This is a genomic window from Pseudomonas sp. P8_229, assembly GCF_034008635.1.
Lineage (GTDB): Bacteria > Pseudomonadota > Gammaproteobacteria > Pseudomonadales > Pseudomonadaceae > Aquipseudomonas.
The window spans coordinates 4,923,981-4,980,501 of sequence record NZ_CP125378.1 but is presented as its reverse complement, the minus strand read 5'-3'; the positions used below and the strand labels follow the sequence as shown (position 1 = coordinate 4,980,501).

The window sequence follows — 56,521 nt, the reverse complement described above, 5'->3', positions numbered from 1 at the left end:
GGCGGGAATCTTTATTTGCGGTGCGTGAGCCATGGTGCTCCTTAACCACAGGCGTGAGATGTGGATCTCACGCCTGTATCAGTTGATTTAAACGGCAACCGCCGACTCTTCGAGGAAGTCCTGGGCGAAGCGCTGCAACACGCCGCCGGCCTCGTAGATCGACACTTCTTCAGCGGTATCGAGGCGGCAGGTCACCGGCACGTCGACGCGCTCGCCGTTCTTGCGATGGATCACCAGCGTCAGGTCGGCGCGCGGCGTGCGGGCGCCGATCACGTCGTAGGTTTCACTGCCGTCGATGCCCAGTGTCTTGCGGTCGGTGCCAGGTTTGAACTCCAGCGGCAACACGCCCATGCCCACCAGGTTGGTACGGTGAATGCGCTCGAAACCTTCGGCGGCAATCGCCTCGACACCGGCCAGACGCACGCCCTTGGCCGCCCAGTCACGGGACGAACCCTGACCATAATCGGCGCCAGCAATGATGATCAGCGGCTGCTTGCGTTCCATGTAGGTTTCGATGGCTTCCCACATGCGCATGACTTTGCCTTCCGGCTCGACACGCGCCAGCGAACCCTGTTTGACCTTGCCGTTTTCCACGACCATTTCGTTGAAAAGTTTCGGGTTGGCGAAGGTCGCGCGCTGTGCAGTCAGATGGTCACCACGGTGCGTGGCGTAGGAGTTGAAGTCCTCTTCCGGCAGGCCCATTTTCGCCAGGTATTCGCCGGCGGCGCTGTCGAGCATGATCGCGTTCGAGGGTGACAGGTGATCGGTGGTGATGTTGTCCGGCAACACCGCCAGCGGGCGCATGCCCTTCAGCGGACGGGCGCCGGCCAGCGCGCCTTCCCAGTACGGCGGACGGCGGATGTAGGTGCTCATCTCGCGCCAGTCGTACAGCGGCGTGACTTTCGGGCCGGTGTCTTCGTGGATCGCGAACATCGGAATGTAGACCTGACGGAACTGCTCCGGCTTGACCGACGACTTCACCACCGCGTCGATTTCTTCATCGCTCGGCCAGATGTCCTTCAAGCGGATTTGTTTGCCATCGACCACGCCCAGCACATCTTTCTCGATGTCGAAACGAATGGTGCCGGCGATGGCGTACGCGACCACCAGCGGTGGCGACGCGAGGAACGCCTGCTTGGCGTACGGGTGGATGCGGCCGTCGAAGTTGCGGTTGCCCGAGAGCACGGCGGTCGCGTACAAGTCGCGGTCGATGATCTCTTGCTGGATCACCGGATCGAGTGCGCCGGACATGCCGTTGCAGGTGGTGCAGGCGAACGCGACGACGCCGAAACCGAGTTGCTCCAGCTCCGTCGTCAGCCCCGCTTCATCAAGGTACAGCGCGACGGTTTTCGAACCCGGCGCCAGTGAGGATTTGACCCACGGCTTGCGCGTCAGCCCAAGTTTGTTGGCGTTGCGCGCCAAAAGGCCGGCGGCGATCACGTTGCGCGGGTTGCTGGTGTTGGTGCAACTGGTGATGGCAGCGATGATCACTGCGCCGTCAGGCATTTGCCCCGGCACATCATCCCACTGCCCGGAGATGCCTTTGGCCGCCAGATCCGCCACCGCCACGCGAGCGTGCGGGTTGCTCGGGCCGGCCATGTTGCGCACCACCGACGACAGGTCGAAGCTCAGGCCACGCTCGTATTGCGCGCCCTTCAGGCTGTCGGCCCACAGGCCGTTCAACTTGGCGTACTGCTCGACAAGCTGCACTTGCTGGTCTTCGCGACCGGTGAGTTTCAGGTAGTCGATGGTTTGCTGATCGATGTAGAACATCGCCGCCGTGGCGCCGTATTCCGGGGCCATGTTGGAGATGGTCGCGCGGTCGCCGAGGGTCAGCGCAGCCGCGCCTTCGCCGAAGAACTCCAGCCACGCGCCGACGACTTTCTGTTTGCGCAGGTATTCGGTCAGCGCCAGCACCATGTCGGTGGCGGTGATGCCCGGTTGCAGCTTGCCGGTCAGTTCGACGCCGACGCTTTCCGGCAGACGCATCCACGAGGCGCGACCGAGCATCACGCTCTCGGCTTCGAGGCCACCAACGCCGATGGCGATCACACCCAGCGCATCGACGTGCGGGGTGTGGCTGTCGGTGCCGACGCAGGTGTCAGGGAACGCCACGCCGTCGCGCACCTGGATCACCGGGGACATTTTCTCCAGGTTGATCTGGTGCATGATGCCGTTGCCTGGCGGGATCACATCAACGTTCTTGAAAGCCTTTTTGGTCCAGTTGATGAAGTGGAAACGGTCTTCGTTGCGTCGGTCTTCGATGGCGCGGTTCTTCTCGAACGCCCGCTTGTCGAAACCGCCCGCCTCCACCGCCAGCGAGTGGTCGACGATCAGTTGCGTCGGCACCACCGGGTTGACCTGCGCCGGGTCGCCGCCCTGCAGGGCAATCGCGTCACGCAGGCCAGCGAGGTCGACCAGTGCGGTCTGGCCGAGAATGTCGTGGCACACCACCCGCGCCGGGAACCACGGGAAGTCGAGGTCGCGTTTGCGCTCGATCAGTTGTTTCAGCGAATCGGTGAGCGTGGCCGGGTCGCAGCGACGCACGAGGTTTTCCGCCAGCACGCGGGAGGTGTACGGCAGGGTGTCGTAACTGCCGGACTGAATCGCCTCGACCGCCGCGCGGACGTCGAAGTAATCCAGGGAACTGCCGGGCAGGTTTTTGCGGAATTCTGTGTTCATCGGGTCAGGACTCGGGTCACGGTAGTTTCAAAGGGTTGGCTGATGCCAGACTCAAGATTCACACCGTCCCTTGTAGGAGTGAGCCTGCTCGCGATAGCGGTAGATCAGTCGACATCGATGGTGAATGTCAGTCCGTCATCGCGAGCAGGCTCACTCCTACAGGGTTTAGCGGTGATCTTGCGCTTCGGGTCAGCCCACCATTTCAGCGACGTTCGATTGGCACGAACTTGCGCTGTTCAACGCCGATGTACTCGGCGCTCGGACGGATAATGCGGTTGTTGGCACGCTGTTCGAACACGTGCGCGGCCCAGCCGGTCAGGCGCGAGCAGACGAAGATCGGCGTGAACAGCTTGGTCGGGATGCCCATGAAGTGGTACGCCGAGGCATGGTAGAAGTCGGCGTTGGGGAACAGTTTCTTCTGCTCCCACATGGTCTTGTCGATGGCTTCGGAAACCGCGAACAGCACCTTGTCACCGACCTCGTCAGCGAGTTTTTTCGACCAGCCCTTGATCACCTCGTTGCGCGGATCGCTGTCCTTATAGATCGCGTGGCCGAAGCCCATGATCTTGTCTTTGCGCTCGAGCATGCCAAGGGTGCCTTTGATCGCCTCTTCGGGCGATGAGAAGCGCTCGATCATTTCCATCGCCGCTTCGTTGGCGCCGCCGTGCAACGGGCCGCGCAGCGAACCGATGGCCGCGGTGACGCAGGAATACAGGTCGGACAGGGTCGAGGCGCAGACGCGAGCGGTGAAGGTCGAAGCGTTGAATTCGTGTTCGGCGTAGAGGATCAGCGACACGTTCATCACTTTGACGTGCAGCTCGCTCGGCTTCTTGTCGTGCAGCAAGTGCAGGAAGTGACCACCGATGGTTGGCTCGTCGCTGACGCAGTTGATGCGCTTGCCGTCATGGCTGAAGCGATACCAGTAGCACATGATCGCCGGGAATGCGGCGAGCAGACGGTCAGTCTTGTCGCGCTGTTCGGAGAAGTCTTTCTCCGGCTCGAGGTTGCCGAGGAACGAGCAACCGGTGCGCATCACGTCCATCGGGTGCGCGTCGGCGGGGATGCGTTCGAGCACTTCTTTCAGCGCTTGCGGCAAGTCGCGCAGCTTGCCCAGTTTTTGCTGGTAGGCGTCGAGTTGCGCCTGGGTCGGCAGCTCGCCGTAGAGCAGCAGGTACGCGACTTCTTCGAACTGCGCGTCGGCCGCCAGTTCACGCACGTCGTAGCCGCGATAGGTCAGCCCGGCACCGGCCTGGCCCACGGTGGACAGTGCGGTTTGCCCGGCAACCTGGCCACGGAGCCCGGCGCCACTGAGTACTTTTGCTTCGGCCATTGTGTTCTCCAATCTTTTTGAATTTGTATGGGGAAACGTGTGGGAGCGAGCCTGCTCGCGAATGCGTCGTGTCAGTCACATTGATATTGCCTGAGCCGCCGCTTTCGCGAGCAGGCTCGCTCCCACAGGGGTTTTATTCAGCCTTTCTTTTGTGCAAACAACGCATCGAGCTTCTGCTCGAAGGTGTGGTAGTCGATGCGATCGTAAAGCTCCATGCGAGTCTGCATGGTGTCGATGACATTCTGCTGGGTGCCGTCGCGGCGGATCGCGGTGTAGACGTTTTCCGCCGCCTTGTTCATCGCGCGGAACGCCGACAGCGGGTAGAGCACCAGCGACACGTCGGCGCCGGCCAACTGCTCGGTGGTGTACAGCGGCGTCGAGCCGAACTCGGTGATGTTGGCGAGGATCGGCGCCTTCACGCGGTTGGCGAACAGCTTGTACATCTCAAGCTCGGTGATGGCTTCCGGGAAGATCATGTCGGCGCCGGCCTCGATGCACGCAGCGGCGCGATCCAGGGCCGACTCCAGGCCTTCAACGGCCAGCGCGTCGGTGCGCGCCATGATCACGAAGCTGTCATCGGTACGCGCATCAACGGCGGCCTTGATGCGGTCGACCATTTCCTGCTGGCTGACGATCTCTTTGTTCGGACGGTGACCGCAGCGCTTGGCGCCAACCTGGTCTTCGATGTGAATCGCCGCCGCACCGAACTTGATCATCGACTTCACGGTGCGCGCGACGTTGAACGCCGACGAACCGAAACCGGTGTCGACGTCCACCAGCAGCGGCAGGTCGCAGACGTCGGTGATGCGGCGCACGTCGGTCAGCACGTCATCCAGGCCGGTGATGCCCAGGTCCGGCACGCCGAGGGAGCCTGCGGCCACCCCGCCACCGGACAGGTAGATCGCCTTGAAACCGGCGCGCTTGGCCAGCAGCGCGTGGTTGGCGTTGATCGCGCCGACCACCTGCAAGGGATGCTCGCTGGCGACCGCATCGCGGAAACGCTGGCCTGGAGTGTTCTGCTTGGAACTCATGACTCACCTCGTTCAGTGGCTGTCTTATTGTCGGCGCCGTCCTGGTAATGACGGGCGATGTTGCGTTTCGAGGCGCCGATGTGGCGGCGCATCAACAATTCCGCGAGTTCACCGTCACGGTCGGCGATGGCATCGAGAATCCGGTGGTGTTCGGCGAAGGCCTGGCGCGGCCGGTTGGGCGTGGTGGAAAACTGGATGCGGTACATGCGCACCAGTTGGTACAGCTCGCCGCAGAGCATCTGTGTCAGCGTGCGGTTGCCGCTGCCCTGGATGATCCGGTAATGAAAGTCGAAATCGCCTTCCTGCTGGTAATAGCCGACGCCGGCCTGAAACGCGGCATCGCGCTCGTGGGTCTCCAGCACCCGGCGCAGTTCGTCGATTTCTTCGACGCTCATGCGTTCGGCCGCCAGACGGCAGGCCATGCCTTCAAGGGATTCGCGGATTTCGTAGAGTTCGAGCAATTCGGCGTGGCTAAGCGACACCACCCGCGCACCGACATGCGGTACGCGTACCAGCAGGCGCTGGCCCTCGAGCCGATGAATGGCCTCGCGCAGCGGCCCGCGACTGATGCCGTAGGTGCGCGCCAGTTCAGGCTCGGAGATCTTGCTGCCCGGGGCGATCTCGCCCTTGACGATAGCCGCCTGAATGCGCCGGAAGACGTTTTCCGAGAGTGTCTCGGAATCGTCGCCATTGATGACCGGGGGATCGAGTTGACCCAGCATATTGTCGACACCTTTAAATCCAATGCGGCAAAAACTAGCTAATTAGCCCGCACCAGTCAAAGGATAAATACACATTGTCGACAATCGTCTAATAACCACAGTCAATCTTCCAATTGATCTAATCCCTGTGGGAGCAGGCTCGCTCCCACAGGAATCCCCAAGGGTTATAGACCGGCGCGGGCGCTGGCGCCATAAAACCACCGTGCTAGAATGCCGGCCGCATTTGCTGGCCATTTGCACGGCTTGTCATAAAAAGCTGATAGGCACACGAAGGCGCTTGCGCAAGTTTTGCCAGGAACCTGAACCGAGAACGGAACGCTGCGCACCAGGATTTATGAGACTCAAGCCCTTCCCCACATTTTTTGCTCTGTTTTGCCTGCCCGGCCTGGCTGCCGCGGGGGAAAAAACCGTGTATGGCCTCAACGAATATGCATCGCTTGATGGCATCAATCTGCAAGTCGCGGCCAAACTCGACACCGGCGCCAAAACCGCTTCGCTGAGCGCCCGTGACATCAAACGCTTCAAACGTAACGGCGAATCGTGGGTGCGCTTCTATCTGGCAATCGACGCCGCGCACTCGCACCCGATCGAACGGCCGCTGGCACGGGTCAGCAAGATCAAGCGCCGCGCCGGTGACTACGACCCGGAAGAAGGCAAGAAGTACACCGCGCGTCCGGTGATCGAGCTGGACATCTGCATGGGTTCGGCGCTGCGCAGCATCGAAGTGAACCTGACCGACCGAAGTGCGTTCCAATATCCGCTTTTGATCGGCTCCGAAGCCTTGAAACGCTTCGACGCGCTGGTCGACCCCAGTCTTAAATACGCTGCTGGCAAACCCGCCTGCACCATCGCCGCTCATACCGCCGAGTAATTTCCATGCGTTCTCTAACCCTCCACCTGAAAATCCTGATCACCATTCTGGTGCTCCTGGGCGTTTCGGTTACGGCCTATCAGATTTTCGTGCTCGGCATCCCGGTGACCGAAGACGCCACCGACGACCTGTGGAATATCGACGCCAAGGTCGAGTTCGTCGCCAGCACCAAGGATCCGGTGAAGATCCAGATGTTCGTGCCGCCCCTGAGCCGCGATTACGTCAGCCTCAATGAGAGCTTCATCTCCAATAACTACGGGGTGGCGGTCAACCGTGTCGACGGCAACCGCAAGGTCACCTGGTCGGCACGCCGGGCCAAGGGCAACCAGACCCTTTATTACCGCCTGGTGCTGACCAAGCGTTACACCGCGGAAAAAACCAAGATCAAAGGCCCGACTTTCCGCGACAGCATCGCCATCGAAGGCCCGGAAAAAATCGCCGCCGAAGCCCTGCTCGCACCGATCCGTCAGCACTCGGCCGACGTCGAGACTTTCATCGGCGAAGCGATCAAACGCGTCAACAACGCCAACGATGACAACGTCAAACTGCTGCTGGCCGGCGACCCGTCGACGCCGCACAAGGCGAAGATCGTCGAACTGCTGCTGTCGATCGCCCACGTACCGGTGGAAAAGGTTCACACCATCCGCCTCGTCGCCGATCAGCCGCAAACCCCGGAACTGTGGCTGCGCAGCTTCAATGGCAACGACTGGCTGTACTTCAACCCGGAAACCGGCGAACAAGGCCTGCCGACCGACCGCCTGCTGTGGTGGACCGGTGATGAAAACCTGATCACCGTCGACGGCGCGAAGAAAGCCAACGTGACCTTCAGCCTGAACAACAGCGAGATGAACGCGATTCGTCTGGCCAAGCTGACCGACGAAAACACCGACGCCAACTTCCTCGAATACTCGCTGTACGGCCTGCCACTGCAGACCCAACAGACGTTCATGATCATGGTGATGATCCCGATCGGCGTGCTGGTGATCCTGATCCTGCGCAACCTGATCGGCCTGCAGACCCTCGGCACGTTCACCCCGGTACTGATCGCCCTGGCCTTCCGCGAAACGCAGCTGGGCTTCGGCATCCTGCTGTTTACCGTGATCACCGCGCTGGGCCTTTCATTACGCTCGTATCTGGAACACCTGAAACTGCAGATGCTGCCGCGCCTGTCGGTGGTGCTGACCTTCGTGGTGGTGCTGATTGCGGCCATCAGCCTGTTCAGTCACAAGCTCGGCCTGGAGCGCGGCTTGTCGGTGGCGCTGTTCCCGATGGTGATTCTGACCATGACCATCGAACGCCTGTCGATCACCTGGGAAGAACGCGGCGCCAGCCATGCGCTGAAAGTGGCGATCGGCACGCTGTTCGCCGCTTCCCTGGCGCACCTGATCATGACCGTGCCGGAGTTGGTTTACTTCGTGTTCACCTTCCCGGCGATCCTGCTGATTCTGGTGGGTTTCATGCTGGCGATGGGGCGTTATCGCGGCTACCGCCTGACCGAACTGGTGCGCTTCAAGGCTTTCCTGAAGAAGGCTGACGCCTGATGTTCGGTTTCTGGAAGACCTGGAAGGCCCTGGAGGCGCAGGGCATCATGGGCATCAATCGGCGTAACGCCGACTACGTGCTCAAGTACAACAAGCGCAGCCTGTACCCGATCGTCGATGACAAGATCATCACCAAGGAACGCGCCATCGAGGCCGGCATTCACGTGCCGGAGCTGTATGGCGTGATTTCCACCGAGAAGGAAATCGACAAGCTCGACGAAATCATCGGCGGGCGCAACGACTTCGTGATCAAACCGGCCCAGGGCGCCGGCGGTGACGGCATCATCGTCATCGCCGACCGCTTCGAGGGCCGCTATCGCACGGTGTCGGGCAAGATCCTTGCCCACGAGGAGCTGGAGCACCACATCTCCAGTATCCTCACCGGTCTGTATTCGCTGGGCGGTCACCGCGACCGCGCACTGATCGAATACCGGGTGACTCCGGACCAGATCTTCAAGAGCATCAGCTACGAAGGCGTGCCGGACATCCGCATCATCGTGCTGATGGGTTACCCGGTGATGGCCATGCTGCGCCTGCCGACCCGCCAGTCCGGCGGCAAGGCCAACCTGCACCAGGGCGCCATCGGCGTCGGTGTCGACCTGGCCACCGGCCTGACCCTGCGCGGCACCTGGCTGAACAACATCATCAACAAACACCCCGACACCACCAACGCGGTGGATGGCGTGCAACTGCCCTACTGGGACGGTTTCATGAAACTCGCCGCCGGCTGCTATGAGCTGTGCGGGCTGGGTTACATCGGTGTGGACATGGTGCTGGACCAGGAGAAAGGCCCGCTGATTCTCGAGCTGAATGCGCGGCCGGGGCTGAATATCCAGATTGCCAACGATTGCGGGCTGACCCAGCGTACGCACGCGGTCGAAGCGCATCTGGAGGAGCTGAAGGCGCGTGGGGTGACGGAGTCGGTTGAGGAACGGGTGGCGTTTACCCAGGAAATGTTTGGGCATATTCCTGCCGTCGAGGGCTGATCCGGAACCGCGTCGCGCCCTTCGCGAGCAGGCTCACTCCTACAATGTGGAATGCGTTCCCCCGTAGGAGTGAGCCTGCTCGCGATAACCGACTTCCCGCCACCACAAGACTCAACCCTGCCCCTAACCTGCCAATCGCCGACATCCCCTCTAGGAGCAATTCCCGCAGAGGACTACAATCCCCACCCCGCCTCAATGGCCGATCTGCCCCGCCCATGTTGACCTGTTCCGTACACCCGCTGCCCTACCACGCCAACCCCGCCGACTACTTCGCGGCCATCCGCCATGCGCCCGGCGCCGTGCTGCTCGACAGCGGCCGGCCGAGTGCCGACCGTGGCCGTTACGACCTGCTCAGTGCCTGGCCACTGGAACAGCTGGCGGTGTTGCCTGAGGAAAGCGGCAGCGTTTTCCTGCAACGCCTGCGCAATAACCTGACCCGTCTGGGCGAAGCGCAGTTGCCTGCAGCATATGACCTGCCCTTCGCCGGCGGTCTGATCGGCTATCTGAGCTACGACTTTGGCCGACATCTGGAAAACCTGCCGAGCCAGGCCCGGGATGATCTGCAACTGCCCGACGCACGGTTCGGCCTCTACGACTGGGCGCTGATCAGCGATCATCAGACCGCCACCAGCCAATTGGTGTTTCACCCGTCGCTGGCCGACAGCGAGCGACAACGGCTGATCGCGCTGTTCAGCCAACCGACCTCAGCAACGCTGACGCCGTTCAAGCTGAACACGCCGATGACCGCCGACCTTTCAGCCGATGACTATCGCCAGGCGCTGGAACGCATTCATCAATACATCCAGGCCGGCGACTGCTATCAGGTCAACTTCGCCCAGCGTTTCCGCGCACCGTGTCAGGGCGATCCGTGGCTGGCTTATTGCGCGTTGCGCGAGGCCTGCCCGACACCGTTTTCCGGCTTCCAGAGCCTGCCCGACGGTGGCGCGGTGTTGAGTCTGTCACCGGAGCGTTTCGTCAAAGTCAGCCAGCGCCAGGTGGAAACCCGCCCGATCAAGGGCACCCGCCCCCGCGGCCTGACGCCCGCCGAAGACGCCGCCAACGCCGTCGAACTGCTGGCCAGCCCCAAGGATCGCGCAGAAAACCTGATGATCGTCGATCTGCTGCGCAACGACCTCGGCCGCACCTGCCGCATCGGCTCGGTGCGGGTGCCGGAGTTGTTCAGTCTGGAAACTTATCCCAACGTGCATCACCTGGTCAGCAGCGTGACCGGTGAACTGGCGGATGACCGCGATGCCCTCGACCTGATCGCCGGCAGCTTCCCTGGCGGCTCGATCACCGGCGCACCGAAGATTCGTGCGATGCAGATCATCGACGAACTGGAGCCAACGCGACGCGGTTTGTATTGCGGCTCGTTGCTGTACCTGGACGTGCGCGGCGAGATGGACAGCTCCATCACCATTCGCAGTCTGCTGGTCAAGGACGGGCAGGTGTGTTGCTGGGGCGGTGGCGGGATCGTGGCTGATTCGGACTGGCAGGCGGAGTATCAGGAGTCGATTACTAAAGTGAAGGTTCTACTCGACACCCTGCAAAACCTTTAAAAGCTTCGTCGGAACGCCGCCCGGAGCAAGCCCGCTCCCACATTTGGAATGCATTCCAGGGTGGGAGCGGGCTTGCTCGCGAAGGCGTCAGACCAGACGACTAAAGACTCAAATCCCGGTTCGAGGCCTTGAGAAATTCCTGCTTCAACTCGGCAAACGTATGCACCGCCGGGAACTGCGGGAACTCGCGAATCACATTGTCCGGCGCATGGAACAGAATCCCTGCATCCGCCTCGCCCAACATGCTCGTGTCGTTATACGAATCCCCCGCCGCAATCACCCGGTAGTACAGGCTCTTGAACGACAGCACCGACTGACGCTTGGGATCTTTCTGGCGCAATTGATAGCTGGTCACCCGGCCACTGTCGTCAGTGATCAGACGATGGCAAAGCAAAGTCGGGAAGCCCAGTTGCCGCATCAGCGGCTGAGAGAACTCGTAGAAAGTGTCCGAGAGAATCACCACCTGGAAGCGCTCACGCAGCCAGTCGACGAACTCCACTGCACCGTCCAGCGGCTTTAGGGTGGCAATCACTTCCTGAATATCCGAGAGCTTCAGCCCGTGCTCGTCGAGGATGCGCAGGCGCTGCTTCATCAGCACGTCGTAATCGGGAATGTCCCGGGTGGTGGCCTTGAGGGATTCGATTCCGGTTTTTTCGGCAAAGGCGATCCAGATTTCCGGTACCAGTACCCCTTCAAGATCCAGGCAAGCAATTTCCACAAGACACTCCATTGGTATTGATTATTGGGTCCAGCCAGCCCGAACTCTAGCGACTCACCCGCCACTGCGCAATGCAGCGGGCACCCCGTAACCCGCCGCTTTTTGTTAACATCGCCGCCATATTGAGCGCCCAGCGCCACCGACCTGTAGGAAGCCGCCCTGATGAGCCCAACGTTCGATGTCGTGGAACTCGCCACGACCTATGCCAACAAATCCGCCCAGGACATCCTGAAACTCGCGTTTGCCGAGTTCGGTGATGAGCTGTGGATATCTTTCAGTGGCGCCGAGGATGTGGTGCTGGTGGACATGGCCTGGAAGCTGAACAAGAACGTCAAGGTGTTCAGCCTCGACACCGGCCGGCTGCACCCGGAGACCTATCGTTTCATCGATCAGGTGCGCGAGCACTACAAGATCGATATCGAACTGGTGTCGCCGGACTACACGAAGCTGGAACCGTTCGTGAAGGAAAAAGGCCTGTTCAGCTTCTACAAGGACGGCCATGGCGAATGCTGCGGCATCCGCAAGATCGAGCCGCTGCGCCGCAAACTGTCCGGCGTCAAAGCCTGGGCCACCGGCCAGCGCCGCGACCAGAGCCCGGGCACCCGCAGCGCCGTGGCGGTGATGGAAATCGACACCGCGTTCTCCACCCCGGAACGCACCCTGTACAAGTTCAACCCGCTGGCGCAGATGACCAGCGAAGAGATCTGGGGCTACATCCGCATGCTCGAACTGCCGTACAACAGCCTGCATGAACGCGGCTTCATCAGCATCGGCTGCGAACCCTGCACCCGTCCGGTCCTGCCGAACCAGCACGAGCGCGAAGGCCGCTGGTGGTGGGAAGAAGCGACGCAGAAAGAGTGCGGACTGCATGCGGGGAATATCATCAGCAAGGCGTAAATCTCCGCCCCAATGATGTCCCCCCTGTGGGAGCGGGCTTGCTCGCGAAAGCGTCGTTTCAGTCAACAAATCCAGTGACTGACAGACCGCATTCGCGAGCAAGCCCGCTCCCACATTTGCTTTGTGGTGCCATGAAAAAATGTGTACACACGAATGTCACCATCGGTGCCATTTATGTGTGCACTTTTTTGTTTTCGCGCCCTGAAAAGTTACATCCCTTCTGAACGCCCCTCCGTTTCACCCCTCCCCAAAATCCCCCGCAAAAAATAAATACCTGTTCAATCGGTCAATTTATAGCCACTTACTTTCAAGCAGTTAGCGCCCATCGATAACTTTTCGAAATGAGGGCGACTGCGCATGGATATTCAACTGGCACAGATCTGGCTTTAGTGCATACATGTTTTGTATACAAAATTGCAAAACATAAACCCACACTTTCGATCCGCAAGCCTGAAGCGCCCTATCCCGTACAGGCTGCAGATGCCCCGTAACCAGTGATGTTTGCTGGCCGCGACGAAGATTTGTCGAGCCCTGGGCTCATGCACAGTCATCGCGGCCCCGCACATCAGGAGCCTGCCGGAATGCGTACAAGTCTCTCCAACACCATCGCGCTGAATCTGCCCGCCTCTGCCCTCGACCAGCCATTGCCCGACGATGGCCTGGCCGAACCGCTACAACTCAGTCCCCGCCTGCACAACAGCGATCTGGCACCGACCCGCGCCGAAGGTCGGCGCTGGGGCAAATACAGTATTTTTGCCCTGTGGACCAACGATGTGCACAACATCGCCAACTACTCGTTCGCCATCGGTCTGTATGCGTTGGGCCTGGGGGGCTGGCAGATTCTGCTGTCGCTGGGGATCGGCGCGGCGTTGGTGTACTTCTTCATGAACCTGTCCGGCTACATGGGACAGAAAACCGGGGTGCCGTTCCCGGTCATCAGCCGGATCAGTTTCGGCATTCACGGCGCGCAGATTCCGGCATTAATCCGCGCGGTGATCGCCATCGCCTGGTTCGGGATTCAGACGTACCTGGCGTCAGTGGTGTTTCGCGTGCTGTTGACGGCGATTCACCCCGGCTTCGCCGAGTACGACCACAATTCGATCCTCGGCCTGTCAACGCTGGGCTGGGTGTGTTTCGTGGCGATCTGGTTCGTGCAACTGGCGATTCTCGCCTACGGCATGGAGACGGTCCGCCGTTACGAAGCCTTTGCCGGGCCAGTGATTCTGCTGACCGTCGCCGCCCTCGCCGCGTGGATGTACACCCAGGCCAATGCGACCATCGCCTGGTCGATCCGCGAACCGCTGACCGGTGGCGAAATGTGGCGCAATATCTTTGCCGGCGGCGCTCTGTGGCTGGCGATCTACGGCACGTTGATTCTGAATTTCTGCGACTTCGCCCGCTCTTCGCCATGCCGCAAGACCATCAAGATCGGCAATTTCTGGGGCTTGCCGGTGAACATTCTGGTGTTCGCTACCATCACCGTCCTGCTCTGCGGCGCGCAATTTCAGATCAACGGGCGGATCATCGAAAGCCCGACCGAAATCATCGCCTCGATCCCCAACACCTTCTTCCTGGTGCTCGGTTGCCTGGCGTTCCTGATCGTCACCGTGGCGGTGAACATCATGGCCAACTTCGTCGCCCCGGCGTTCGTGCTCAGCAACCTGGCGCCGAAGTACCTGACCTTCCGTCGCGCCGGGCTGATCAGCGCGACCATCGCCGTACTGATCCTGCCGTGGAACCTCTACAACAGCCCGCTGGTGATCGTGTACTTCCTGTCTGGCCTGGGCGCCCTGCTCGGCCCGTTGTACGGGGTGATCATGGTCGACTACTGGCTGATCCGCAAAGGCCGGATCCACGTCCCGCAGCTCTACAGCGAAGATCCCAACGGCGCTTATTACTACAGCCGTGGGGTGAATTTCCGCGCCGTGGCAGCGTTTATTCCTGCTGCTTTGATCGCCATCGTCCTGGCGTTGGTGCCGGGCTTCCACAGCATCTCGCCGTTCTCCTGGCTGGTGGGCGCCGGCATTGCCGCGCTGCTCTACCTGATCATCGCCAAGCGTCAGCCGCACTACGCCGACGTCAGTGGCGAATCCATCGCCGTCGACAACGTCAGCCATTAACTTCCTCGCGGCCCGGGCTTCGGGTCGCTGAACTGCCCGCAATAAGGACTTCTCATGCGAATTCTCGTGGTCAACGTCAACACCACCGAATCCATCACCCAGGCCATCGCCCGTTCGGCGCAGGCGGTCGCAGCCCCCGGTACGGAAATCGTCGGCCTGACGCCGTTCTTCGGCGCCGACTCGGTAGAAGGCAATTTCGAAAGTTACCTGGCGGCCATCGCCGTGATGGACCGGGTGATGTCTTACGATCAACCGTTCGACGCGGTGATTCAGGCCGGCTACGGCGAGCACGGCCGCGAAGGCTTGCAGGAGCTGCTCAACGTGCCGGTGGTGGACATCACCGACGCCGCCGCCAGCACCGCGATGTTTCTCGGCCACGCCTATTCGGTGGTGACCACGCTGGACCGCACCGTGCCGCTGATCGAGGACCGCTTGAAACTCTCGGGTCTGTGGGATCGCTGCGCCTCGGTGCGGGCCAGCGGTCTGGCGGTGCTAGAGCTGGAACACGAGCCGCAACGGGCGCTGGAAGCCATCGTGCAGCAGGCGGAACTGGCGGTGACCCAGGACAAGGCCGAAGTGATTTGTCTCGGTTGCGGCGGCATGGCCGGGCTGGATGAGCAGATTCGTCGCCGCACCGGGGTACCGGTGGTGGATGGCGTGACGGCGGCGGTGACCATCGCCGAATCGCTGGTGCGATTGCGGTTGTCGACGTCCAAGGTGCGGACTTATGCGACGCCACGGCCGAAACAGATCATTGGCTGGGCGCAGCGGTTTGCCCGGTAGACCGCGATGGCCGCAACGCGGTTAAAAGCCGAACTCAGACAGCACTGAACCGCTGCGCCAACCCGCGCTCGGCAAACTGCTCAATCACAAAATCGACAAACGCCCGGGTCTTGCCCGGCAGCAACTTGTGCTCGGCGTAGTAGATCGAGGTGTAGCCGTCGTCGATGTACCAGTCCGGGAGCACCCGCTGCAGCCGACCCGACTCCAGATACCCTGAGGCAAACGGCATGCTCACCAGGGCAATGCCCAGGCCTTGGCACGCCGCGATACAAGCGGCTTCGGAGTCGCTCATGGTCATGCGCGCCTTGAGCGTCAATGGGCGACAGATCTGTGGATCACGGCCGGTCAACTGCCAGGAACGCACGCGCCCGGTTTGCGGCGAGCGGATCAGAATACCGTCGTAATACTTGAGTTCGTCCGGTTCAGTAATGGCCGGATTGGCCTGCAGATAATCCGTGGACGCCACCAACACCCGATGCGCCGGACTCAGCCTGCGTGCGACGACACCTTGGGGTAACTCGAAACCGCCGCCGATGGCCGCGTCGAACCCCTGCCCGATCAGATCGACCTGGCGGTTATCGAAGTGCCAATCCGGGCTGATTGCGGGATATCGCCGTAGAAACTCGCCGAGCATCGGCACGATATGCAGGCAGCCAAAAGCCGTGCCCATGCTGACTTTCAGCGACCCCGCCGGAAGCCCTTCGACACTGGCCAGATTGGCCACGGCATTCTGGATAGTCGTCAGGCTGGCGCTGACCTGACTCAAGAACAACTGACCGGCCTCGGTCAGGGTCAGGCTGCGTGTACTACGCTGGAACAGCCTTACACCGAGGCGCACCTCGAGCTTCGCCACACTCTTGCCGACAGCTGCCGGAGTCAGGCTCAAGCGCCGGGCGGCCTCGGCGAAACTGCCGACTTCGGCGCTGCGCACAAAGCATTCGATGCTACTGAAGGTTTCCATGATCGCCACTATAAACTTCTGGTTTACACAGACTATAGCAATCATGGTCTACACGGTTGTCGATGCGAGGCCGATACTCGGCTCCAACAACAAGGCACCCCGCCTTGAATTCTCTGGAGATCGAACATGACCACTCAACACCTCAGCGGTAAAGTTGCTCTGATTCAAGGCGGTTCCCGCGGCATCGGCGCCGCCATCGTCAAACGTCTGGCAGCCGAAGGCGCCGCTGTCGCGTTCACCTACGTCAGCTCCACCGCCAAGGCCGAAGAACTGCAGAACGGCATCACCGCCAAGGGTGGCAAAGCCCTTGCGATCAAGGCTGACAGCGCCGATGCCACGGCCATCCGCAACGCGGTCAGCGCCACCGTCGAAGCCTTTGGACGCCTGGATATCCTGGTAAACAACGCCGGCGTACTGGCCATCGCGCCACTGGAAGATTTCAAACTGGAAGACTTCGACCAGACCCTGGCGATCAACGTGCGCAGCGTGTTCATTGCTTCTCAGGAAGCCGCCAAGCACATGGGCGAAGGCTCGCGCATCGTCAACATCGGCAGCACCAATGCCGATCGCATGCCCTTCGGCGGTGGCGGCGTGTATGCGATGAGCAAATCGGCGCTGGTCGGCCTGACCAAAGGCCTGGCCCGCGATCTCGGCCCGCGCGGCATCACCATCAACAACGTGCAGCCCGGCCCGGTCGACACCGACATGAACCCGGCCCATGGTGATTTTGCCGAAAGCCTGATCCCGATGATGGCCGTCGGTCGTTACGGCACTGCCGATGAAATCGCCAGTTTCGTCGCCTATCTGGTAGGCCCTGAGGCCGGTTACATCACCGGTGCCAGCCTGACCATCGACGGTGGTTTTGGCGCCTGATTGCGCTGAATCCCGGGTACAAAGAAACGCCGCGCCTCTATTCAGAGGGCGGCGTTTTTTTGGGGGGCTTATTGTGCAGTCAAGTCCAGTCCAGCGCCGGCAAACCGCAGGCACTCGGGGTGAACGCTTTGAGCGTGCGCAGAATCCCGTCGGCGTGAGCGTATTTTTCATCGGCCATGGCCGCGTCGGGAATCGCGATGGCGGTCATCCCCGCCGCTTTCGCTGCGGTGACGCCAAATGGCGAATCCTCGAACACCAGACAATCTTCAGGCGCGACGCCCAGACGCCGGGCGGCGGTGAGGAAGATGTCCGGCGCCGGTTTGGCTGCGCCGACTTCCGGATCGTCCGCCGTGACGATGAAATCGAACAGGGCAAACCAGTCGCGGTGCAACGTGGTTTTCTGGCCGAACGACTGCCGCGATGAACTGGTGCCCACGGCGATCGGAATGTTGTGCGCCTTGAGGTGGCGAATCAGCTCCTCCGCGCCCGGCATCGCCTGCGCCTTGGGGAAGCGCTCACGCATCAGCGGCTCACGGATCACCAGGAACTCTTCGGCGCTGATCGGCAGATCCAGCGCCTGCACCACATAGTTCGCCAGGTCATTGGCGCCACGACCGATGATGTTCTGTTTAACGCTCCAATCAAAGGTCCGCCCGTAACGCTCGGCAATGAGCGACGTGACCTCGGTGTAAATGCCTTCGGTGTCCAGCAACAAACCGTCCATGTCGAAAATCACGGCCTTGATCGGGCCAAACGCCTTCATCGGTGCATTCATCATCGGATCCGTTATCAAAAACATCCCAGGCGGTACAGTCGGCGCCGCTGCTCGGATCTGATTAATGGGTTCAGCAGCATAGCGAGGCCAACGGACATTCAGCAACGGGCAATGTTGGCGGGCCGTTGAATGACTCGCTGATATTTAGCGAAATGTCCTACAGCCAATACCTACTTGCCCGACTTCTTTCCTGTTTGATCCTCCGCAAAGTCCGCGCACCTCTTTCTTCACGTGCGCGAGTGCCTGCGAATGCTCCAAACCGATCGGCTTCTGGCCCTGAACAACAGCATCGGCCTGCTGGTGGTTGCCGCCCTGCACCCGGAACACCCGGACTTCGAAACGCTGATCCGCGAGTTCCGCCTGAGCCTGAACCACTACGAGGCCTGGGCCGAGCAGTTCTGGACGGGGACGGCGCTGGATGTCGAGCAGGTGTTCAAGGTCGGCAACGACCTGCACCTCAGCGCCTCCGTCAAATCCCGCCAGCCCATCCAGACGTCGGTGGTCATGTGCCCGGCGAGCGGCCCGTTGACCTTGGTGCATCTGTTCGAGGCGGCGCGCTTCGTACCGATCGGCAATACCCCGGTGATGCTCGAACCGGTGATCAGCGACGTCGACGGGGTCTTGAGCTTCGGTGCCCCGCTGCGCCATACCATCGGCCCGAGCGGCATTCTGGAAGTCAGCGACTGCGACCGGGGCCAGCGTTATCGCATCACCTTCTTTCCTGATGTTTCCACCGACCAAATCCAAGCGCTGTACGCCTCTTACGAAGGGATTCTGGACGGGCTGGAGGGTTGGCTTCGCGACGAGTGGGCCGGTTTTCAGCCGCTGTGGATGGAGTTTTCCAGCGCCGGTTTCGGCGATCGTTACCGCCAGTTGCAACAGGCTGACTGGCGCGGGTTCGAGAAGGCCCTGCACGACATCTGGGACGACGTTAAACAGCTGTTCGCCCTGCTCGCCGACCTGCAGGCCAACAGTGAAAAACTGCTGCAGTACCTGACCGAGGTCGAACTGGAGGCGCTGCTCAACGCCTCCAGTGAAGCCATCGCCAGTGGCCTGCTGATCCTCAGTGACGAGCCGTTGCTGTTTATCCATCTGGCAGCGTTTACCAGTTGGCTGAAGATGCTGCCGCCGCAGTATCTGGCGCAAGTGGTGGCCGAAGTCCGGGTCGAGTTGTTGATCAGCTTTCTGTTGATGCGGATCTCTGGCGGCGTTGGCGTACCGCTGAAATTGAGCAGCAAAGTGCTGAGCAAGATCAAATCGCCACGGGCGCGGCAATGGCTGGCAGCGTCGGCGCTGCGCCTGGCCGAACTGCCCTCCACTGCCGATCTGAACCAACACGCGGCCACGTTGAAGCCGTTGATGATCAATGCGCGCGACGTGCCGATCAAGCCGACGCCGGCGATCCCGCTGAACATTCGTCAGGCTGACTCGGTGGTGTTGACCGTACCGAACCCCGCGCCCATGGCGCGAGACAAGTCGCGAAACACAACCCGGATGGAGCGGCACGAGCCTCGCGACGACGCTTCGAGTCAAGCGAAAAACCCCAACGGCGACAGCGCCGATTGTGTGCCGTTTACCTGCACCAACGGCTGCCCGGTGTCGATGGTCACCGGCGAAGAGCTGCTGACCCTGAGCGATGGTTCGCTCGATGGGGTGTTGCCATTCGAGTTCACCCGGCTGTATCGCACCAGTGCCGTCGAGATTGATGTCGGGCTGGGCTTTGGCTGGAGCCACTCGTTGGCGCATCGGTTGGCGTTCGATGGCGATGCGGTGGTCTGGGTCGATCACGAAAACCGCCGCACGCGATTTCCGTTGCCCAGTGTCGAGCGGCCGGCGATTCACAACAGCCTGTCGCGGGCGGCGATTTTTCTGGGGGATGAGCCGGAGGAACTGATTGTTGCGCTGGCCGGGGACGTGGCGCGGTTTTATCACTTTCGCGCCGGGCGGCTGACGGCGATCAGTGATGCGTATGGCAATCGCCTGCGGGTTTCTCGTGATCATCAGGAGCGGGTGGTTCGCCTCGACAATGGCGCGGGGCGGTCGCTGCTGTTGCGTTATGAGCGGGCGCATCTGATTGCCGTCGACTATCAGTCCTTCGTTTCTGACGGGACTGGCTGGCACACCGAACAGACCCTCGCCAGCTACCGCTACGACGCCCGTCAGCGCCTGCTGGAGGCGACCAACGCTGTCGGTGACAGCGAGCGTTACGACTACGACGACGCCCACGTCATCCTGCAGCGGCAACTGACCGGCGGCGCGAGTTTCTTCTGGGAGTGGGAGCGCTCTGGCAAAGCCGCGCGCTGTGTGCGGCACTGGGCGTCGTTTTCGCAGATGGACACGCGTTACGTCTGGGCGGATGACGGCAGCGTCGCCGTGCATTACGTCGATGGCAGCGAAGAGACCTACGTCCACGACGACCGTGCACGGCTGGTGCGCAAGGTCGAGGCCGATGGTGGTGAGCACCTCAAGGTCTATGACGCGGCGGGTCGCTTGATCGCCGAGCAGGATCCGCTGGGCGCGGTCACCGAGTACCGCTACGACGAAGTCGGACGCTTGGTGGCGCTGCTTCCGCCGCAAGACGAGCCGACGTCCTACGAGTACCGCAACGGTTTCCTGCACCGCCGTTCCCGCGGCGAGGCAGTGTGGACCTGGCGGCGCAACGCTGAAGGGGATGTCACCGAAGCGGTCGATCCCGACGGCCTGGTCACCTATTACTACTACGACACGCGCGGGCAGTTGCTGTCGATCCGTTACCCGGACAGCAGTCGGCATCAGTTGGCGTGGAATGACCTCGGCCAACTGATTGAGGAAACCCTGCCCGACGGCGGCGTGCGGCGTTTTTCCTACGATGCGCTGGGGCGGCGGACGACGTCTTGCGACGAACACGGCGCGATTACGCGCCAGCAGTGGGACGCGGTGGGCCGACGGGTGCAGACCACGGTGCCTACCGGCGCCACCCGCGCCTACAGCTACGGTGCTTACGGCCAGCTCACTGCCGAACGCGACGAACTCGGGCGCATCACCCGCTACGAATATGACGACGACCTGCATCTGGTCTCGCGCCGAATCAACCCCGACGGCACGCGGGTGCAGTACCGCTACGACCATGCGCAACTGCTGCTGACGGAAATCGAGAACGAATCCGGCGAAAAGTACCGACTGGACTACACACCGACCGGACTGATCCGACAGGAAACCGGCTTCGACGGGCGGCGCACCGCGTATGCCTATGACCGCAACGGGCATCTGCTGGAAAAGACCGAATTCGGTGATGACGGCTCGACGCTGGTCACCGCTTACGCGCGCGATACGGCCGGGCGTCTGCTGCTCAAGACCCTGCCGGACGGGGTTCAGGTGGCTTACACCTACGACCGCCTGGGCCGGTTAACCGGGGTCGATGACGGCCAGCAACACCCACTGGCCTTTGAATACGACCGCCAGGACCGGCTGATCACCGAGCATCAGGGCTGGGGCACCTTGCGTTATGCGTATGACGCCTGCGGGCAGCTCAAACACCAGCGCCTACCGGACAACAGCAAGCTCGACTACCACTACGCCAAGGGTGGCGCGCTGACGGCCATCGACCTCAACGGCGCACGCCTGACCAGCCACGTCTATCAGTCCGGTCGCGAACAACAACGCCAGCAAGGCCTGCTGCGCAGCGACTACGCCTACGACGACCAGGGCCGTTTACTCGCCCACGCTGTAGGCCATCAGCACGACTCGCTGTATCGCCGCGATTATGCCTACAGCGCCAACGGCAATCTGGAGCACATTGCCGACACCCGCCACGGCCAGCGCACCTACGCCTACGACGCCCTCGACCAACTGATCCGTGTACGCCACTCGCGCGACGAACTGCCGGAATCCTTCGCCCACGACCCGGCCGGCAACCTGCTGATGCAGGACCGTCCCGGCCCGACGAACATCCACGGCAACCGTCTGCTGATGCAGGGCGACCGTCACTACGACTACGACGCCTTCGGCAACCTGATCCGCGAACGCCGTGGCCGTGATCAGCAACTCGTCACCGAATACCGCTACGACTGCCAGCACCGCCTGATCGGCCTGACCCGCCCCGACGGCAACACCGCGTCCTACCAGTACGACGCCTTCGGCCGCCGCATCCGCAAGACCGTCGACGGCCAGAGCACCGAGTTCTTCTGGCAAGGCGACCACCTCGTCGCCGAAAGCAGCCCGACACACCACCGCAGCTACGTCTACGAACCCGGCACCTTCCGCCCACTGGCGCTGCTCGACGGCAAAGGCCCGAAAAAAGCCTGCCCGTTCTACTACCAACTCGACCACCTCGGCACCCCGCAGGAACTCACCGACTACAGCGGCGAAATCGTCTGGTCAGCGCAATACGACGCCTACGGCAAAGTCTCGGCGATCACCCTGGCGGGTGAGGACTATCTGGATCAGCCACTGCGTTTTCAGGGGCAGTATTTCGATGCGGAGAGCGGGCTGCATTACAACCGGCATCGGCATTACGACCCGAGGCTGGGGCGGTATCTGACGCCGGATCCCATCAAGTTGGCGGGTGGGTTGAATCAGTATCGGTATGTGCCGAATCCGACGGGGTGGGTGGATCCGTTGGGGTTGGCTTGCACGCCGTGTCCAGGAGCAATACAGGCTGATGGGCCATATAGTGAGATCGTTCCTGGGGGGGGATTGGCCACGCATGAAGCTCAAGGCGGCCACCTGATCGTCAAACATATTGGAAGAACTGACTCGCAGTTGGCCCAAAGACTAAAAGCAGAACCCAATATTCCAGCAGCGTCTACATTTTCAGATCGTGCAGCAGCTGAGGCTGCGGTATCGGAAGCATTAAGTTTGAACGTGCAAAAAGTGAGAGGACTTTTAACAAGCAGTAAAAGCAAAACCACTATCACCCATCATTTCAATCAACCGGTGGGAGTAAGTATGCTAAATGGCTCTTCCCATTCACAAACGGCGTCGAGGATTCTTTTAGTACTAAAAAAAGACCCAACATTGCCTTTGGGATATTATTTATTAACCGGATTTCCAGAACTATGAATTACGAATTCCCAGAAACCCAAGATTTTTTCGGATCTTATTTCCACCAAGACTGGACGGTAGAGCATGATACTCCCGATCAAGTTATAGCTAATTTCTTGCAAGCTTCGGATGCGGAGACATTGCTTTCGATAAATAAAGAATTACGCGCTTTACTTAAGCAGAATAAGGAAGAGCTTGTTCTGAGGGAGTATTTATTGAAAGAACTCAGTTGCTACTACTGCTACTGGAATGAGTGGGAGTCAGGCCGAGCATGGTTAATGCACGTGCAAGCGACTCTGCATGGAGGGTTAGAGAAATAGATTAATAGCTAATATTTAAACTCTACGAAAACCTGAAATTGAAATCGACGCTTGCAAATGACAAATGAATAATTTCCACAGCTGTTTCAGCTCCTCGGTGCTTATTTTCATGAGGATTGGATGAGTGAATTCGATGTCGCTGATGACATCGTCAAATCGTTCATAGTGGACTCTGAAGCCTGCGTAACTCTGGATATAACAAAGGAAGCTGAAGATTTATTAGCGATTGATCTCACAAAAGAACAGATTCGATATTTTTCATTAACGGAGATGGGGGTGTAGTTATTGTTATTGGCATGAGTGGCATGACGGACCTACATGGCTGAAGCATGTACTTTTAACTATCCAGCAGACTTAAAAAAGCAATATCTGAGTACTGTGCAGAGGGTCGAAGGCAACGAAAGTACTCAGGTGTATCACAGACATCGTGGTCCTTCTGCTCACCGCCCATCTCGCACCTCGCAAAGGGCCTGATAAAACCCAGGCCCTGAAGACTCGAAAGCACCACAACTACGTTCGATCAGAAGAACAAGCAATCACTGCTCATCTTCATCCTCCTCATACTCCATATCTGCCTCATCTGAATCATTCAACGGCACCGTCGCATCATCCATCAGCGACCCCGGATCCTCATTCCCCGGATCATTGATAAACGGCAGACCACTCGAGCCTTTTTCTTCCTTGCCTTCAGTTTCGGGAGTCATGGCAAACCTCTACGTCTCGTGGGTTGTATAGCGTTCGAAAACCTCTGCTGCCAATCGTTCCAGCGTCCGACCGCCAGAAACGAAAAACCCGGCACCAGGGCCGGGTTTTTTTCGATCTTCAATCAATGATGGCGGTTTTTATGTTTGTACTTGTTGTGCTTGTGACCACCACCGGAATGTCCACTTCCGCCGTCGCCACCCAGGTTATTGCCCACCGCACCACCGGCCGCGCCGCCCAATCCAGCACCGATGGCTGAACCGGTGGAGCCGCCCAGGCTGTTACCGACAACCGAGCCACCGGCTGCGCCGAGGCCACCACCAATGGCGGCTTCCGTGCGGTTGTGTTTATTCGCCCCGACGGCGCTGCCCGCCGCGCCGCCGACGCCCGCGCCGACCGCCGCACCGGTGCTGCCACCGAGCTGACCACCGACCACATTACCGAGCACGCCGCCCAGCCCGCCACCCACAGCGGCGCTACCATCTCCGGCGGCCATCGCGCCTTGAGCGACCAGTAACCCGAAAAACAGTGCAGACAATGACAAACGCATTTGAACCTCACAGTTCCCGAATCGGGACGGTATGCCCACAGGGCCTATGTCAAATTGGAGACATTTTTCGGCAAAACGTTCAGCCATGAAAAAGCCAGGCATTGAGCCGGGCTTTCTCTGACAAGCGCTCGCTATCAGTGACGCTTGTGACCTTTGGACAGGCTGGTGCCCACTGCACCACCGGCAGCACCACCAAGACCGGCGCCAATGGTTGCGCCATTCTTGCCACCCAGGCTGTTGCCGATTACCGAACCACCGGCCGCGCCAACGCCGCCACCGATGGCCGCTTTGGTACGGTTGCCCTTGCCAGCGGTCATGGCACTACCAGCCGCACCTGCAACACCGGCACCAATCGCTGCGCCGGTGCTGCCGCCCATTTTCTGGCCGACCACATTACCCAGCGCACCACCCAGACCGCCGCCAAGTGCAGCAGTGCCTTCGCCAGCCACCGCACCTTGAGCAACCAGAAGACCCAGAACCAGAGCGGGCAACGTTAAACGCATGACAAGAACCTCAAAAATAGGGAGATCAAAAGGGGCCGAGATTGAATGCTGCCGACGCGCTAAAGTCCAGACAAAATCAGCTGCCGCCATGCACTTGGCGCCGATTGGACAGCGATTTTGCAAAAGGTTTTATCGCAGGCAAAAAAAAGCCCGCTGGGGAGACGGGCTGGAGACTTGCTTTCTAACGGATGGCTTCACCCTACGTCCGTGGACGTGAAAAGTTTGTGAAAGAAATCCAGATCTGCCCTACCGCTTGTAGGAGATTTCCCTTCATAAACTTCAGGCATAAAAAACCCCGTTCATAGACGGGGTTGTGAGGTCGCTGATTACTTTCTCGACCGAGTCGAGACCTTCGGCAGAAACTTGGCTTTTGGCCCCTTGGGCGCGGTGGACTTGATCTTGCCGGTCTGAACCGGATCCTCGCCAAAGCCCGCCTGATACTCCGTCTGGCCGCAACGGACGCAGTTGTTGAATGAAAATTCAGCGCCATCGTCTTCGATATACGGATCAGTCATACCTTCGCCCCTTTCAAATGGATCGATACCGGCAAAGCCCTTTTGCCTGAAAAAATATCGACCTCCAAGGCTTTTGAGACTAGTCGGTCATTACTGGACTTGCGGTTCAGTTCGACCGATGCCCGACGAATGGCCTACACCGATTCAACACCCGCACTAACCGTTGATCTCACAACGCTAAAGATTCCCGGCCACAGGCCGTTGCCCTTTTTCATACAAATGAATCTCAAGGAGAGAACATGAAAATCAACGGATTCCCGGATATGCCTGTCGTAAAACTCACGGACGAACAGATCGCTGCCGGCAAAGCCGCCGGTGAGAAACTCAAGGAAAAGCTTGCTTCAGGTGACATCACCATCACCTACCCGGACAAACCGGTTCTGACCCCCGGCGTTATCTACCACCCGAGTCAGCCGGCCGATCCGACACCCGCCACCGGAACCCCGCCTCTGGTCGCAATCGATACGCCCCTGACCTATGACGCCCACGGGCTTGTCATCCTCAAGCCACAGGGCTGACCGAAAGCAAAAAGCCCATTCATCGTCTGAATGGGCTCGCGTGAACACGGCGACTGCATCAACGCAACCTGACAGCCGTGCCGGTCGCAAACACCACGACCATGCCGCCCTTGCCCGCCGGCATGCTGATCTCGAAATCCAGCCCGACCACCGCGTCCGCCTGCAACGCCCGCGCCCGCTCCTTGATCTCGTCAGTCGCCTGCACCCGCGCCTCTTTCAACGCACGCTCCAGCGTCTGCGACCGCCCACCGAAAAAATCGCGCATGCCGGCAAACATGTCACGGATCACATTGACCCCCTGCACCGACTCCGCGCTGACAATGTCCAGGTACGCGGTGATCTGTCGGCCTTCGATGGCGTGAGTGGTAGAAATGATCATGCAAGCAGTTCCTATGTCCATAAAGGTCGCGATTGTAAACCCTGAACGAGAAGCGCCGAGATAGTAGCCTTATAATCGCAGTTCCTGACAGACACGTCGCTTGGCTCACGACTGCACCACTGTTAACTTTACGCGCGCACAGCGATACACGAAGGATCACCCATGCAATACACGCTTCGCCTAAAAGGAATGTGCTGTTTTCTGTTCTTCGCCCTCTGTTTCAACGCCGTGTTGCTCTTCGTTCTGCTGTGGTCCGCCCTGCTCTTCCAGCCCTTGCTGGCCTGGTTTGATAATGCGAGCTTTATGGTTAACGCCAACCACTTCCTGGCGGACTTCAAGACGTTGTCGTTTACCGAAAAGTATTACTCAACCCGCGATCAACTCTTCACTCTCTCTAGCCACGCAATGATCGGAAACTGCATTGGCTGGTTCAGCTACCTGTTACTCACTTTGCGAAAAAGGGCAAAACTGGCAATCGTGCCCCTTGGCGTCATGCTGGTGCTCATGGCAGCGCTGAAGCCCGAATGGCTGGTAATGAGCATCTTTGGCTATGTGACTTCGTACATCAGCGCCGTGTTTCTTCACTACCACAGCATGAACGTGCTGCAGTTCTTCATCTCGGATCTCGCCGAAAAACATTACTCCCTGAACAATGTATCCATGCACCACGAAGCCACGCTCAGAGAGAAATGCACAGAAATCGCCGACGCCATCGGCAGCTCGCCTGAAGCAGTCCTGGACGATATGAATAGAAGGTTGCCGGGCGTGTTATTGGGGATGTACGTCGCGGAACCGGATCGACTGTTCCCTGGGTTTGAATCGCGTTTCGTCCCGAAAAAGCAATGAGCCAAGCAAAACCTGGAACCGCGAGCAGGACGTCAGCACTCGCTCTATCTACGCCAACACCAGGTCCTGCCCTGGTGCGAAGAAAATCCGCACGCCAAAAACCAAAAACCCCCTGATCTCTTTCGAAATCAGGGGTTTGGCGTATTGAATTTGGCGGTGACGGAGAGACTCGAAACTTCAGGCTGAGACAGTGAAGTTTCGGTATTTGAGGCAGCTTCCGAGCCAGCAGCAACACCCAACCGACTAAACGGTGCCTCTCAAGCGCATCAGGCTCAGCAAGGAATCTCGTTCTTGCAGAGCCTATGGAGAGTGGAACGACCTGCCCGACGAGGGCAGCGCACCTTTGATGGCAACGACCGGGACATGCAGCTTGGGTTGTGTGATGTCATAGACCTGAAGTTCACACCCTTCCCCACGATCTACGAAAACAAACTCCGCCAGATAAACCTTTTGCTTCTCAGGAACAAAGGTACTTGTGATCGGTCCGCAGGTGTAATCCGAGGAGACAGTCGGATTGGCGGTTACCTTTTTCTCATACTTGTTCTTCGACGGGTTGAATACATAGTCTTCGTTGTAAAGCGTGCGATAACCTGGCGCCGGAATTTGACTTCTGACCGTCGATGATCCGCCCACTTGCAATGTCTGGCCGGGATCGGCCTGTATTTCCAGCTGGGGGAACTGCTTGGAAACCGCACTGTTGAGACGACTGAACCATGCGCCAACTTTATTGCGAAACGGTTTGACGACGGTCCCAAGTTTATCGGGTCGTTTATCCAAGTCGTTTCCTCGAACTACTTCAAAATCTACCGGGTTAGCTGCATCACCTGATGCCTGCATGATCACTTTGGCGTGTAGTTCATCTACGGTGACCGTCTTCTGCTCCAGCATGATGCCATCGGTCCAGAGTGATGGCGCAGAACTGCGAGAATCGGTAACGCAACCGCACAACCCCAAAAATAGAGCCATCATGACAACTGTCTTCACTGCACTTCCCTGCGTTGAACTGCCGATGAGTTTCCAGGTATTTAGCGTTTCCTGAAGGCGATTACAAAACGCCACTATCGCGCAGAATCACAACCTAGGGAAACCGGTGAAACGCGGAAATTTCGCCTTTTTTATTCGGAACGCCAAAGCCTGCTTGCCTGAGCCTGCTTTTGACGCACCGAAACAAAGCATCAGCCCCCCCTATTGATCCTATCGGGTTATTTTCCAGACGCCAGAAACCACAAAACCCCTGATCTCCTTCGAAATCAGGGGTTTTGCGTATTGAATATGGCGGTGAAGGAGAGATTCGAACTCTCGATACAGTTTCCTGTATACACACTTTCCAGGCGTGCTCCTTAAGCCACTCGGACACTTCACCGTATCTCTTCAAACATGTTCTGTCTGTCGAGGCGCGCTAATGTAGTCGAAAGCTTTTCCGATGGCAAACTTTTTTTCAGAATTTTCATGCGGTTAAGAGAAAAAGGCGTTTGGCCCGTCGAAGGACGATGGCAAACCGGCCAATCTCTGGTGACGGCGCCCCTTCTATATAGAAGCAGAATGGCGCGCTACGCCGGGTGAGCCGAGAAACGGTGACCGGCGAGTCAGTCACGGCGCTTTACCTGGCCTACGGTGGTGGGTAACGTCTGCCCATCTTTCTTACAAGGAATTGCGTCATGAGTGAGTTGATTGCCTACCACCTCGAAGACGGCATCGCGACCCTGACCTTGAACAACGGCAAGGTCAATGCCATTTCCCCGGACGTGATTGCGGCGTTCAACGCGGCGCTGGATCAGGCGGTGACTGATCGTGCCATCGTGATCATTACCGGTCAGCCGGGGATTTTGTCGGGCGGCTATGACCTGAAAGTGATGACTGCCGGCCCGAAAGAAGCCGTGTCTCTGGTGACCGCCGGTTCGACCCTGGCCCGTCGCCTGCTTTCCCACCCGTTCCCGGTGATCGTTGCGTGCCCTGGGCACGCGGTGGCCAAGGGCGCGTTCCTGCTGCTATCCGCCGACTACCGCATCGGCGTCGACGGCCCGTTCAGCATTGGTCTGAACGAAGTGCAGATCGGCATGACCATGCACCACGCCGGCATTGAGCTGGCGCGTGATCGCCTGCGTCGCTCGGCGTTCCACCGTTCGGTGATCAACGGCGAAATGTTTGATCCGAAGAGCGCCGTGGATGCCGGTTTCCTCGACAAGGTGGTGGCTGCCGAAGAACTGCCAAGCGCTGCCCTGGCCGCCGCGCGTCAGTTGAAAAAGATCAACATGACCGCGCACAAGAACACCAAGCTCAAAGTGCGCAAGGCGCTGCTCGAAGCCCTCGACAACGCGATCATCCAGGATCAGGAACATCTGGGCTAAGCCCGCGCTTGCAGCACCGAAGAAAAGCCCGACCGTCGTGTCGGGCTTTTTCTTGCGCGTTCGGTTGATCAAGCGTCGACAGCTCTAGGACGCGTCTGACCATCAACCCGGAAACATGCGCTTAAACATCGCCTATCTCCGGACTCTATAGCAGCAATTGCCGAAAACAGTGCACATCCGTACACTGCGCCACCTTTTGTCCCGGTGGGGCCTGAAAATGCTGTTTGTGTTTCGTATGTTATTGATGGGCCTGCACTTTATTCTGGCCGGCGTGCTGGGCGTGATCCTCGGCCTGTGCCGTCCGTTCAACCCGGACAACAGCCGTCTGTGCGCCCGCCTCTATGCTTGGCCGGCCATGTGCATTCTGCGTCTGCGCGTAAAGTCCGACGTCAGCGGCTTGATGAGCAAGCCGGACAGCTGCGTGATCATCGCCAACCATCAGTCCAACTACGACCTGTTTGTGTTCGGTAATGTGGTGCCGCGTCGCACCGTGTGCATCGGCAAGAAGAGCCTGAAATGGGTGCCACTGTTCGGGCAACTGTTCTGGCTCGCCGGTAACGTGTTGATCGACCGAGGCAATGCGCACAAGGCGCGTCAGTCGATGCTCACTACCACCAACACCTTGCAGAACGAAGACACCTCGATCTGGGTGTTCCCTGAAGGCACGCGCAACCTCGGTGAAGAACTGCTGCCATTCAAGAAAGGCGCGTTCCAGATGGCGATCGCCGCCGGCGTGCCGATCGTGCCGGTGTGCGTCAGCAGCTACATCAAGCACATGCGCCTGAACCGCTGGCGCAGCGGGAAAATCCTCATACGCTCGCTGCCGGCGATTCCTACAGCAGGACTGACGATGGATGACATGCCCTTGCTCATGTCCCAGTGCCGCGAACAGATGCGTGAATGCATCGCCGCGATGGATCAGCAGCTGCAAGCTGCGTGAAAAAACAAACCCGCCTTGTGCGGGTTTTCTTTTGCCGGGTGAACTGTACAGATTTCACTGACTCTCAAGCAGCGACACGGCTAAGCTGAAGCCTTGTACTCCCTGCCATCTGCCAAGAAGAAGTGAACCACCACCATGGGTCGAGTTGTTGCTGCTGCGGTTTACAGCGCTGGTAAGAAAGTCACCAATATTACCCTCGATGAGGGCGCCGCCTGGGCCGCGAAAACCGGGCACTTTGTCTGGATCGGCCTCGAAGAGCCGGACGCCCAGGAGCTGGCCAAACTGCAACGCCAGTTCAACCTGCACGAACTGGCCATTGAAGACGCCCTGGAAAAACACAGCCGGCCGAAGCTGGAAACCTTTGGCGACGCATTGTTTATCGTCACTTACTCGCCGATCCGCGAGCATGGCATTTTGCAGTTCATCGAAACGCATATTTTCGCCGGCAAGGGCTACATCATCACTGCCCGCAACGGCCACTCGGCGTCCTACGCCCATGTCCGCCAACGCTGTGAGGCGCGTCCGCTGTTGCTGGAGCACGGTGAAGATTTCGTGCTCTATGCAATCCTGGATTTCGTGATCGAAAACTACCAGCCGGTGGGCGAAGCGATTCATGCCGAGATCGATGAGCTGGAGCGCAACGTGCTGTGCAGTGCGTTGAACGAACATGACATCCAGAAACTCCACGGCCTGCGCCGCGATGTCTTGCGCCTGCGCCGCTACGCAGCGCCAATGGTGGAGATCGGCGAGGAGCTGCAGAAACTGAGCTTCCCGTTCATCGACAAGAACATGCGCCCGTACTTCCGCGACGTGCAGATTCACGTCACCCGGCAAATGGAAGACCTGACCACGCTGGCGGACATTGCCAGCCAGACCATCGAGGTCGGCGTATTGCTTGAGGCGTCACGGCAGAGCGTGGTGCAGCGCAAGTTTGCCGCGTGGGCAGCGATTCTGGCGTTCCCGACGGCGGTGGCGGGGATTTACGGGATGAATTTCCAGAACATGCCGGAACTGAGCTGGCATTACGGCTACTTTGCCGTGCTGGGGTTTATCACGGTGGGGTGTGTGAGTTTGTGGGCGAGTTTCAAGAAATCGGGGTGGTTGTAGTCGGCACTGCGTTGTCCGGAAAATTCGCGAGCAAGCTCGCTCCCACATTGATCCTTGTCGATACGAAGATCCAGGTGGGAGCGAGCCTGCTCGCGAAGCTCTTCAGGCCGCTTCTGGCTTGTGCGCCACAAACCGCATCATCCATTCCGCGACGGTCGTGCCATGGTGCTCCTGCTCCAGGCTGGCGACGCCTTTCGAGTAGATCTGCGAACCCAGCGCCTCCTGACGCAGTTCCAGCAGCGCCCGCGAATAGTCGTGAATGAACTCCGGGTGGCCCTGGAAGCACAGCACTTGATCGTTGATGTGATACGCGGCAAACGGGCAGAAATCGCTGGAAGCGATGACCGTGGCGTTTTCCGGCAGCGCGGTGACCTGATCCTGGTGACTGATCAGCAGCGTCAGCTCTTCACGCACCGGGCTCATCCACGGCGCCTTGGCCGCCAGTTTGTAGTTGTGGGTGCCGACCCCCCAGCCCTGGGTGGCGCGCTCGCTCTTGCCGCCCAGCAGCAGCGCCAGCAGTTGATGGCCGAAGCACACGCCGAGCAGCTTGTCGCCGCGCTCGTAGCGGGTCAGCAGGTATTGCTTGAGGGTCTGGATCCACGGGTCGGTACCGAACGAATCGGCCTTGCTGCCGGTGATCAGGTACGCGTCGAAGGTCAGGTCGTCGCTCGGGTATTCGCCCTGCATCACGTTGTACACGGTGAACTCGGCGGCAATCGGTTGCTGCGAGAACAGGCGCTGGAACATCTGCCCGTAACCCTGATATTGATCGACCAGTTCCGGACGCAGGATGTCGGTTTCCAGAATGCAGATGCGTAGCGACATAAAAAACACCTGACACGTGATGGGAATAATGAACACCCAGAGCCTGCCTTGAAACACCCCGGCAAGGCAAGCCCCGCAGCGTTCACCCGATCACTTAAAACAGCTCGTCTTTCGCGGCTTTTTCCAGCAGCAACGCCGGCGGGGTAAAGCGCTCGCCATATTGCTCGGCCAGATATTGCGCACGCGCGACGAAATCCTGCACGCCATACTGATTGATGAACTGCAGCGCGCCGCCGGTCCACGGCGCAAAACCGATGCCGAAGATCGAGCCGACGTTGGCGTCCGCCATCGAGGTCAGCACGCCCTCCTCCACGCAGCGCACGGTTTCGAGGGCCTGCACGAACAGCAGGCGATCACGCACATCCTTTGGCGAAATCTGCCCGTCCGCCTTCTCGAAGTGGGTCTTCAATTCGGGCCACAGATGCTTCTGACCGCCGGCCGGGTAATCGTAGAAACCGCCGCCTGCGGCTTTTCCCGGACGCTTGTATTCGTTGAGCAGCAAGTCAATCACGGCGAACGCCGGGTGTTCTATCAGCGGTTTCCCTTCTGCTTGCAGGTCTTTGGCCGTTTGCTGACGGATATGGCTCATCAGGCTGAGGGAAACTTCGTCGGAGATCACCAGCGGCCCGACCGGCATCCCGGCCTTGCGCGCCTCGGTCTCGATCATCGGCGCACTCACCCCCTCGCCGAGCATGGCAATGCCTTCGTTGGTAAAGGTGCCGAACACTCGCGAGGTAAAGAAACCACGACTGTCATTGACCACGATCGGGGTTTTCTTGATTTGCAGGACGAAGTCGAAACCCCGCGCCAGGGTTTCATCGCTGGTCTGCGCGCCCTTGATGATTTCCACCAGCGGCATTTTTTCCACCGGACTGAAGAAATGCAGGCCGATGAACTTGCTTTGATCCGGCACTGCCATCGCCAGCCCGGTGATCGGCAAGGTCGAGGTGTTGGAGGCAATCACCGCATCGCTACCGACCACTTGCTGCGCCGCTGCCGAGACCTTGGCTTTCAGTTCGCGATCCTCGAATACGGCTTCGATGATCAAGTCGCAGCCAGTCAGATCGGCATCGTTTTCGCTGGGCTGGATCCGCGCCAGCACCGCTTCGCGTTTTTCCGCGGTCATCTGGCCCCGGGCGACTTTCTTGTCGAGCAACGCCGCCGAATGCGCCTTGCCCTTCTCGGCCGCCGCCAGGTTGATGTCCTTGAGCACCACGTTGATGCCGGCCGAGGCGCTGACGAAAGCAATCCCGGCGCCCATCATCCCCGCACCCAGCACGCCGACCTTACGTGTGACAGAGGGCGCGAAGCCCTGCGGTCGCGAACCACCGGCGTTGATTTCGTTGAGCTGGAACCAGAAGGTGCCGATCAGGTTTTTCGAGATCTGCCCGGTGGTCAATTCGGTGAAGTAACGGGTTTCGATCAGGTGCGCGGTGTCGAAATCCACCTGCGCGCCTTCCACTGCCGCACAGAGAATTTTCTCCGGGGCCGGCAGCGTGCCTTGGGTCTTCGCCCGCAGGATCGACGGCGCAATCGCCAGCATCTGCGCGACTTTCGGATTCGACGGCGTGCCGCCTGGGATCTGATAGCCCTTCACGTCCCAACGCTGCACGGCGCCCGGGTTGGCGACAATCCATGCGCGGGCCTTGGCTAGCAGTTCGTCACGATCCGCCGCCAGCTCATCGATCAAACCGGCCTGCAACGCCTGTTGCGGGCGCACCTTCTTGCCTTCGAGTAGATACGGCAGGGCTTTTTCGATGCCGAGCATACGCACCATGCGCACTACCCCGCCGCCGCCCGGCAGCAGACCGAGGGTCACTTCCGGCAGCCCGAGTTGCACCGCCGCATCGTCCAGCGCCACCCGGTGATGGCAGGCCAGACAGATTTCCCAGCCACCGCCGAGCGCCGCACCGTTGATCGCGGCGACCACGGGTTGGCCAAGGGTTTCCAGGGTGCGCAACTGGGCTTTGAGGCTCAGCACCATGTCATAGAACGCTTTGGCCTCGGGTTTGCCGACCTTGATCAGCTCATTGAGGTCGCCGCCGGCAAAGAAGGTTTTCTTCGCCGAGGTGATGATGACCCCGGCGATGCTGTCCTTTTCCGCCAGCAGACGCGCAACGCAGGCGCCCATGGCCTGGCGGTACACGGCGTTCATGGTGTTGGCGCTCTGGCCCGGCATGTCGATGGTCAGCACGACGATGCCGTCCTGGCCTTTTTCGTAAAGAATGGCTTCGCTCATAACAAGATTCCTTGAATTCGGGGGCTCAGAGGCGTTCGATGATGGTGGCAATGCCCATGCCGCCGCCGACGCACAGCGTCGCCAGGCCGTAGCGCAGGCGCCGGGCTTCCAGTTCATCGAGCAGGGTGCCGAGGATCGCGCAACCGGTGGCGCCCAACGGGTGGCCCATCGCGATGGAGCCGCCGTTGACGTTGACCTTGTCCGGGTCAACCGCCATGTCCTTGATGAACTTGAGCACCACCGAGGCAAATGCTTCGTTGACCTCGAACAGGTCGATGTCTTCCACGTGCAAGCCAGCCTTGGCCAGAGCCTTGCGGGTGGCCGGCGCCGGGCCGGTGAGCATGATCGTCGGGTCGGTGCTGGTCACCGCCGTCGCAACGATTCGCGCCCGTGGTTGCAGACCCAGCGCGCGGCCCTTGGCTTCGGAGCCGATCAACATCAGCGCGGCACCGTCGACGATCCCGGAGCTGTTGCCCGGCGTGTGCACGTGGTTGATCCGCTCGACGTGGCTGTAGACCCGCAGCGCTGTGGCATCGAAACCCATCTGCCCAATCATCTCGAAACTCGGTTTGAGTTTGCCGAGGCCTTCCATGGTCGACTCGGCCCGAATGAATTCGTCGTGGTCGAGCAGAATGATGCCGTTCTGATCCTGCACCGGTACCAGCGACTTGTTGAACGAACCGTCGGCCCGCGCCCGCGCTGCTTTTTGCTGCGAGTGCAACGCGTAGGCATCGACGTCCTGACGGCTGAAACCTTCGAGCGTGGCGATCAGGTCAGCGCCAACACCCTGTGGGGTGAAGTGGCTGTGCAGGTTGGTCTGCGGGTCCAGCGCCCAGGCGCCGCCGTCGCTGCCCATCGGCACCCGCGACATCGACTCGACACCGCCGACCACCACCAGGTCTTCGAAACCGGAACGGACTTTCATCGCGCCGAGGTTCACCGCCTCCAGACCCGAGGCGCAGAAGCGGTTGATCTGCACGCCGGCCACGCTGACATCCCAATCCGCCACTTGCACCGCCGTCTTCGCGATGTCCGAGCCCTGATCGCCGATCGGCGTGACGCAACCGAGCACCACGTCATCGACCTGGCTGGTGTCCAGCGCGGTGCGGCTCTGCAGCGCGGTCAACAACCCCGCGACCAGATTCACCGGTTTGACGCTGTGCAGCGCGCCATCGGCCTTGCCTTTGCCGCGGGGCGTGCGTAACGCATCGAAAATCAAAGCTTGGGTCATGACGTCCTCGAACCTGTGCGGTGAGTGAAATTCGTGGTGTCACTGTTGTCCCGCGCCGTCGAGGATTCAATGACCACAGTGCTCAATGACGTTGACGCGCACGCTCAGACGGACGGTCATCCACCATTGGGTGAACCGGTTCAGGTCGGCGAGTTGTCTAGCAAGCGGGCGGCGAAGAAGCTGGCAATACGCCTCATGCCTTTTTTATCGCCATCAGCAGCAAATACATATGAAATGGATCTAAGCCGCGCGTGACGCGGGCTCTAAGGTAGTACATGTACGTCAGGGTCGTCGGGTTTTGCCGGGGCCGACGTTCTTCAACAGGAAGTGCAGCGTTTGCCGTCATGGATATGCAGGCAAACATCAGGAAATAACAATAAAGGCGGTCAAGCCATGTTCAAACAACCGAAAGTTCGTCAAGCAGGGCTCATTCTTTTCGCCACGACGCTGTTGTTGATTTTGCCCAACCTCACCAAGGTCATCGGCTGACTCAAGCGGCAGGCGCCCGTTATCGCCACATAAAATGTGACTGGCCCGCTATCCGGGCCAGCGTGGCTGTGCCAACCTTTGCGCACTTGCACGACATGGACGGCGATATTTTGAAAACGCTTATTGTGTTCTGGGCCTTGCTGCTGAGCATGCCCTTGTCTGCCGCACAGCTGAATTTGCAGTTGGGCACCACCAGTCGCACCTGGCAGACCGAGGAGTTGCTCAAGCATCCGCAGGTGCAAACCCTGACCATTAAAAATGATGTGTCCTACAAGAAGGACATGACTTATCACGTCGTCCCGGTGGCGGCGCTGCTCACCGGCATCAAACCGGACGATCACTTGCAAGCGGTGGCACTCGATGGATTTGCCGCCGAGCTGGCCGCTGCACCATTGCTCAACACCAAAGGCGCGCGAGCGTGGCTGGCGATCGAGGACCCCGCGCAGCCGTGGCCGCCGCTGTCCGAAGGCAAGCACAGTGCCGGACCGTTCTATCTGGTGTGGACCGACCCGCAGGCCGGCAACATCAGCCCCGAGCAATGGCCGTTCGAAGTGGCGAGCATCAAGCGCATGGCGCCAGTGGCCGAGCGCTTCCCCGCCCTGTTGCCGGATCCTGCGCTGAAAGCCGATGACCCGGTGAATCAGGGTTTTGCGCTGTTTCAGAAAAACTGCCTGGCCTGCCACCGCCTGAACGGCGCGGGCGATGCGCAGTTCGGGCCGGACCTGAACATTCCGTATAACCCGACCGAGTATTTTGGCGCGGACTTCCTCAAGCGCTACATTCGCGATCCGCAGAGTCTGCGCCAGTGGCCACAGGCGAAGATGCCGGGGTTTTCGGTAGAGGTTTTGCCGGAGGGGGATTTGCAGATGCTGGTTGGCTATTTGCAGCACATGGCTGGGCGCAAGGTTAAGCCCTGAACACTATCCCCTTGTAGGAGTGAGCCTGCTCGCGATCGCGGTGTGTCAGACAAAAATGGTCTGACTGACATACCGCGATCGCGAGCAGGCTCACTCCTACAGGGGATATGCGTTATTGCTGTTGCACGGAGATGACTGGCGTCGGCGAGACGAACACTTTCGCGTGCATCTGCTCGCACCCGCCGCCCCGGCGCATGCCACGCACCGGGCAGGCGTCGAGGTAATCGAGGCCCACCGCCAGCTTCAGATGCCGCTCCGGCCGGGCCAGTTCGTTGGTCACGTCGAAGCTGTACCAGGCGTCATCCAGCCACGCTTCGGCCCAGGCATGGCTGGCCAGATGCTCGCAATCCTCACTGTACAGATAGCCCGAGACGTAGCGTGACGGGATCCCCAGGCTGCGCGCGCACGCCAGAAAGGCATGGGTGTGGTCCTGGCACACTCCGGCGCGCCCGGCGAAAGCTTCGGCCGCGCTGGTGTCGACTTCGGTGGAACCCGGTGTGTAGGTCATGTGCTGGTTCAGGCCGTGCATCAAATCAATCAGCGCAGTGCGATCACGGCGCTGCTTGCAGGATTTGTCGGCAAATGCGCGCAACGCCTCGTCGGCCTCGGTCAGGCGGGTGAAGCGCAGGAACGGCAGCGCCGACTGACTTTCATGCTCGGCCTCGCGCAATTCGTCGATGTCGACCTGGCCGCGGGCGCCGATGATGATCGCTTCGTGCGGCTCGTCCATGGTCAGCACATGCAGGATGTTGCCGAACGGATCGAGCTGGGCGCGCACCGGGCGCGGCAGGTCGAGCTGCCAGCTCAACACGTGCTGACGCTCGCTGTCATGCGGGGTCAGGCGCAGATACTGGATGCTCGCCCGCACCTGATCTTCATAGTGATAGGTGGTCTCGTGGCTTATGGAAAGTCTCATGCAGCCTCCAGGTATGAACGGTGAATGGCGTTGCCCAACTGGCGCACCAGCGGGATGAATTCGGTGAGCCAGGCGTGCAGGCCTTCGGCGAGGATTTCGTTGATCCCGGTGTAACGCAGACGCGCATCCATTTCAGCGGCCAGGCGCTGCGCGGGACGACCGTTGGCCCCTGGCAGTTGCGCGAGGATCTGGTCGATTTCCTCGGTGCAGGCACGCAGCGAACGCGGCACGTCGGCGCGCAACAGCAGCAGTTCGGCGACATGCCGGGCACCGGGGGCGTCACGGTAGATCTCGGTGTAGGCCTCGAACGATGACAGGGCCCGCAGCAGCGCACTCCATTGGTAATAGGCGTGAGCGGTGCCGTCACTGACCGCTTCGGCCTGATCGCCGGCCATTTCATAGCGCGCATCGAGCAGTCGCAGCGTGTTGTCCGCGCGCTCGATGAAGGTGCCGAGGCGAATGAAGCGAAACGCATCGTTGCGCATGATGGTGCCGTAGGACGCGCCACGGAACAGGTGCGAGCGCTCCTTGATCCACTCGCAGAAGCGGCTCATGCCGTAGCGGCTGAGGCCCTGCTCGGCGATCCCGCGAATCTCCAGCCACGTGGCGTTGATGTTCTCCCACATGTCCGCCGTGATCCGCCCGCGCACCGCATGCGCACTGGCCCGCGCCGCGCCGAGGCAGCTGTAGATGCTCGCCGGGTTGGCCGCATCGAGGGCGAAAAAGTGCAGCAGGCGTTCGGCGTGCAGCTCGCCGTGACGCTCCAGGTAATCGTCGAGGGTGCCGGTGATCAACAGCGGCATGGCCAGTTCGTGCAGACCGTCGCCGCGACCGTCCTGCGGCATCAGCGACAGCGAATAGCTGACATCGAGCATCCGCGCGAGGTTTTCCGCTCGCTCCAGGTAACGCGACATCCAGTACAGATCCGAGGCAGTTCTACTTAACATGGCAAGCTTCCTTCAATCCTCGACCACCCAGGTGTCCTTGGTTCCGCCGCCCTGGGAGGAGTTCACCACCAAGGAGCCTTCACGCAGAGCAACACGGGTCAAACCGCCGGGTACCACCCGGGTTTCACGTCCGGACAAGACAAACGGACGCAGGTCGATATGGCGCGGCGCAATGCCGTTTTCGACAAAGGTCGGGCAGGTCGACAGCGAGAGCGTCGGCTGCGCGATGTATGCATGGGGCTTGGCTTTGATCCGCTCGCGGAACGCATCGATTTCCGCGGTCGTCGCCGCCGGCCCCACGAGCATTCCGTAACCGCCGGAGCCTTGGGTTTCCTTGACCACCAGATCCGGAAGATTGGCCAGCACGTGGGACAGTTCCGAGGGGTTGCGGCACTGCCAGGTCGGCACGTTTTTCAGGATCGGTTCTTCGTCGAGGTAGAAACGGATCATCTCGGTGACAAACGGGTACACCGATTTGTCGTCCGCCACTCCCGTGCCAATGGCATTGGCCAGCACCACGTTACCGGAGCGGTAAGACGACAGCAGCCCCGGCACACCAAGCATTGAATCCGGGTTGAACGCCAGCGGATCGAGGAACGCGTCGTCGAGCCGACGGTAGATCACGTCCACCGCTTTCGGGCCGTCGGTGGTGCGCATGAAGACTTTGTCGTCACGCACGAACAGGTCCGCGCCTTCGACCAGCTCAACGCCCATTTCCCTGGCGAGAAACGCGTGTTCGAAAAAGGCACTGTTGAAGCGCCCCGGCGTCAGCACCACCACGCTTGGGTCGTCAATCGGGCTGGAGCTTTTCAGGGTGTCGAGCAACAGGTTGGGATAGTGATCGATGGGAGCGATGCGTTGCGCGGCGAACAGCTCCGGGAACAGGCGCATCATCATCTTGCGGTCTTCGAGCATGTAGCTGACGCCGCTCGGCGTGCGCAGGTTGTCTTCGAGCACGTAATACGTGCCGTCGCCATCGCGCACCAGATCGACGCCGGAGATGTGCGAATAGATATCGCGGTGCAGATCCAGACCTTGCATCGCCAACTGGTATTGCTCGTTGGCCAGCACCTGTTCGGCGGGGATGATCCCGGCCTTGATGATGCGCTGCTCGTGATAGAGGTCGGCGAGGAACATGTTCAACGCCTTGACCCGCTGGATGCAGCCGCGCTCGACAATCCGCCACTCACTGGCGGGAATGCTGCGCGGAATGGTGTCGAAAGGAATCAGGCGCTCGGTGCCCTGCTCGTCCCCATAGAGCGTGAAGGTGATGCCGGCCCGGTGGAACAGCAGATCGGCCTCGCGTCGCCGTTGTGCCAGCAACTCGTCAGGCGTGTCGGCCAGCCAGCGGGCGAACTCCCGGTAATGCGGGCGAACCTGGCCGCCGGCATCGTACATTTCATCAAAATAGGTGCGGATCATGCCGTACTCCTTGTCACCCGGACCTACAGGCCTTCGCAAGGCCCGTGCCATCGGCATAAACGCTTTGATTTCAATCGGTTGGATAATCACGTCAGCAGCACCGCACCATTCCTGTGCGGCAAATGCCCCAACCTGATCGCCCCCGCCTCATTGCGACGCAGTGCAGTCGCCTATCACCAGCATAGTCAGAGTTGATTTCACTGCTCGCGCCGGGCTGCGGATAATCGGCGCATCCGCTGGAAACTTCCCCGCTGAAGGCTTCAGCCCAACTGATCCGGACTGCCAGCGCAGTCCCCGCAGGCCGTAACCCTGACCGGTTTCCTCTCCTTATCGGTCTTCCCTTTAGCCACCCTCTGCGGTGGCTTTTTTTTGCCCGGGATTCTTGTTTCAGGGTTTTGCCACGGGCTGTTCGGGGCCAGAAACGACAACGGCCGACCCGAAGGTCAGCCGTTGCTGTTAATCGTTGCGATGAGTCAGTTCAGACGATGGCGGTTGCGCACCTCCTGCTTCACGCCCCAGCCTTCGATGATGCCGCCCAGCGGTTCGACCACGGCAGAGAAACCCTGCTCGAAGTCGCCAATGTCGTCATAGGTTGCGTACATCACTTTGCTCAATTCCAGTGACCAGGCGCCATCGTCGCGCGCACTGACCTGGGCATTGATGGATTCACCGCGAAATTTGCCTGCTGCTCTGCGCGCCCGCTCCTCGTCCGGGAAAATGGCGTAGAACTCGATGGGATGGAATCGGGAAAAATCGAAACCGCCTTCTTTCATGCGGCGCAGTACATTGCTGCTGATGTCTTCTTGATAGGCTGTGCTCATGAATCGTCCCCCTCGGATAGATGGATAGACTTTCCGTATTCCCGCCCCGGGCCTTACAGGCCAAAGCACATCGGCAAACGGGTTGCCGGCGGGAAACAAGCATGTAGCTGACAAGACCAGACCTTAGCGATTCATTCGCTGATCTCGCTTGCAGAGTAGCCCCAAGACAGAGGCGCTGCCAAGGCCTGGTGCGTCGGGTGACAAGAAGAATTTCAGATTGGAGTGATGCTGCGGATTTCGATGCTGTTCTGGGATTTCAGGCTTTTCACCCCGGCATCGGCAGTGCGGCCTTCCAGATCGTTCATATCCAGTTCGGCGGCCACGGGCAGGAGCCGTTCCTTGATCAGGCGTGCGGCCTCGTCATCACTGGGGCATTCCGCGCGTTCGAACACCTCATCGACAATTTCACCATGATCGTCCACGAAAGTGACTTTCCACTTTTGCATCGGTGCCTCCTCGATCAAACCCGCAAATGGGCTTACTACTATCTCGACTTTAGACGCCGAGGGTTGGTTCAAAAGGATTACAGCGCGTGAACATGAAAAAAATGACATCTGATGTTCTGGCAAGCAAAAGTGGGAGCGAGCCTGCTCGCGAAGGCGGTTTATCATTCAACAAATATGTTGGCTGACAGGCCGCTTTCGCGAGCAGGCTCGCTCCCACAGGGGTTTTGCAGTGTTTTTAGTCGTTGCTTGGCTTGTTGATCGCCTGCAGCACGTACTGTGGCAACGCGAACGCACCGATGTGGATTTCCGGGTTGTAGTAGCGGGTGACGATGCCGCTGCCGATGAAGCGCTGTTGCAGGGTTTCACGGCTCAGCTTGCGGTAGGCCGGGTTGGTCGAACCCCAGGCGAAGGTCATCGAACCACCGATGTAGGTCGGCACGGCCGCCTGGTAGAAGTGCCAGTCCGGAAACAGGCTCTTCAGGCGACCAGCGGTGGTTTTGACTTCATCGATCTGCATGAACGGCGTGCCGTTCTGGGTCACGAGGATGCCGCCGTCGTTCAGGCAGCGATGGCAAGCCTGGTAGAAGTTTTCCGAGAACAACACTTCGCCCGGGCCGATCGGATCGGTGGAATCGGAGATGATCACGTCGAACTTTTCAGTGGTGGTGGCGACGAAACGCATGCCGTCGTCGATCACCAGATTCAGGCGTGGGTCATCGTAGGCGCCCTTGGAATGGTTCGGCAGAAATTCCTTGCACATGTCGACCACGGTGCCGTCGATCTCGACCATGGTGATGTGCTCGACACCCGCGTGCTTGGTCACTTCGCGCAGCATGCCGCCGTCACCGCCACCGATGATCAGCACGCGCTTGGCGGTGCCGTGGGCGAGGATCGGCACGTGGGTAAGCATCTCGTGGTAGATGAATTCATCGGCTTCGGTGGTCTGGATCACGCCGTCCAGCGCCATCACCCGGCCCATGCGCGGGTTCTGGAAGATCACCAGATGCTGGTGTTCGGTGCGCACTTCGTGCAGCAGTTTTTCCATGCGAAAACGCTGGCCGTAGCCTTCGTAGAGGGTTTCCAGGTATTCGCTGGTCTTGGTGACGGTCATGGTCAAGTGCTCCGATGAATGCGCAGGCGTCGATCGTGGGGACGATTGCCCGGGAAAGGCGCGCATTCTACGTTGCCGAAGATGACAGGTCGAACCTCAGTTCATCGGCCAGCCACAATCCCTTGTAGGAGTGAGCCTGCTCGCGATAGCGCTCTTTCAGTCACAGGCTCAGTGACTGTGGAATAGCTATCGCGAGCAGGCTCACTCCTACAAAGGGTATTGCGGTGTTCTCAGGATCAGATCCGCACGTTGCCGCGTGGCCCGGCGATCGCCCAGATGATCAGGCCCAGCACCGGCAGGAGGATGATCAGCAGGACCCAGAGGATTTTCATCCCGGTCTCGGCGCCGCTTTTCAGCACGTTGATGATGGCCCAGATGTCGAGGGCAAGAATGATCAGGCCGATCAGACCATTGAACGTGGAACCCATGGTGTCGCTCCAGAATAGTGGCATGCACTTTTAGGATAGACGGTCGCGCGCAGGGTTCCCTTTTATTGCGCTCAGACGTGAACGGCGACCTTCAGGGCTTCCAGCGACGGCGCAGCAGCGATGCCGACCTGGGCGCACAATTCCAGCACCCGTGGCACGTCGTTGCCGTAGACCAGCACCACTTGCAGCTCGTCGTCGAGCAACTGGCTGAAGTTCATCAGCGTGTAACCGCCGTTTTCCTTGTTCAGGCTGCTCATCTGCACCTGGATGCGGTTGAGTGCAGTCAGCGCTTCGGTCTTGGCCAGTTGTTTTGGCTTGAGGTTGAAATCGATGCCCGGGCCGAACGAGGCAACGATCTGCGCGAACAGGTCAACGTAGGTATCCGCCTGGAACAGCACGGTCTCCGGCAGGCTGCCGACCACGACCCACTCGCCCAGCGGAATCGGGAACGTATCGTCGTAGTTGATATCGGGGTTGGCCGTGAGGAAAGCCTCGGCATCGGCGTAGGCCTGTGCGGCTTCGTCGGCCACGTTCAGGATCTCGTCCTCGCCCATGCAGCCTGAGCTGATTTTGCTGATGAGTTCGACGAGTGCGGCTTTCATGAGGGCGGATCCTGTGGGAGGTGAAATTTTGGCCGCGAAGGATAACGCATTCTTCAGCACACCCGACACCTGCAGTGAAAGCACACCTGTGGCGAGGGGGCTTGCCCCCGTTGGGATGCGCAGCAGCCCTGAAAAATGCCGGCGCTAGGCACCGGAACGGGGGCAAGCCCCCTCGCCACAGAGGTATCGCCAAATTCAGGCCAGGAGTTTTTCCAGCTGCGCCGTGGTATCGACCGCGCCCATGGTGCGGGCTGCGTCCAGCGCGGTGATGCCGTTGGCGTCCTTGGCCTTCGGATCAGCGCCTTTGCTGATCAGGTAATCGACGATTTCGACGCGGTTGAACATCGCCGCCATCATCAGCGCCGTACGGCCATCGAAGGACGAACCTTCGATTTCGGCGCCCGCCTCGACCAGCGCCTTGACCACCGCCAGGTCACCTTTGAACGCCGCGCCGGCAATCGGGCTCTGGCCGTTGCCGTTGCGCATTTCCGGATCGGCCTTGTGCTTGAGCAGCACCTGCACCGCATCGACGTGACCGTAGTAACTGGCGAGCATCAGCAGCGTGTCGCCCTTGCTGTTCTTCAGGTTCACCGGCAAACCGGCCGTGACCAGGCGATCGAGCATCTCGGCATCACCGTCGCGTGCCTTGTTGAAAACCTGCTCGGTGAATTCGGCAGCTTCTTCAGGGGTCATCTGGCGGCTTTGGTCAGACATGGGGCAACTCCACTTTCGGTTAATCGCAAAGCCGACAGTTTCCCGAGCGCGACGATAGCTGTCACCCCCTTTTTCTCAAGTCACGTCATAGCCAATATCAATAACGGTGCTTGCCCTGATCAATATCCGCTAATACCTGATCCGTCACTTGCACGTAAGTCTGGGTGCCGGGCAGCCACGCGTAGATCGGGTCATCGCCCGTCTGACCGGGGTCGAAGCCTTCGTTTTTCAGACGGGTCTTCTGGTATTTGAAAGTCCCGGTGGTTTCCATTTTCACCTTGACCCGCAAAAACAGCGGCACCGCATAGGCCGGCATGCGCTGACGGGCGAACGCCAGCAGCTCGGCGAAATCCAGGGTCGCCAGGGACTCGGCCGGGGTGATCGCGGCCATCCCGGCGCGACCGTTGGTGTTGCGCACTTCGACGCCGTAGGCGACTGCCTCTGAGATGTGCGGATGCTGCAGCAGGAGGTTTTCCACTTCAGTGGTCGAGACGTTTTCGCCCTTCCAGCGATAGGTATCGCCGAGGCGGTCGACGAACTGTGCATGGCCGAAACCGATATTGCGCAGCAGGTCGCCGGTGTTGAAAAAGCGGTCGCCCTTGCTGAACACGTCGTGCAGCACCACTTTGGCGGTTTTCTGCGGGTCGGTGTAGCCGTCCAGCGGGGCTTTCTCGTCGATCCGCGCCAGCAGCAAGCCCTGCTCGCCCTTGCCGACCTTGCGCATGAAGCCGTCGGCGCTGCGCAATGGCTCACCGCTATCGTGGTCGTAGGCCACCAGCTCCCAGGCCATCAACGAGAAACCGATGGTGTTGTCGAAGTTGAGGATGTTGCTGAAGCCGATGTTGCCGTCGCTTGCCGCGTACAGCTCGCAGATATGCTCGACGGCAAAGCGGGTCTTGAACTCCGCCCAGGCACCGGGACGCAAGCCGTTGCCGATCATCTTGCGCACCTCGTGGCGGCTGTCGTCGACGCTGGGCGGTTGATCGACCAGATAGCGACACAATTCGCCAACATAGCCGAGGGTGGTCGCACGATAGCGACGCACGTCACTCCAGAACTGGCTGGCGCTGAACTTGCGGCGGATCGCAAATCCGGAGGCACCGTTGATCGCCGAGCCCCAGCACACGCAGAGCCCGGTGGCGTGGTACAGCGGCAAGGTGCAATAGACGACGTCGTCGGGGGTCATGTTCAGGGCGATCATGCCGAAGCTGGCCGAGCTGCGCATCCAGCGGCCGTGCTTGAACACCCCGGCCTTGGGCAGGCCGGTAGTGCCAGAGGTGTAGATGTAAAAGCACGGATCGTCGAAGAACACTTCACTGCTGCTGGGCGGGTTGTCAGAACAGGCATCGGCACTGGCGCTGATCAGGTTGACGTAGCCTTCAGGCGCAATGCCCGGGTGGCTGTAGGTGTCGCGGTCGGCGATAAACCAGGTGCGCTGCGCCGCGATCGACACTTGCTCACGGATCGCGGCAAACGCCGACTGCAGTTCCTCGCCGAGCACAATCGCCACCGGCGCCACCAGATTCACGCTGTGGATCAGCGTGTCGCGGGTCTGCGAGGTGTTGAGCAGCGCGCTGACCGCGCCGAGCTTGGCCAGCGCCAGAATGGTCACCAGCAGTTCCGGGCGGTTTTCGATGAACACCGCGACCACATCACCCTTGCCGATGCCCTGCGCACTCAGATAGTGGGCGATGCGATTGGCCCACTGGTTGACCTGCGCATAGGTCAGCAGGACATCGCCCTGCAATAACGCCAGGCCTTCAGGATTGCGCAGGGTCGCTTGTTCGAATGTCCAGCCAAGGCCACATGCCTGGGTCGGGTCCTTGACGTTGGCCACCTTCATGCCCTTGACCACTCGCGGGAGGGCCTTGGCGATCATCGGCAGTTTGCGGAGCATCATGCCCCAGGTAATCGTGTCGCTTGGCGCGTGACTCATGGAGGCTCCCCGGTCGACCTCGGTGGCCGTTTTTTTATTGTTCGGGCTGTGGGCTGACCTGCGTCGTGAGCAAAGGTCGAGACCGAAAATACGTCAGCGCTTCGCGGCCGTACACGCGGTTTTTGCAATGTTTTGTATCCGCAAACGCGCGGATGACGGCGGGGATCATGGAGCGGTGAATAGGTTCCATCGTGTCAGCGACAATCCCGCAAAATGCAGGATGCACGATGGCCATTCATGCAGATTGCACGACCATTGCAAATTTCATTACTTATAAGCTATTGATTTATATCGGTTTATTATTTTCAGAATACTGGCACAATCGCTGCAACCTCCTCTGCATGCTTGCCATTCAAGTGCATACGGAGCTGATAGACATGAGCCTGATCCAAGAAAAATTTACCTCGCTGTTCTCCAACTTCAACGTCACCACTGCGCCACGTCCCGATGGCGGGATCCTGCTGACCCTGCGCAGCAGCGAAGGCAAAGTGTTCAAGCGCGCCCTGACGTACCAGCAAATGCACAACGCCGACCAACTGTCGTGGGCGATCAGCGCGATTCGTCGTGACCTGGCAGAAGAAGCCAGCGAACTGCCGCAGATTGCAATGTTGCAAAGCCAGCAACGCTTTGCGCTGCCGACGTATCACTCGCTGTAAGGTTTAAATCGCTTTAAACAAAACAGGCCGTGGAGCTTTCGCTTCACGGCCTGTTTACATTTGCGGTTGTCACCCCCCCCTGTGGGTTCTCTAGAACGCTTCCGGTTCGATACCGGTGAAAGTGTCGACGGTGACATGGCTTCCCAGCTCCCCGCCTTCACGCGCCAGGCCGCAGGTCTGCAGGCCGGCCGCTTGAGCGGCGTCAAGTTCTTCGACGATGTCCGAGAGGAACAGGAGTTCACCCGCTTCAACGCCAATGGCTTGCTGGATGTTCGTGTACGACTGCGCCTCACGCTTGGGCCCCGACGTGGTGTCGAAATACCCGCTGAACAGCGGCGTCAAATCCCCCGCCTCCGAGCAACCGAAGATCAGCTTCTGCGCCTGGATCGAACCCGACGAATACACAAACAGTTGATAACCCGCCGCATGCCAGCGTTGCAGTGCGTCTACCGCGTCCGGGTAAACATGCCCCTTCAACTGCCCGGCGTGATAACCCTGCGCCCAGACCATGCCCTGCAAGGCTTTGAGCGGCGTGGCTTTGCGGTCTTCCTCGATCCAGCTCAAGAGAATTTCTACAACCCGCTCAACATCGGCCTGCGGCGCATTGCTGTCACGGCGCACGGCGTCGAGTTGCTCGGCCACATCGGCGCGTTCGGCGTTCTGCCGAACAAAATCCGGCAGGTGTTTGGCCGCGTACGGAAACAGCACATCAAAAACGAAACTCACCGCGCTGGTGGTGCCTTCGATGTCAGTGACGATGGCTTTGATCGACATCGAATCAGTCCTCCAGACGCGGGAAACGGCCGGCGATGTCTTCGCCGGTGAAATTGGCAACCCAGCCTTCCGGGTTGTTGAACAGACGAATCGCCACGAAGTGCGGATGCTCACCCATGTCGAACCAGTGTTTGGTGCCGGCCGGCACCGAGATCAAATCGTTCTTCTCGCAGAGTACGGCGTAGACGTAATCATCGATGTGCAGGGTAAACAACCCACGACCAGCGACGAAAAATCTGACTTCGTCTTCGCCATGGCGGTGCTCTTCAAGGAACCTGGCGCGCAGTTCGGCTTTTTGCGGGTGATCGCTGTTGAGGCTGATCACGTCGACGGTGATGTAGCCGCGCTCGGTCATGAGCTTGTCGATCTGCTGCTGATAAGCGCTGATCACTTCTTCCTGGGTGGCTCCGGGCTGGATCTTCGCCGCCGCTTGCCAGCGGTCAAAGCGCACGCCCTGCTCGGCGAGCGTCGAGGCAATGTCTTCGAAATGGGTCAGCACCTTGTTCGGAATGTCAGGGCTGGAGACGTGATAAACGGACAGGCTGCTCATGGGCAATTCCTCGGTATCGGCCTTGCCGTCCGGTTCTTGCAGACCGGTCGGGCAGTGCATTTCATCAGGCGAATGGGCTGCTTCTGGTGAAGTCAGCCTTGGCGGTTCATGACGCTGCGGGTTTTCAACTCGCATTCAAACAGGAATTCGAAGGCCTCGATCTGCCGCAGGGCGTCGCTCATCTGCGCGCCCCAGGTATAGAGGCCGTGGCCGCGAATCAGATAACCGACGCAATCGGGATGGGCGTCGAGCCAAGGCTGCACCTTGGTGGCGAGGCGCGCAATGTCCTGATCGTTGTCGAAGATCGGCACGCGCACCCGGGATTCGTGGGTCGAGATGCCGCTGAAGGCTTTTTGCAGTTCGTAATCTTCGAACTCGATGAAGTCTTCAGGCGTCAGGCGCGACAGCACCGTGGCGTTCACCGAGTGGGTGTGCAGCACCGCGCCGATCTCTGGGCGCCAGCTGTAGAGCTGGGTGTGCAGCAGGGTTTCGGCGGACGGTTTTTTCCCCGGTTCCAGGCTGTTGCCGGACAAGTCGGTGGCGAGCACGTCGTCCAGACCCAACTGGCCCTTGTGCTTGCCGGACACGGTCAGCAGCGCTTCGCTGGCCGACAGGCGTGTCGAATAATTGCTGCTGGTGGCCGGCGACCAGCCGCGACCATAAAGAAAACGCCCGGCGTCGACGATTTGCTGGGCAAGCTGTTCACGCGTAAGGCTCATGGCCTGTCCTCTTGCATACGTGTGGCAATGATAACGGCAGCAGCGAGCGCCGCGAGACTGGCAATACTAAAGGTCAATGTCGCGCCGAGGGCATTCCAGCTGTAACCGGAATACAACGCCCCCATCGCACCACCGGTGCCGGCCAGCGCGGCGTACAGCGCCTGGCCCTGGCCTTGCTGGCGTGCGCCGAAACTACGTTGCACGAACGCGATGGCAGCCGCATGAAAGCTGCCGAAGGTCGCCGCGTGCAGCACCTGCGCGAACAACAGCACCCACAGGAATTCGGCGAACGAACCTAGCAGCAACCAGCGCAGCGCCGCCAGCAGAAAACTCGCCATCAACACCCGACGCAAGGAAAACCGCGCGAGAATCCGGCTCATGAACATGAACATCAGCACTTCGGCAACCACGCCCACGGCCCAGAGCATGCCGATCACGCCACGGCTGTAACCGAGTCGTTCAAGGTGCAGGGTCAGAAAGGTGTAATACGGGCCGTGGCTCATCTGCATCAGCGCGACGCAGCCGTAAAACGCCAGCACACCCGGGCTGCGCAGTTGTTTGAGGAAGCCCTCCCCGCTCGGTCGATTACCTTGCGGTGGTTGCGCATTCGGCACCCACAAGCTGCTGAGAACGATGCCGGCCATGATCAGCACCAGCGCCGCCGGATAGATATCGAGGCTCAGCCATTCGAACAATCGGCCCAGGGCGACCACGGTGATGATGAAACCGATCGATCCCCACAGGCGGATCTGGCTGTAACGCGAGGTCTGCCCCTGCAAATGCGCCAAGGTGATGACTTCAAACTGCGGCAGGACGGCGTGCCAGAAGAATGCGTGCAAGGCCATGACCATCGCCAGCCAGGCGTAAGTCTTGCTGACGAAGATCAGCGAAAAGGTCAGCAGCGTGCACACCGCGCCGAAGCGCACGATGGCCAGGCGTTTGCCGGTGTAGTCGCCGAGCCAGCCCCAGATGTTCGGCGCCACGCAGCGCATCAGCATCGGGATCGCCACCAGTTCGCCGATGCGCGCGGCGCTGAACCCGAGGTGATCGAAGTACAGCGCCAGAAACGGCGCTGTCGAACCGAGCAAGGCGAAATAGAACAGATAAAAACTGGACAGCCGCCAGTACGGGAGCGCCGCCACGGGGGTTATGCCGCAGCGGCTTTGAGATCACCCATCAAAGCTGACCCAGCACCGGGGTGCTGACGCGCACGTCGGCGTTCTGCCCACGGTGGCGCAGCAAGTGGTCCATCAGCACGATGGCCATCATCGCTTCGGCGATCGGCGTGGCGCGGATACCGACGCACGGGTCATGACGGCCCTTGGTGATCACGTCCACCGGGTTGCCGTGGATGTCGATCGAACGGCCCGGGGTGGTGATGCTCGATGTTGGCTTGAGCGCCAGATGGGCGACGATCGGCTGACCCGAGGAAATGCCACCAAGAATGCCGCCAGCATTGTTGCTGAGGAAACCTTGCGGGGTCAGTTCATCGCGGTGCTCGGTGCCGCGCTGCGCAACGCAGGCGAAACCAGCGCCGATTTCCACGCCTTTGACGGCGTTGATGCTCATCAGCGCGTGGGCCAGTTCGGCGTCGAGGCGGTCGAAGATCGGCTCGCCCAGGCCTGGCATGACGCCTTCGGCAACGACGGTGATTTTTGCGCCGACCGAGTCCTGGTCGCGACGCAACTGGTCCATGTAGGCTTCCAGCTCAGGGACTTTGTCCGGATCCGGACTGAAGAAGGCGTTCTCTTCCACCGAATCCCAGGTCTTGAACGGAATTTCGATCGGGCCGAGCTGGCTCATGTAGCCGCGAATGACGATGCCCTGAGTGGCGAGGAATTTCTTCGCGATCGCACCGGCCGCCACACGCATGGCGGTTTCCCGCGCCGAACTGCGACCGCCACCACGGTAATCGCGCTCGCCGTATTTGTGGTGGTAGGTGTAGTCGGCGTGGGCCGGGCGGAACAGGTCCTTGATCGCCGAGTAGTCCTTGGACTTCTGGTCAGTGTTGCGGATCAGCAGGCCGATGGAGCAACCGGTGGTGCGGCCTTCGAACACGCCGGAAAGGATTTCGACTTCGTCGGCTTCCTGGCGCTGGGTGGTGTGGCGGCTGGTGCCCGGCTTGCGGCGATCGAGGTCGCGCTGCAGGTCTTCAAGAGAGATCTCCAGGCCCGGCGGGCAGCCGTCGACAATGGCGACCAACGCCGGACCATGACTTTCGCCAGCGGTGGTGACAGTGAACAACTTGCCGTAGGTATTGCCGGACATGCAGGACGCTCCGTGAAATCAAACCCGAATTCGTGATGCGCGCCAGTATACGCAGGCTAACCGAGTAGTTCATCCTCGAACCTTAGTGGTGTTGGTGAGTCCAACCGGCACCTTGGCGAATGATGGCGTGATGATGCTGCGAGTTCTGATCTTGAGTCTTACCCTGTTTACCGGCTTTGCCCACGCGACTGTCCTGCAGCGCCCGATCTCCCTGGACACCGGCAACGGTGAACTTTTCGGCTCGCTGTTGCTGCCAAAATCCGACAACCCGGTGCCGGTTGTACTGATCATTTCGGGCTCGGGTCCTACGGATCGTGACGGCAACAACCCCGATGGCGGGCGCAACGACAGCCTCAAGCGGCTGGCCTGGGTGCTGGCCAAACACAACATCGCCAGCGTGCGCTACGACAAGCGCGGTGTAGCCGCGAGCCTGGCCGCCACACCCGACGAGCGCAATCTGTCAGTGGAGGCCTACGTCAACGATGCCGCGGCCTGGGGCCAGAAGCTGAAAAGTGATCCGCGTTTCGGCCCGCTGATTGTGCTCGGTCACAGCGAAGGTGCACTGATTGCCACCCTCGCCGCCTCGCGCACCGACGCTGCTGCGCTGATTTCGCTGTCCGGCAGCGCCCGGCCGGTCGATCAGGTGATTCGCGAGCAACTGGCGCGCAGCCTGCCGCCACCGTTGATGCTGCGCAGCAACGAACTGCTCGACAGCCTCAAGGCCGGCCACACCGATGCCAACGTGCCGGCGCCGCTGCAGCCGATCTTCCGCCCGAGTGTGCAGCCGTACATGATCTCGCTGTTCCGCCAGGATCCGGCCAAGGCCTTTGCGCAGTTGAAGATGCCGGCACTGATCGTTCAAGGCAGCAACGACATGCAGGTCGGCGTTGGCGATGCACAGGCACTGAAAGCCGCCAAACCCGACGCCGAACTGGTGGTGATCGAAGGCATGAACCACGTCATGCGTATCGTCCCCGCCGATGTGAAGCGGCAATTGGCCTCCTACAAGGACCCGAATTTGCCACTGGCAGCGGAACTGGGCGGCAAACTCATCGAGTTTATTGACGGACTTCGCACCCGTTAAACGGTGTTTGCCCTCTAGTCCTGCAAAAAACGGCCGATAAGCCTTTGTCGCCAGCGTACCGGCTGGCGACAAGCAGGGCTTGGACAGGATCTCGCCGTTATGACTGATACCCCGACTTCACCCGACACCACCGCTGAAAAAGACGCACCGCCAGCGGTCGAGCTGCCGTGGGCGGACGTCCACGTCGAGCACCACAAGATGCTCCGCCTGGCCCCGCTGCAGACTGACCGGCACACTGGTGGCCGGCCGTTGCGCTTTGTCGAATTCGGCTACGCCGAGCGCAACAGCAAAGAACACAGCCTGATGCGCATGGCGATCAAACTCCCCGGCCAGCGCGTGCGCAAAGAGCAGAACCAGCTCGACGTGTGGGTCAATCACACCACCAAGCGTGTGCATTTCGGCCCCGACAGCGGCTTGCAGATCGAACCGCTGAACCGTGGCATCGGTCGCTTCGTGGCCGCACAAGGCATCAACTGGGCGAAGAAACGCTGGCCCGCCTACACCGTCGACGGCATGGACCTGAGCAACAAGGACGCGCTGAATGAAGACACCCGTCTGCGTCGCGATCACTTCTTGCGTGTGCATGGTTTTGATGTGGTGTACGCCGATGCCCAGCATTTGAAGGGCAGCGTCAAAGAGGTGCAGGTCGGTGACTTGCTGGGCGACTGGAACAGCGAAAAACTGCAGATCGTCGAGATTCTCGAAGCGGCGCAAATGCTGCAGCAGGCCGAGCAGAACCTGGCCGAGCAGGAAGTGAAGCTGAAGAAGCAGGAAGATAAAGTCAGCAAGTTCAAGCGTGAAGACGCTGGTTTGCGCTTCACCATTACCTGTCTGGTGGCGTTTGCGGTGTTTCAGGCGGGGTTGTTGATCTGGATTGCCACGCACCGCTGATGGCTTGAAACCGCGTCGCGGCCATTCGCGAGCAAGCTCGCTTGTATGGTAGGACTTGAAGGGAGGAGGAGGGACAAGGCTCGATTCTGACTGTTAGCGCAGTACAGACCGTGGGAGATTTCACCCCTCCTCCTTTCACCCAAGCGCCGATAAAGAATGCATCTGGCCTAGACCGACGATAGGAACAAGCCTGCGCCTCTGGGTGAACCCTTCAAGCGTTCAAACCTTAGCCCGGAGGATTTCTCATGGCAATGCCCGTCGTTACCACTCAGTCGATTATCGGGGTTGATGTCGCCAAGGACGAACTGGTGATTTATCACGCCGAATCAGATCAGCTCGAGACAATCTCCAATACCAAAGCGGCGATCAAGAAATGGCTCAAAACCGCTGCCAAGCCAGTGGCAATCGCCATCGAAGCCACCAATATCTATCACCAGGAATTTGCTGATCTGGCGTATGCCGATGGTTGCGTGATCTATATGGTTGGCGGTTATGAGCTCAGCCATTACCGCAAAGGTGTGAACGTTCGCGCCAAAACTGATGCGCTGGATGCCCGATTACTGGCCCGTTATCTGACAAACGAAGGGGACCACTTACGCCCTTGGACACCGCCGTCGCCCTTGTATTGCCGGCTCATCAGTCTTTTCCGGCGCCGTGCGGCTCTGGTCCAGGCTCGTGTTAGCCTCAAGCAGAGCTGGGAGAATGAGCCATTGCTCAAAACCGTTTTCAAAAATCAGATAAACGCCATGCAAAGACTGGAAATCCTGCTGGAGAAAACGATCCTGGCGCAGATAGACGAAGCCGGTTTAGGCGCTCAGCTCAAGCGTTGCATGAAGGTAGAAGGCATCGGTACGTTGACCGGCGCCCGCTTGCTCGCATCCTTTCAGCGTGGGGACTTCAGGAATGCCGACGCTTTCATCGCCTTTCTGGGCCTGGATCTGCGCATATCGGACTCAGGCAAAAAGAAAGGCCGTCGCTGCCTGACCAAACGAGGCGACTCAGAGGCACGTCGATTGCTGCACAACGCTGCAATGGCGGCGAGCCGGACCTCGGCGTGGAAAGGGTTTTATGAGGCTTTAAGAGAGCGCGGATTGAGCACTACCCAAGCACTGGTCGCACTAGCCCGCAAGCTTGCCCGGGTGGTATTTGCTCTGTTGAAAAACCAGAGCGAATACTCACCTAAAGCCGTTTAGGGGCTAGGCATGAACCATAGAATCTCCCACCTTGGAATGCATTTCCCTGTGCTTGATCGTTCCCACGCTCCGCGTGGGAATGCAGCCCGGTACGCTCCGCGTCCCAACAGCGGACGCAGAGCGTCCATTGAGGCATTCCCACGCAGAGCGTGGGAACGATCAAGCTTTTAAGGCTTAAACGCGGGTGGCGAACAGGGCCTGATGATCGCGGCACTGCTCAGCTGTCAGCATGAACACGCCATGCCCGCCGCGTTCGAAATCGAGCCAGGCGAAGTCGACTTCCGGGTACAACGCTTCGACGTGTACCTGGCTGTTGCCCACCTCGACAATCAGCAAGCCCTTCTCGGTCAGATGATCCGCCGCTTCGGCGAGCATCCGCCGTACCAGGTTCAGACCATCGTCACCGCAGGCCAGGCCCAGCTCGGGTTCGTGCTGGTACTCATCCGGCATGTCGGCGAAATCTTCCGCATCGACGTACGGCGGATTCGACACGATCAGGTCGAAACGCTGCCCCGGCAGACCATCGAAACCATCACCTTGCACGGTATACACGCGCTCATCGACGCCATGGCGCTCGATGTTCTGATTGGCCACTTCCAGTGCTTCGAACGACAGGTCCGCCAGCACCACTTCAGCGTTCTGGAATTCATAGGCGCAAGCGATGCCAATGCAGCCGGAGCCGGTGCACAGATCGAGAATGCGTGCTGGCTCGTCGCCGATCCACGGCGCAAAGCGGTTTTCGATCAACTCGCCAATCGGCGAACGCGGGATCAGCACGCGCTCATCGACGATGAACGACATCCCGCAGAACCAAGCCTCACCCAGCAGGTAAGCGGTCGGGATACGCTCATCGATGCGGCGCTTGAGCAGGCGCTGCAGGTTGACCAGTTCGTCGTCTTCCAGCGCACAATCGAGATAGCTGTCGGCGATTTCCCACGGCAGGTGCAGTGCACCGAGCACCAACTGCCGGGCTTCATCCCAGGCGTTGTCGGTACCATGGCCGAAAAACAGATCCTCCCCATGGAAGCGGCTGACGGCCCAACGGATGTGGTCGCGCAGGGTACGAAGTCGGGAAGTGATCACGGGGCAGAACTCCAGAAAAAACGACTGGCGATTCTACCAGCCAAAACGCGCGCCGACGACGCAGGAAAATCAGCGGAGCGATAGTAGGACTTTTCTGATTTTTGCATCAGCCATTGTACAGAACGTGTAACGTGACAAGGCTACAGGCCAGTAACGACGGCGCCTACGATGGTAGCGGTTCACAGAACCGCTCAGCCAGAGGACAATGCCGCAAAAGCCCCACCCCAAGGAGCCCCGAATGTCCGTTCCAAAAACGATGTTTCTACTCAGCGGTCGCGGTTATGCAGCGGCCACACTGAGCCATGCCACCGTGGTCATCATCGATGCCCAGAAAGAGTACCTCAGTGGCCCGCTCGCCCTGAGCGGCATGGACGCGGCCGTCGCGAACATCAAACAACTGGTCGCTGCGGCCCGTGCAGCCGGTCGGCCGATCGTGCACGTGCGTCATCTCGGCACCGTCGGTGGCCTGTTCGACCCGCAGGGCGAACGTGGCGAGTTCATCCCCGGCCTTGAGCCACAGGGTGATGAAACGATCATCGGCAAACTGCTGCCGAGCGCCTTCCACGGCACCGAGCTGCTCGATCGTCTGCAGAACCTCGGCTCGCTGGACTTGATCGTCTGCGGCTTCATGAGCCATTCCAGCGTCAGCACCACCGTGCG

55 protein-coding genes and 1 tRNA gene (2 of these 56 only partly in view) are annotated in these 56,521 nt (G+C 59.9%); 22 read left to right on the top strand and 34 right to left on the bottom strand.

Annotated elements, in window-relative coordinates; genetic code table 11:
- The 5 genes from prpF to QMK55_RS22595 all read right to left on the bottom strand — a co-directional run.
- Positions 1-33 carry the 5' portion of a 2-methylaconitate cis-trans isomerase PrpF gene (gene prpF / locus QMK55_RS22615; protein WP_102357831.1) on the bottom strand. 1,158 nt of this gene lie to the left of the window's left edge, so 33 of the gene's 1,191 nt are visible here — the first part of the coding sequence; it begins with the start codon at positions 31-33; its stop codon lies beyond the left edge, outside the window.
- Between the two features lie 54 nt (positions 34-87).
- Entirely contained in the window at positions 88-2,682 is a 2,595-nt protein-coding gene (acnD, locus tag QMK55_RS22610) for a Fe/S-dependent 2-methylisocitrate dehydratase AcnD (protein ID WP_102357832.1), read from the bottom strand.
- A 202-nt stretch (positions 2,683-2,884) separates the two neighbouring features.
- Positions 2,885-4,012 carry a 2-methylcitrate synthase gene (prpC, locus tag QMK55_RS22605; protein WP_320329990.1) on the bottom strand — a complete coding sequence of 376 codons (1,128 nt, stop codon included), beginning with the start codon at positions 4,010-4,012 and terminating at the stop codon, positions 2,885-2,887.
- A 137-nt stretch (positions 4,013-4,149) separates the two neighbouring features.
- Complete coding sequence (prpB, locus tag QMK55_RS22600) at positions 4,150-5,043, bottom strand: methylisocitrate lyase (protein ID WP_007960897.1); 894 nt, start codon at positions 5,041-5,043, stop codon at positions 4,150-4,152.
- Positions 5,040-5,762, bottom strand: coding sequence for a GntR family transcriptional regulator (locus QMK55_RS22595; protein ID WP_178082152.1), 723 nt, complete (start codon positions 5,760-5,762; stop codon positions 5,040-5,042). The genes prpB and QMK55_RS22595 overlap by 4 nt, the downstream gene beginning before the upstream one ends.
- A gap of 337 nt (positions 5,763-6,099) precedes the next feature.
- Here QMK55_RS22595 and QMK55_RS22590 point away from each other — a divergent pair, with 337 nt between their 5' ends.
- The 4 genes from QMK55_RS22590 (at position 6,100) to pabB (ending at position 10,722) form a co-directional block, all read left to right on the top strand.
- Positions 6,100-6,636 carry an ATP-dependent zinc protease gene (locus QMK55_RS22590; RefSeq protein ID WP_102357837.1) on the top strand — a complete coding sequence of 179 codons (537 nt, stop codon included), beginning with the start codon at positions 6,100-6,102 and terminating at the stop codon, positions 6,634-6,636.
- Between the two features lie 5 nt (positions 6,637-6,641).
- On the top strand, positions 6,642-8,177 hold the full coding sequence (locus QMK55_RS22585) for an inactive transglutaminase family protein (protein WP_102357838.1): 1,536 nt from the start codon (positions 6,642-6,644) through the stop codon (positions 8,175-8,177).
- Positions 8,177-9,163 (top strand): alpha-L-glutamate ligase-like protein, encoded by a 987-nt coding sequence (locus tag QMK55_RS22580; RefSeq protein WP_102357840.1) that lies wholly within the window; start codon positions 8,177-8,179, stop codon positions 9,161-9,163. Before QMK55_RS22585 ends, QMK55_RS22580 begins: the two co-directional genes overlap by 1 nt.
- Before the next feature lie 215 nt (positions 9,164-9,378).
- Entirely contained in the window at positions 9,379-10,722 is a 1,344-nt protein-coding gene (gene pabB / locus QMK55_RS22575; protein ID WP_320329989.1) for an aminodeoxychorismate synthase component I, read from the top strand.
- 100 nt (positions 10,723-10,822) lie between these two features.
- Here the strand turns inward: pabB and thrH are convergent, their stop codons facing one another.
- Entirely contained in the window at positions 10,823-11,440 is a 618-nt protein-coding gene (gene thrH / locus QMK55_RS22570; protein WP_102357843.1) for a bifunctional phosphoserine phosphatase/homoserine phosphotransferase ThrH, read from the bottom strand.
- Between the two features lie 162 nt (positions 11,441-11,602).
- On the opposite strand from thrH, the gene QMK55_RS22565 reads away from it, so the two are divergent.
- The 3 genes from QMK55_RS22565 (at position 11,603) to QMK55_RS22555 (ending at position 15,240) form a co-directional block, all read left to right on the top strand.
- Positions 11,603-12,337, top strand: a complete 735-nt coding sequence (locus tag QMK55_RS22565) for a phosphoadenylyl-sulfate reductase (RefSeq protein WP_075949106.1) — start codon at positions 11,603-11,605, stop codon at positions 12,335-12,337.
- A 581-nt stretch (positions 12,338-12,918) separates the two neighbouring features.
- Positions 12,919-14,457, top strand: coding sequence for an NCS1 family nucleobase:cation symporter-1 (locus tag QMK55_RS22560; protein ID WP_102357844.1), 1,539 nt, complete (start codon positions 12,919-12,921; stop codon positions 14,455-14,457).
- Between the two features lie 54 nt (positions 14,458-14,511).
- Entirely contained in the window at positions 14,512-15,240 is a 729-nt protein-coding gene (locus tag QMK55_RS22555; RefSeq protein WP_102357846.1) for an aspartate/glutamate racemase family protein, read from the top strand.
- Between the two features lie 34 nt (positions 15,241-15,274).
- Here QMK55_RS22555 and QMK55_RS22550 read toward each other — a convergent pair whose 3' ends face one another.
- A complete protein-coding gene (locus tag QMK55_RS22550) occupies positions 15,275-16,201 on the bottom strand; it encodes a LysR family transcriptional regulator (RefSeq protein WP_102357847.1) in 927 nt (308 codons plus the stop codon).
- Between the two features lie 126 nt (positions 16,202-16,327).
- On the opposite strand from QMK55_RS22550, the gene QMK55_RS22545 reads away from it, so the two are divergent.
- Positions 16,328-17,074 (top strand): 3-oxoacyl-ACP reductase family protein, encoded by a 747-nt coding sequence (locus QMK55_RS22545; RefSeq protein WP_320329988.1) that lies wholly within the window; start codon positions 16,328-16,330, stop codon positions 17,072-17,074.
- Between the two features lie 79 nt (positions 17,075-17,153).
- Here the strand turns inward: QMK55_RS22545 and QMK55_RS22540 are convergent, their stop codons facing one another.
- Complete coding sequence (locus QMK55_RS22540; RefSeq protein ID WP_320329987.1) at positions 17,154-17,849, bottom strand: HAD-IA family hydrolase; 696 nt, start codon at positions 17,847-17,849, stop codon at positions 17,154-17,156.
- A 249-nt stretch (positions 17,850-18,098) separates the two neighbouring features.
- On the opposite strand from QMK55_RS22540, the gene QMK55_RS22535 reads away from it, so the two are divergent.
- The 3 genes from QMK55_RS22535 to QMK55_RS22525 all read left to right on the top strand — a co-directional run bounded on the left by QMK55_RS22535 (position 18,099) and on the right by QMK55_RS22525 (position 23,473).
- Complete coding sequence (locus QMK55_RS22535; protein WP_320329986.1) at positions 18,099-22,889, top strand: RHS repeat protein; 4,791 nt, start codon at positions 18,099-18,101, stop codon at positions 22,887-22,889.
- On the top strand, positions 22,886-23,191 hold the full coding sequence (locus QMK55_RS22530; RefSeq protein WP_320329985.1) for a contact-dependent growth inhibition system immunity protein: 306 nt from the start codon (positions 22,886-22,888) through the stop codon (positions 23,189-23,191). Before QMK55_RS22535 ends, QMK55_RS22530 begins: the two co-directional genes overlap by 4 nt.
- A gap of 120 nt (positions 23,192-23,311) precedes the next feature.
- Positions 23,312-23,473 (top strand): hypothetical protein, encoded by a 162-nt coding sequence (locus QMK55_RS22525; RefSeq protein WP_320329984.1) that lies wholly within the window; start codon positions 23,312-23,314, stop codon positions 23,471-23,473.
- 254 nt (positions 23,474-23,727) lie between these two features.
- Here the strand turns inward: QMK55_RS22525 and QMK55_RS22520 are convergent, their stop codons facing one another.
- The 4 genes from QMK55_RS22520 to QMK55_RS22505 all read right to left on the bottom strand — a co-directional run bounded on the left by QMK55_RS22520 (position 23,728) and on the right by QMK55_RS22505 (position 25,461).
- Positions 23,728-23,895 carry a hypothetical protein gene (locus tag QMK55_RS22520; protein WP_007914082.1) on the bottom strand — a complete coding sequence of 56 codons (168 nt, stop codon included), beginning with the start codon at positions 23,893-23,895 and terminating at the stop codon, positions 23,728-23,730.
- A 122-nt stretch (positions 23,896-24,017) separates the two neighbouring features.
- A complete protein-coding gene (locus QMK55_RS22515) occupies positions 24,018-24,443 on the bottom strand; it encodes a YMGG-like glycine zipper-containing protein (protein WP_102358429.1) in 426 nt (141 codons plus the stop codon).
- A 134-nt stretch (positions 24,444-24,577) separates the two neighbouring features.
- Positions 24,578-24,946 (bottom strand): bacteriocin, encoded by a 369-nt coding sequence (locus tag QMK55_RS22510; RefSeq protein WP_102358428.1) that lies wholly within the window; start codon positions 24,944-24,946, stop codon positions 24,578-24,580.
- A 326-nt stretch (positions 24,947-25,272) separates the two neighbouring features.
- Positions 25,273-25,461: a hypothetical protein gene (locus QMK55_RS22505; protein WP_025113331.1), complete on the bottom strand. Its 189-nt coding sequence runs from the start codon at positions 25,459-25,461 to the stop codon at positions 25,273-25,275.
- Positions 25,462-25,700: 239 nt separating this feature from the next.
- Between QMK55_RS22505 and QMK55_RS22500 the strand changes: the two genes are divergently transcribed.
- Entirely contained in the window at positions 25,701-25,979 is a 279-nt protein-coding gene (locus tag QMK55_RS22500; protein ID WP_320329983.1) for a hypothetical protein, read from the top strand.
- 58 nt (positions 25,980-26,037) lie between these two features.
- On the opposite strand, the gene QMK55_RS22495 is transcribed toward QMK55_RS22500, so the two are convergent.
- Positions 26,038-26,358 (bottom strand): YbjQ family protein, encoded by a 321-nt coding sequence (locus tag QMK55_RS22495; RefSeq protein WP_102358426.1) that lies wholly within the window; start codon positions 26,356-26,358, stop codon positions 26,038-26,040.
- A 162-nt stretch (positions 26,359-26,520) separates the two neighbouring features.
- Between QMK55_RS22495 and QMK55_RS22490 the strand changes: the two genes are divergently transcribed.
- Positions 26,521-27,204 (top strand): hypothetical protein, encoded by a 684-nt coding sequence (locus tag QMK55_RS22490; protein ID WP_102358425.1) that lies wholly within the window; start codon positions 26,521-26,523, stop codon positions 27,202-27,204.
- 300 nt (positions 27,205-27,504) lie between these two features.
- Here QMK55_RS22490 and QMK55_RS22485 read toward each other — a convergent pair whose 3' ends face one another.
- The gene (locus QMK55_RS22485; protein ID WP_102358424.1) at positions 27,505-28,188 is read right to left on the bottom strand and encodes a hypothetical protein; all 684 of its coding nucleotides are present in this window, start codon (positions 28,186-28,188) and stop codon (positions 27,505-27,507) included.
- Positions 28,189-28,477: 289 nt separating this feature from the next.
- Positions 28,478-28,567: transfer RNA gene (locus tag QMK55_RS22480), tRNA-Ser, on the bottom strand.
- Positions 28,568-28,862: 295 nt separating this feature from the next.
- Between QMK55_RS22480 and QMK55_RS22475 the strand changes: the two genes are divergently transcribed.
- The 3 genes from QMK55_RS22475 to QMK55_RS22465 all read left to right on the top strand — a co-directional run bounded on the left by QMK55_RS22475 (position 28,863) and on the right by QMK55_RS22465 (position 31,599).
- On the top strand, positions 28,863-29,552 hold the full coding sequence (locus QMK55_RS22475; protein ID WP_102358423.1) for a crotonase/enoyl-CoA hydratase family protein: 690 nt from the start codon (positions 28,863-28,865) through the stop codon (positions 29,550-29,552).
- Between the two features lie 217 nt (positions 29,553-29,769).
- A complete protein-coding gene (locus tag QMK55_RS22470) occupies positions 29,770-30,492 on the top strand; it encodes a 1-acylglycerol-3-phosphate O-acyltransferase (protein ID WP_320329982.1) in 723 nt (240 codons plus the stop codon).
- A gap of 135 nt (positions 30,493-30,627) precedes the next feature.
- Positions 30,628-31,599, top strand: a complete 972-nt coding sequence (locus QMK55_RS22465; RefSeq protein WP_102358421.1) for a magnesium and cobalt transport protein CorA — start codon at positions 30,628-30,630, stop codon at positions 31,597-31,599.
- Positions 31,600-31,701: 102 nt separating this feature from the next.
- Here the strand turns inward: QMK55_RS22465 and QMK55_RS22460 are convergent, their stop codons facing one another.
- From QMK55_RS22460 to QMK55_RS22450, 3 genes are all read right to left on the bottom strand, one after another.
- A complete protein-coding gene (locus QMK55_RS22460) occupies positions 31,702-32,424 on the bottom strand; it encodes an amidotransferase (protein ID WP_102358420.1) in 723 nt (240 codons plus the stop codon).
- A 94-nt stretch (positions 32,425-32,518) separates the two neighbouring features.
- Complete coding sequence (locus QMK55_RS22455; protein ID WP_320329981.1) at positions 32,519-34,663, bottom strand: 3-hydroxyacyl-CoA dehydrogenase NAD-binding domain-containing protein; 2,145 nt, start codon at positions 34,661-34,663, stop codon at positions 32,519-32,521.
- 25 nt (positions 34,664-34,688) lie between these two features.
- Positions 34,689-35,894 (bottom strand): acetyl-CoA C-acetyltransferase, encoded by a 1,206-nt coding sequence (locus QMK55_RS22450; protein WP_102358418.1) that lies wholly within the window; start codon positions 35,892-35,894, stop codon positions 34,689-34,691.
- Between the two features lie 584 nt (positions 35,895-36,478).
- Here QMK55_RS22450 and QMK55_RS22445 point away from each other — a divergent pair.
- Complete coding sequence (locus QMK55_RS22445; protein ID WP_320330277.1) at positions 36,479-37,300, top strand: cytochrome c; 822 nt, start codon at positions 36,479-36,481, stop codon at positions 37,298-37,300.
- A gap of 112 nt (positions 37,301-37,412) precedes the next feature.
- On the opposite strand, the gene QMK55_RS22440 is transcribed toward QMK55_RS22445, so the two are convergent.
- From QMK55_RS22440 to QMK55_RS22395, 10 genes are all read right to left on the bottom strand, one after another.
- Complete coding sequence (locus QMK55_RS22440) at positions 37,413-38,216, bottom strand: transglutaminase family protein (RefSeq protein ID WP_102358416.1); 804 nt, start codon at positions 38,214-38,216, stop codon at positions 37,413-37,415.
- On the bottom strand, positions 38,213-39,163 hold the full coding sequence (locus tag QMK55_RS22435; RefSeq protein WP_102358415.1) for an alpha-E domain-containing protein: 951 nt from the start codon (positions 39,161-39,163) through the stop codon (positions 38,213-38,215). Before QMK55_RS22435 ends, QMK55_RS22440 begins: the two co-directional genes overlap by 4 nt.
- 12 nt (positions 39,164-39,175) lie before the next feature.
- On the bottom strand, positions 39,176-40,585 hold the full coding sequence (locus tag QMK55_RS22430) for a circularly permuted type 2 ATP-grasp protein (protein WP_102358414.1): 1,410 nt from the start codon (positions 40,583-40,585) through the stop codon (positions 39,176-39,178).
- A gap of 473 nt (positions 40,586-41,058) precedes the next feature.
- Positions 41,059-41,406, bottom strand: coding sequence for a ribonuclease E inhibitor RraB (locus tag QMK55_RS22425; RefSeq protein WP_007960698.1), 348 nt, complete (start codon positions 41,404-41,406; stop codon positions 41,059-41,061).
- A gap of 212 nt (positions 41,407-41,618) precedes the next feature.
- On the bottom strand, positions 41,619-41,852 hold the full coding sequence (locus tag QMK55_RS22420) for a hypothetical protein (protein WP_025113344.1): 234 nt from the start codon (positions 41,850-41,852) through the stop codon (positions 41,619-41,621).
- 235 nt (positions 41,853-42,087) lie between these two features.
- Positions 42,088-42,963 (bottom strand): polyamine aminopropyltransferase, encoded by an 876-nt coding sequence (gene speE, locus QMK55_RS22415; protein ID WP_320329980.1) that lies wholly within the window; start codon positions 42,961-42,963, stop codon positions 42,088-42,090.
- A gap of 236 nt (positions 42,964-43,199) precedes the next feature.
- Positions 43,200-43,391, bottom strand: a complete 192-nt coding sequence (locus QMK55_RS22410) for a PLDc N-terminal domain-containing protein (RefSeq protein WP_003223221.1) — start codon at positions 43,389-43,391, stop codon at positions 43,200-43,202.
- 71 nt (positions 43,392-43,462) lie between these two features.
- Entirely contained in the window at positions 43,463-43,993 is a 531-nt protein-coding gene (locus QMK55_RS22405) for a hypothetical protein (RefSeq protein WP_320329979.1), read from the bottom strand.
- Between the two features lie 195 nt (positions 43,994-44,188).
- Positions 44,189-44,707: an ankyrin repeat domain-containing protein gene (locus QMK55_RS22400; protein ID WP_102358410.1), complete on the bottom strand. Its 519-nt coding sequence runs from the start codon at positions 44,705-44,707 to the stop codon at positions 44,189-44,191.
- Between the two features lie 97 nt (positions 44,708-44,804).
- Entirely contained in the window at positions 44,805-46,643 is a 1,839-nt protein-coding gene (locus QMK55_RS22395; protein WP_102358409.1) for a long-chain-acyl-CoA synthetase, read from the bottom strand.
- A gap of 377 nt (positions 46,644-47,020) precedes the next feature.
- On the opposite strand from QMK55_RS22395, the gene QMK55_RS22390 reads away from it, so the two are divergent.
- On the top strand, positions 47,021-47,299 hold the full coding sequence (locus QMK55_RS22390; protein ID WP_027613327.1) for a DUF3509 domain-containing protein: 279 nt from the start codon (positions 47,021-47,023) through the stop codon (positions 47,297-47,299).
- A 90-nt stretch (positions 47,300-47,389) separates the two neighbouring features.
- Here QMK55_RS22390 and mtnC read toward each other — a convergent pair whose 3' ends face one another.
- From mtnC to aroC, 5 genes are all read right to left on the bottom strand, one after another.
- Positions 47,390-48,073, bottom strand: coding sequence for an acireductone synthase (gene mtnC, locus QMK55_RS22385; protein WP_320329978.1), 684 nt, complete (start codon positions 48,071-48,073; stop codon positions 47,390-47,392).
- Positions 48,074-48,077: 4 nt separating this feature from the next.
- Positions 48,078-48,623 carry a 1,2-dihydroxy-3-keto-5-methylthiopentene dioxygenase gene (locus QMK55_RS22380; RefSeq protein WP_102358432.1) on the bottom strand — a complete coding sequence of 182 codons (546 nt, stop codon included), beginning with the start codon at positions 48,621-48,623 and terminating at the stop codon, positions 48,078-48,080.
- A 92-nt stretch (positions 48,624-48,715) separates the two neighbouring features.
- Positions 48,716-49,342: a methylthioribulose 1-phosphate dehydratase gene (locus QMK55_RS22375; protein ID WP_102358407.1), complete on the bottom strand. Its 627-nt coding sequence runs from the start codon at positions 49,340-49,342 to the stop codon at positions 48,716-48,718.
- Positions 49,339-50,484 (bottom strand): MFS transporter, encoded by a 1,146-nt coding sequence (locus tag QMK55_RS22370; protein WP_102358406.1) that lies wholly within the window; start codon positions 50,482-50,484, stop codon positions 49,339-49,341. Before QMK55_RS22370 ends, QMK55_RS22375 begins: the two co-directional genes overlap by 4 nt.
- Before the next feature lie 34 nt (positions 50,485-50,518).
- The gene (gene aroC, locus QMK55_RS22365) at positions 50,519-51,610 is read right to left on the bottom strand and encodes a chorismate synthase (protein WP_320329977.1); all 1,092 of its coding nucleotides are present in this window, start codon (positions 51,608-51,610) and stop codon (positions 50,519-50,521) included.
- A 130-nt stretch (positions 51,611-51,740) separates the two neighbouring features.
- Between aroC and QMK55_RS22360 the strand changes: the two genes are divergently transcribed.
- From QMK55_RS22360 to QMK55_RS22350, 3 genes are all read left to right on the top strand, one after another.
- Positions 51,741-52,694: an alpha/beta hydrolase gene (locus QMK55_RS22360; protein WP_320329976.1), complete on the top strand. Its 954-nt coding sequence runs from the start codon at positions 51,741-51,743 to the stop codon at positions 52,692-52,694.
- A gap of 99 nt (positions 52,695-52,793) precedes the next feature.
- Entirely contained in the window at positions 52,794-53,585 is a 792-nt protein-coding gene (locus QMK55_RS22355) for a hypothetical protein (protein WP_025113356.1), read from the top strand.
- A 245-nt stretch (positions 53,586-53,830) separates the two neighbouring features.
- Entirely contained in the window at positions 53,831-54,778 is a 948-nt protein-coding gene (locus QMK55_RS22350; protein ID WP_320329975.1) for an IS110 family transposase, read from the top strand.
- A gap of 174 nt (positions 54,779-54,952) precedes the next feature.
- Here the strand turns inward: QMK55_RS22350 and prmB are convergent, their stop codons facing one another.
- On the bottom strand, positions 54,953-55,861 hold the full coding sequence (prmB, locus tag QMK55_RS22345; protein ID WP_102359079.1) for a 50S ribosomal protein L3 N(5)-glutamine methyltransferase: 909 nt from the start codon (positions 55,859-55,861) through the stop codon (positions 54,953-54,955).
- A 238-nt stretch (positions 55,862-56,099) separates the two neighbouring features.
- On the opposite strand from prmB, the gene QMK55_RS22340 reads away from it, so the two are divergent.
- Positions 56,100-56,521, top strand: the 5' portion of a protein-coding gene (locus QMK55_RS22340; RefSeq protein ID WP_102359078.1) for a cysteine hydrolase family protein. Its footprint extends 169 nt past the window's final position; the window shows 422 of its 591 coding nt (coding positions 1-422); its start codon is at positions 56,100-56,102; its stop codon lies beyond the right edge, outside the window.

Excerpts from the sequence above, each read along its gene's own strand:
- QMK55_RS22560 (WP_102357844.1), top strand. The coding sequence starts at position 12,919 with ATGCGTACAAGTCTCTCCAACACCATCGCGCTGAATCTGCCCGCCTCT.
- QMK55_RS22520 (WP_007914082.1), bottom strand. The coding sequence starts at position 23,895 with ATGACTCCCGAAACTGAAGGCAAGGAAGAAAAAGGCTCGAGTGGTCTG.
- QMK55_RS22390 (WP_027613327.1), top strand. The coding sequence starts at position 47,021 with ATGAGCCTGATCCAAGAAAAATTTACCTCGCTGTTCTCCAACTTCAAC.
- QMK55_RS22395 (WP_102358409.1), bottom strand. The coding sequence starts at position 46,643 with ATGAGTCACGCGCCAAGCGACACGATTACCTGGGGCATGATGCTCCGC.
- QMK55_RS22545 (WP_320329988.1), top strand. The coding sequence starts at position 16,328 with ATGACCACTCAACACCTCAGCGGTAAAGTTGCTCTGATTCAAGGCGGT.
- QMK55_RS22465 (WP_102358421.1), top strand. The coding sequence starts at position 30,628 with ATGGGTCGAGTTGTTGCTGCTGCGGTTTACAGCGCTGGTAAGAAAGTC.
- QMK55_RS22475 (WP_102358423.1), top strand. The coding sequence starts at position 28,863 with ATGAGTGAGTTGATTGCCTACCACCTCGAAGACGGCATCGCGACCCTG.
- QMK55_RS22530 (WP_320329985.1), top strand. The coding sequence starts at position 22,886 with ATGAATTACGAATTCCCAGAAACCCAAGATTTTTTCGGATCTTATTTC.
- QMK55_RS22355 (WP_025113356.1), top strand. The coding sequence starts at position 52,794 with ATGACTGATACCCCGACTTCACCCGACACCACCGCTGAAAAAGACGCA.
- QMK55_RS22350 (WP_320329975.1), top strand. The coding sequence starts at position 53,831 with ATGGCAATGCCCGTCGTTACCACTCAGTCGATTATCGGGGTTGATGTC.
- QMK55_RS22490 (WP_102358425.1), top strand. The coding sequence starts at position 26,521 with ATGCAATACACGCTTCGCCTAAAAGGAATGTGCTGTTTTCTGTTCTTC.
- QMK55_RS22445 (WP_320330277.1), top strand. The coding sequence starts at position 36,479 with ATGGACGGCGATATTTTGAAAACGCTTATTGTGTTCTGGGCCTTGCTG.
- QMK55_RS22380 (WP_102358432.1), bottom strand. The coding sequence starts at position 48,623 with ATGAGCAGCCTGTCCGTTTATCACGTCTCCAGCCCTGACATTCCGAAC.
- QMK55_RS22585 (WP_102357838.1), top strand. The coding sequence starts at position 6,642 with ATGCGTTCTCTAACCCTCCACCTGAAAATCCTGATCACCATTCTGGTG.
- QMK55_RS22435 (WP_102358415.1), bottom strand. The coding sequence starts at position 39,163 with ATGTTAAGTAGAACTGCCTCGGATCTGTACTGGATGTCGCGTTACCTG.
- QMK55_RS22420 (WP_025113344.1), bottom strand. The coding sequence starts at position 41,852 with ATGCAAAAGTGGAAAGTCACTTTCGTGGACGATCATGGTGAAATTGTC.
- QMK55_RS22515 (WP_102358429.1), bottom strand. The coding sequence starts at position 24,443 with ATGCGTTTGTCATTGTCTGCACTGTTTTTCGGGTTACTGGTCGCTCAA.
- QMK55_RS22375 (WP_102358407.1), bottom strand. The coding sequence starts at position 49,342 with ATGAGCCTTACGCGTGAACAGCTTGCCCAGCAAATCGTCGACGCCGGG.
- mtnC (WP_320329978.1), bottom strand. The coding sequence starts at position 48,073 with ATGTCGATCAAAGCCATCGTCACTGACATCGAAGGCACCACCAGCGCG.
- QMK55_RS22510 (WP_102358428.1), bottom strand. The coding sequence starts at position 24,946 with ATGCGTTTAACGTTGCCCGCTCTGGTTCTGGGTCTTCTGGTTGCTCAA.
- QMK55_RS22410 (WP_003223221.1), bottom strand. The coding sequence starts at position 43,391 with ATGGGTTCCACGTTCAATGGTCTGATCGGCCTGATCATTCTTGCCCTC.
- QMK55_RS22405 (WP_320329979.1), bottom strand. The coding sequence starts at position 43,993 with ATGAAAGCCGCACTCGTCGAACTCATCAGCAAAATCAGCTCAGGCTGC.
- pabB (WP_320329989.1), top strand. The coding sequence starts at position 9,379 with ATGTTGACCTGTTCCGTACACCCGCTGCCCTACCACGCCAACCCCGCC.
- QMK55_RS22500 (WP_320329983.1), top strand. The coding sequence starts at position 25,701 with ATGAAAATCAACGGATTCCCGGATATGCCTGTCGTAAAACTCACGGAC.
- QMK55_RS22450 (WP_102358418.1), bottom strand. The coding sequence starts at position 35,894 with ATGACCCAAGCTTTGATTTTCGATGCGTTACGCACGCCCCGCGGCAAA.
- prpC (WP_320329990.1), bottom strand. The coding sequence starts at position 4,012 with ATGGCCGAAGCAAAAGTACTCAGTGGCGCCGGGCTCCGTGGCCAGGTT.
- QMK55_RS22580 (WP_102357840.1), top strand. The coding sequence starts at position 8,177 with ATGTTCGGTTTCTGGAAGACCTGGAAGGCCCTGGAGGCGCAGGGCATC.
- QMK55_RS22425 (WP_007960698.1), bottom strand. The coding sequence starts at position 41,406 with ATGAGCACAGCCTATCAAGAAGACATCAGCAGCAATGTACTGCGCCGC.
- QMK55_RS22430 (WP_102358414.1), bottom strand. The coding sequence starts at position 40,585 with ATGATCCGCACCTATTTTGATGAAATGTACGATGCCGGCGGCCAGGTT.
- QMK55_RS22505 (WP_025113331.1), bottom strand. The coding sequence starts at position 25,461 with ATGACTGATCCGTATATCGAAGACGATGGCGCTGAATTTTCATTCAAC.
- QMK55_RS22495 (WP_102358426.1), bottom strand. The coding sequence starts at position 26,358 with ATGATCATTTCTACCACTCACGCCATCGAAGGCCGACAGATCACCGCG.
- acnD (WP_102357832.1), bottom strand. The coding sequence starts at position 2,682 with ATGAACACAGAATTCCGCAAAAACCTGCCCGGCAGTTCCCTGGATTAC.
- QMK55_RS22470 (WP_320329982.1), top strand. The coding sequence starts at position 29,770 with ATGCTGTTTGTGTTTCGTATGTTATTGATGGGCCTGCACTTTATTCTG.
- QMK55_RS22565 (WP_075949106.1), top strand. The coding sequence starts at position 11,603 with ATGAGCCCAACGTTCGATGTCGTGGAACTCGCCACGACCTATGCCAAC.
- QMK55_RS22400 (WP_102358410.1), bottom strand. The coding sequence starts at position 44,707 with ATGTCTGACCAAAGCCGCCAGATGACCCCTGAAGAAGCTGCCGAATTC.
- QMK55_RS22590 (WP_102357837.1), top strand. The coding sequence starts at position 6,100 with ATGAGACTCAAGCCCTTCCCCACATTTTTTGCTCTGTTTTGCCTGCCC.
- QMK55_RS22550 (WP_102357847.1), bottom strand. The coding sequence starts at position 16,201 with ATGGAAACCTTCAGTAGCATCGAATGCTTTGTGCGCAGCGCCGAAGTC.
- QMK55_RS22455 (WP_320329981.1), bottom strand. The coding sequence starts at position 34,663 with ATGAGCGAAGCCATTCTTTACGAAAAAGGCCAGGACGGCATCGTCGTG.
- QMK55_RS22440 (WP_102358416.1), bottom strand. The coding sequence starts at position 38,216 with ATGAGACTTTCCATAAGCCACGAGACCACCTATCACTATGAAGATCAG.
- QMK55_RS22360 (WP_320329976.1), top strand. The coding sequence starts at position 51,741 with ATGATGCTGCGAGTTCTGATCTTGAGTCTTACCCTGTTTACCGGCTTT.
- QMK55_RS22460 (WP_102358420.1), bottom strand. The coding sequence starts at position 32,424 with ATGTCGCTACGCATCTGCATTCTGGAAACCGACATCCTGCGTCCGGAA.
- speE (WP_320329980.1), bottom strand. The coding sequence starts at position 42,963 with ATGACCGTCACCAAGACCAGCGAATACCTGGAAACCCTCTACGAAGGC.
- aroC (WP_320329977.1), bottom strand. The coding sequence starts at position 51,610 with ATGTCCGGCAATACCTACGGCAAGTTGTTCACTGTCACCACCGCTGGC.
- prpB (WP_007960897.1), bottom strand. The coding sequence starts at position 5,043 with ATGAGTTCCAAGCAGAACACTCCAGGCCAGCGTTTCCGCGATGCGGTC.
- QMK55_RS22525 (WP_320329984.1), top strand. The coding sequence starts at position 23,312 with ATGAGTGAATTCGATGTCGCTGATGACATCGTCAAATCGTTCATAGTG.
- QMK55_RS22535 (WP_320329986.1), top strand. The coding sequence starts at position 18,099 with ATGCTCCAAACCGATCGGCTTCTGGCCCTGAACAACAGCATCGGCCTG.
- QMK55_RS22540 (WP_320329987.1), bottom strand. The coding sequence starts at position 17,849 with ATGAATGCACCGATGAAGGCGTTTGGCCCGATCAAGGCCGTGATTTTC.
- QMK55_RS22555 (WP_102357846.1), top strand. The coding sequence starts at position 14,512 with ATGCGAATTCTCGTGGTCAACGTCAACACCACCGAATCCATCACCCAG.